The organism is Nostoc sp. (assembly GCF_036916735.1).
Classification (GTDB): Bacteria; Cyanobacteriota; Cyanobacteriia; order Cyanobacteriales; family Nostocaceae; genus Nostoc.
This window is the reverse complement of the sequence record NZ_JBALFV010000052.1, coordinates 57,672-110,412: the sequence shown is the minus strand read 5'-3', so window position 1 is coordinate 110,412 and position 52,741 is coordinate 57,672. Positions and strand designations below refer to the sequence as shown.

At 40.7% G+C, this 52,741-nt stretch carries 50 protein-coding genes, 1 tRNA gene and 2 pseudogenes (1 of these 53 running past the window's edge); 31 read left to right on the top strand and 22 right to left on the bottom strand.

From position 1 onward, the window contains the following. On the top strand, positions 1-234 hold a 234-nt coding region (locus tag V7L20_RS13085), incomplete at its 5' end, for a hypothetical protein (protein WP_334744491.1). A gap of 186 nt (positions 235-420) precedes the next feature. Continuing rightward, positions 421-1,959, top strand: coding sequence for an FAD-binding domain-containing protein (locus tag V7L20_RS13080; protein WP_334744490.1), 1,539 nt, complete (start codon positions 421-423; stop codon positions 1,957-1,959). A 109-nt stretch (positions 1,960-2,068) separates the two neighbouring features. Here the strand turns inward: V7L20_RS13080 and V7L20_RS13075 are convergent, their stop codons facing one another. Then, positions 2,069-4,057: a S8 family serine peptidase gene (locus V7L20_RS13075; protein ID WP_334744489.1), complete on the bottom strand. Its 1,989-nt coding sequence runs from the start codon at positions 4,055-4,057 to the stop codon at positions 2,069-2,071. A 43-nt stretch (positions 4,058-4,100) separates the two neighbouring features. Beyond that, positions 4,101-4,463 (bottom strand): hypothetical protein, encoded by a 363-nt coding sequence (locus V7L20_RS13070; RefSeq protein ID WP_334744488.1) that lies wholly within the window; start codon positions 4,461-4,463, stop codon positions 4,101-4,103. Positions 4,464-5,056: 593 nt separating this feature from the next. On the opposite strand from V7L20_RS13070, the gene V7L20_RS13065 reads away from it, so the two are divergent. The 3 genes from V7L20_RS13065 to V7L20_RS13055 all read left to right on the top strand — a co-directional run bounded on the left by V7L20_RS13065 (position 5,057) and on the right by V7L20_RS13055 (position 6,976). Further along, positions 5,057-5,641, top strand: coding sequence for a hypothetical protein (locus tag V7L20_RS13065; RefSeq protein WP_334744487.1), 585 nt, complete (start codon positions 5,057-5,059; stop codon positions 5,639-5,641). Positions 5,642-5,848: 207 nt separating this feature from the next. Then, positions 5,849-6,208: a Rieske (2Fe-2S) protein gene (locus V7L20_RS13060; protein ID WP_334744486.1), complete on the top strand. Its 360-nt coding sequence runs from the start codon at positions 5,849-5,851 to the stop codon at positions 6,206-6,208. A 543-nt stretch (positions 6,209-6,751) separates the two neighbouring features. After that, entirely contained in the window at positions 6,752-6,976 is a 225-nt protein-coding gene (locus tag V7L20_RS13055; protein ID WP_334744485.1) for a hypothetical protein, read from the top strand. A gap of 221 nt (positions 6,977-7,197) precedes the next feature. On the opposite strand, the gene V7L20_RS13050 is transcribed toward V7L20_RS13055, so the two are convergent. The 5 genes from V7L20_RS13050 to V7L20_RS13030 form a co-directional block, all read right to left on the bottom strand. After that, entirely contained in the window at positions 7,198-7,836 is a 639-nt protein-coding gene (locus V7L20_RS13050; protein WP_334744484.1) for a histidine phosphatase family protein, read from the bottom strand. A gap of 374 nt (positions 7,837-8,210) precedes the next feature. Continuing rightward, positions 8,211-8,732 (bottom strand): hypothetical protein, encoded by a 522-nt coding sequence (locus V7L20_RS13045; protein WP_334744495.1) that lies wholly within the window; start codon positions 8,730-8,732, stop codon positions 8,211-8,213. Positions 8,733-8,837: 105 nt separating this feature from the next. Further along, entirely contained in the window at positions 8,838-9,281 is a 444-nt protein-coding gene (locus V7L20_RS13040; RefSeq protein ID WP_334744483.1) for a hypothetical protein, read from the bottom strand. Between the two features lie 326 nt (positions 9,282-9,607). Beyond that, complete coding sequence (locus tag V7L20_RS13035) at positions 9,608-9,790, bottom strand: CsbD family protein (protein WP_334744482.1); 183 nt, start codon at positions 9,788-9,790, stop codon at positions 9,608-9,610. 351 nt (positions 9,791-10,141) lie between these two features. After that, positions 10,142-10,606 (bottom strand): hypothetical protein, encoded by a 465-nt coding sequence (locus V7L20_RS13030; protein WP_334744481.1) that lies wholly within the window; start codon positions 10,604-10,606, stop codon positions 10,142-10,144. A gap of 263 nt (positions 10,607-10,869) precedes the next feature. On the opposite strand from V7L20_RS13030, the gene uvrB reads away from it, so the two are divergent. Beyond that, positions 10,870-12,867, top strand: coding sequence for an excinuclease ABC subunit UvrB (gene uvrB / locus V7L20_RS13025; RefSeq protein WP_334744480.1), 1,998 nt, complete (start codon positions 10,870-10,872; stop codon positions 12,865-12,867). Between the two features lie 232 nt (positions 12,868-13,099). Further along, positions 13,100-13,684: an AAA family ATPase gene (locus V7L20_RS13020; protein ID WP_334744479.1), complete on the top strand. Its 585-nt coding sequence runs from the start codon at positions 13,100-13,102 to the stop codon at positions 13,682-13,684. A gap of 190 nt (positions 13,685-13,874) precedes the next feature. Here the strand turns inward: V7L20_RS13020 and V7L20_RS13015 are convergent, their stop codons facing one another. Beyond that, complete coding sequence (locus V7L20_RS13015) at positions 13,875-14,048, bottom strand: hypothetical protein (RefSeq protein WP_334744478.1); 174 nt, start codon at positions 14,046-14,048, stop codon at positions 13,875-13,877. 241 nt (positions 14,049-14,289) lie between these two features. Between V7L20_RS13015 and V7L20_RS32610 the strand changes: the two genes are divergently transcribed. Beyond that, positions 14,290-14,466, top strand: coding sequence for a ParE family toxin-like protein (locus V7L20_RS32610; protein ID WP_442943537.1), 177 nt, complete (start codon positions 14,290-14,292; stop codon positions 14,464-14,466). A 378-nt stretch (positions 14,467-14,844) separates the two neighbouring features. Here the strand turns inward: V7L20_RS32610 and V7L20_RS13010 are convergent, their stop codons facing one another. Both V7L20_RS13010 and V7L20_RS13005 read right to left on the bottom strand, forming a co-directional pair. Continuing rightward, entirely contained in the window at positions 14,845-14,997 is a 153-nt protein-coding gene (locus tag V7L20_RS13010) for a hypothetical protein (RefSeq protein ID WP_334744477.1), read from the bottom strand. A 427-nt stretch (positions 14,998-15,424) separates the two neighbouring features. Next, positions 15,425-15,625: a hypothetical protein gene (locus V7L20_RS13005; RefSeq protein ID WP_334744476.1), complete on the bottom strand. Its 201-nt coding sequence runs from the start codon at positions 15,623-15,625 to the stop codon at positions 15,425-15,427. Between the two features lie 313 nt (positions 15,626-15,938). Here V7L20_RS13005 and V7L20_RS13000 point away from each other — a divergent pair, with 313 nt between their 5' ends. Both V7L20_RS13000 and V7L20_RS12995 read left to right on the top strand, forming a co-directional pair. Continuing rightward, the gene (locus V7L20_RS13000; RefSeq protein WP_334744475.1) at positions 15,939-16,271 is read left to right on the top strand and encodes a DUF4258 domain-containing protein; all 333 of its coding nucleotides are present in this window, start codon (positions 15,939-15,941) and stop codon (positions 16,269-16,271) included. Beyond that, entirely contained in the window at positions 16,261-16,482 is a 222-nt protein-coding gene (locus V7L20_RS12995) for a YgiT-type zinc finger protein (RefSeq protein WP_334744474.1), read from the top strand. Before V7L20_RS13000 ends, V7L20_RS12995 begins: the two co-directional genes overlap by 11 nt. Before the next feature lie 644 nt (positions 16,483-17,126). Here V7L20_RS12995 and V7L20_RS12990 read toward each other — a convergent pair. Beyond that, positions 17,127-18,896, bottom strand: coding sequence for a pentapeptide repeat-containing protein (locus tag V7L20_RS12990; protein WP_334744473.1), 1,770 nt, complete (start codon positions 18,894-18,896; stop codon positions 17,127-17,129). 531 nt (positions 18,897-19,427) lie between these two features. Between V7L20_RS12990 and V7L20_RS12985 the strand changes: the two genes are divergently transcribed. The 5 genes and pseudogenes from V7L20_RS12985 to V7L20_RS12965 all read left to right on the top strand — a co-directional run bounded on the left by V7L20_RS12985 (position 19,428) and on the right by V7L20_RS12965 (position 23,914). Beyond that, on the top strand, positions 19,428-22,445 hold the full coding sequence (locus V7L20_RS12985) for a zinc-dependent metalloprotease (RefSeq protein WP_334744472.1): 3,018 nt from the start codon (positions 19,428-19,430) through the stop codon (positions 22,443-22,445). A 210-nt stretch (positions 22,446-22,655) separates the two neighbouring features. After that, positions 22,656-23,004 (top strand): annotated as a pseudogene (locus V7L20_RS12980) (element excision factor XisH family protein). A 44-nt stretch (positions 23,005-23,048) separates the two neighbouring features. Next, a pseudogene (locus V7L20_RS12975) lies at positions 23,049-23,333 on the top strand (XisI protein); the annotation flags it as partial. A gap of 129 nt (positions 23,334-23,462) precedes the next feature. Continuing rightward, a complete protein-coding gene (locus tag V7L20_RS12970) occupies positions 23,463-23,621 on the top strand; it encodes a hypothetical protein (RefSeq protein ID WP_334744471.1) in 159 nt (52 codons plus the stop codon). Continuing rightward, the gene (locus V7L20_RS12965; RefSeq protein ID WP_334744470.1) at positions 23,621-23,914 is read left to right on the top strand and encodes a type II toxin-antitoxin system VapC family toxin; all 294 of its coding nucleotides are present in this window, start codon (positions 23,621-23,623) and stop codon (positions 23,912-23,914) included. The genes V7L20_RS12970 and V7L20_RS12965 overlap by 1 nt, the downstream gene beginning before the upstream one ends. Before the next feature lie 280 nt (positions 23,915-24,194). Here V7L20_RS12965 and V7L20_RS12960 read toward each other — a convergent pair whose 3' ends face one another. Beyond that, positions 24,195-24,929 (bottom strand): DUF1995 family protein, encoded by a 735-nt coding sequence (locus V7L20_RS12960; protein ID WP_334744469.1) that lies wholly within the window; start codon positions 24,927-24,929, stop codon positions 24,195-24,197. Between the two features lie 214 nt (positions 24,930-25,143). Next, a complete protein-coding gene (locus V7L20_RS12955; RefSeq protein ID WP_334744468.1) occupies positions 25,144-25,320 on the bottom strand; it encodes a hypothetical protein in 177 nt (58 codons plus the stop codon). Between the two features lie 429 nt (positions 25,321-25,749). Here V7L20_RS12955 and V7L20_RS12950 point away from each other — a divergent pair, with 429 nt between their 5' ends. Then, the gene (locus tag V7L20_RS12950; RefSeq protein ID WP_334744467.1) at positions 25,750-26,502 is read left to right on the top strand and encodes a hypothetical protein; all 753 of its coding nucleotides are present in this window, start codon (positions 25,750-25,752) and stop codon (positions 26,500-26,502) included. 20 nt (positions 26,503-26,522) lie between these two features. On the opposite strand, the gene V7L20_RS12945 is transcribed toward V7L20_RS12950, so the two are convergent. Then, positions 26,523-27,686 (bottom strand): cysteine desulfurase family protein, encoded by a 1,164-nt coding sequence (locus V7L20_RS12945; protein ID WP_334744494.1) that lies wholly within the window; start codon positions 27,684-27,686, stop codon positions 26,523-26,525. A gap of 217 nt (positions 27,687-27,903) precedes the next feature. On the opposite strand from V7L20_RS12945, the gene V7L20_RS12940 reads away from it, so the two are divergent. Next, entirely contained in the window at positions 27,904-29,535 is a 1,632-nt protein-coding gene (locus tag V7L20_RS12940) for a DUF655 domain-containing protein (RefSeq protein WP_334744466.1), read from the top strand. 58 nt (positions 29,536-29,593) lie between these two features. Here V7L20_RS12940 and V7L20_RS12935 read toward each other — a convergent pair whose 3' ends face one another. Beyond that, complete coding sequence (locus tag V7L20_RS12935) at positions 29,594-30,679, bottom strand: glycosyltransferase family 4 protein (protein ID WP_334744465.1); 1,086 nt, start codon at positions 30,677-30,679, stop codon at positions 29,594-29,596. Between the two features lie 1,088 nt (positions 30,680-31,767). Here V7L20_RS12935 and V7L20_RS12930 point away from each other — a divergent pair. Together V7L20_RS12930 and V7L20_RS12925 are read left to right on the top strand one after the other, a co-directional pair. Beyond that, positions 31,768-32,571, top strand: coding sequence for an ABC transporter permease (locus V7L20_RS12930; protein WP_334744464.1), 804 nt, complete (start codon positions 31,768-31,770; stop codon positions 32,569-32,571). A 302-nt stretch (positions 32,572-32,873) separates the two neighbouring features. Further along, complete coding sequence (locus V7L20_RS12925) at positions 32,874-34,712, top strand: bifunctional serine/threonine-protein kinase/formylglycine-generating enzyme family protein (protein WP_334744463.1); 1,839 nt, start codon at positions 32,874-32,876, stop codon at positions 34,710-34,712. 110 nt (positions 34,713-34,822) lie between these two features. Here the strand turns inward: V7L20_RS12925 and dnaN are convergent, their stop codons facing one another. Next, the gene (dnaN, locus tag V7L20_RS12920; protein ID WP_334744462.1) at positions 34,823-35,986 is read right to left on the bottom strand and encodes a DNA polymerase III subunit beta; all 1,164 of its coding nucleotides are present in this window, start codon (positions 35,984-35,986) and stop codon (positions 34,823-34,825) included. A 226-nt stretch (positions 35,987-36,212) separates the two neighbouring features. Here dnaN and V7L20_RS12915 point away from each other — a divergent pair, with 226 nt between their 5' ends. The 3 genes from V7L20_RS12915 to V7L20_RS12905 all read left to right on the top strand — a co-directional run bounded on the left by V7L20_RS12915 (position 36,213) and on the right by V7L20_RS12905 (position 41,257). Then, positions 36,213-37,853 (top strand): metallophosphoesterase, encoded by a 1,641-nt coding sequence (locus tag V7L20_RS12915; RefSeq protein WP_334744461.1) that lies wholly within the window; start codon positions 36,213-36,215, stop codon positions 37,851-37,853. A gap of 970 nt (positions 37,854-38,823) precedes the next feature. Further along, positions 38,824-40,152: a calcium-binding protein gene (locus tag V7L20_RS12910; protein WP_334744460.1), complete on the top strand. Its 1,329-nt coding sequence runs from the start codon at positions 38,824-38,826 to the stop codon at positions 40,150-40,152. Positions 40,153-40,660: 508 nt separating this feature from the next. After that, complete coding sequence (locus tag V7L20_RS12905; RefSeq protein ID WP_334744459.1) at positions 40,661-41,257, top strand: hypothetical protein; 597 nt, start codon at positions 40,661-40,663, stop codon at positions 41,255-41,257. A 367-nt stretch (positions 41,258-41,624) separates the two neighbouring features. Here V7L20_RS12905 and V7L20_RS12900 read toward each other — a convergent pair whose 3' ends face one another. Then, positions 41,625-42,557, bottom strand: a complete 933-nt coding sequence (locus V7L20_RS12900) for a serine hydrolase (protein ID WP_334744458.1) — start codon at positions 42,555-42,557, stop codon at positions 41,625-41,627. 9 nt (positions 42,558-42,566) lie between these two features. Here V7L20_RS12900 and V7L20_RS12895 point away from each other — a divergent pair, with 9 nt between their 5' ends. The 3 genes from V7L20_RS12895 to V7L20_RS12885 all read left to right on the top strand — a co-directional run bounded on the left by V7L20_RS12895 (position 42,567) and on the right by V7L20_RS12885 (position 45,835). Next, positions 42,567-43,406: a C40 family peptidase gene (locus tag V7L20_RS12895; RefSeq protein WP_334744457.1), complete on the top strand. Its 840-nt coding sequence runs from the start codon at positions 42,567-42,569 to the stop codon at positions 43,404-43,406. Positions 43,407-43,420: 14 nt separating this feature from the next. Then, positions 43,421-44,434 (top strand): glycosyltransferase family 2 protein, encoded by a 1,014-nt coding sequence (locus tag V7L20_RS12890; protein ID WP_334744456.1) that lies wholly within the window; start codon positions 43,421-43,423, stop codon positions 44,432-44,434. A gap of 147 nt (positions 44,435-44,581) precedes the next feature. Further along, positions 44,582-45,835 carry an MFS transporter gene (locus V7L20_RS12885; protein ID WP_334744455.1) on the top strand — a complete coding sequence of 418 codons (1,254 nt, stop codon included), beginning with the start codon at positions 44,582-44,584 and terminating at the stop codon, positions 45,833-45,835. 37 nt (positions 45,836-45,872) lie between these two features. Here the strand turns inward: V7L20_RS12885 and V7L20_RS12880 are convergent. Beyond that, positions 45,873-45,946: transfer RNA gene (locus V7L20_RS12880), tRNA-Arg, on the bottom strand. A 34-nt stretch (positions 45,947-45,980) separates the two neighbouring features. On the opposite strand from V7L20_RS12880, the gene moaC reads away from it, so the two are divergent. From moaC to V7L20_RS12860, 4 genes are all read left to right on the top strand, one after another. Beyond that, positions 45,981-46,487, top strand: a complete 507-nt coding sequence (gene moaC, locus V7L20_RS12875) for a cyclic pyranopterin monophosphate synthase MoaC (protein WP_334744454.1) — start codon at positions 45,981-45,983, stop codon at positions 46,485-46,487. Between the two features lie 284 nt (positions 46,488-46,771). Next, entirely contained in the window at positions 46,772-47,029 is a 258-nt protein-coding gene (locus V7L20_RS12870) for a 2TM domain-containing protein (RefSeq protein WP_334744453.1), read from the top strand. Positions 47,030-47,148: 119 nt separating this feature from the next. Continuing rightward, complete coding sequence (locus V7L20_RS12865) at positions 47,149-47,457, top strand: DUF3181 family protein (RefSeq protein ID WP_334744452.1); 309 nt, start codon at positions 47,149-47,151, stop codon at positions 47,455-47,457. 279 nt (positions 47,458-47,736) lie between these two features. Next, positions 47,737-47,952 carry an acetyltransferase gene (locus V7L20_RS12860; protein ID WP_334744451.1) on the top strand — a complete coding sequence of 72 codons (216 nt, stop codon included), beginning with the start codon at positions 47,737-47,739 and terminating at the stop codon, positions 47,950-47,952. Between the two features lie 68 nt (positions 47,953-48,020). Here V7L20_RS12860 and V7L20_RS12855 read toward each other — a convergent pair whose 3' ends face one another. After that, complete coding sequence (locus V7L20_RS12855; RefSeq protein ID WP_334744450.1) at positions 48,021-48,491, bottom strand: ABA4-like family protein; 471 nt, start codon at positions 48,489-48,491, stop codon at positions 48,021-48,023. A gap of 239 nt (positions 48,492-48,730) precedes the next feature. Further along, positions 48,731-49,771, bottom strand: a complete 1,041-nt coding sequence (gene cobW / locus V7L20_RS12850; RefSeq protein WP_334744449.1) for a cobalamin biosynthesis protein CobW — start codon at positions 49,769-49,771, stop codon at positions 48,731-48,733. A 131-nt stretch (positions 49,772-49,902) separates the two neighbouring features. On the opposite strand from cobW, the gene V7L20_RS12845 reads away from it, so the two are divergent. Further along, entirely contained in the window at positions 49,903-50,052 is a 150-nt protein-coding gene (locus tag V7L20_RS12845) for a hypothetical protein (RefSeq protein WP_334744448.1), read from the top strand. Between the two features lie 222 nt (positions 50,053-50,274). Here the strand turns inward: V7L20_RS12845 and V7L20_RS12840 are convergent, their stop codons facing one another. Both V7L20_RS12840 and V7L20_RS12835 read right to left on the bottom strand, forming a co-directional pair. Continuing rightward, entirely contained in the window at positions 50,275-50,607 is a 333-nt protein-coding gene (locus tag V7L20_RS12840; protein ID WP_334744447.1) for a hypothetical protein, read from the bottom strand. Between the two features lie 236 nt (positions 50,608-50,843). After that, a complete protein-coding gene (locus V7L20_RS12835) occupies positions 50,844-51,560 on the bottom strand; it encodes a biliverdin-producing heme oxygenase (RefSeq protein ID WP_334744446.1) in 717 nt (238 codons plus the stop codon). A 702-nt stretch (positions 51,561-52,262) separates the two neighbouring features. Between V7L20_RS12835 and V7L20_RS12830 the strand changes: the two genes are divergently transcribed. Then, positions 52,263-52,741 carry the 5' portion of a PIG-L deacetylase family protein gene (locus V7L20_RS12830; RefSeq protein WP_334744445.1) on the top strand. 331 nt of this gene lie beyond the right edge of the window, so only the first 479 of its 810 coding nucleotides appear in the window; it begins with the start codon at positions 52,263-52,265; its stop codon lies beyond the right edge, outside the window.

Genomic DNA, 52,741 nt, shown 5'->3' with positions numbered 1-52,741 from the left:
AGCTGCTACAGACTGCGCGTAACACCGAAACGTCAAGACGAAAGTTCCTACAGACTGCGCGTAACACCGAAACGTCAAGGCGGAAGCTGCTACAGACTGCGCGTAACACCGAAACGTCAAGACGAAAGTTCCTACAGACTGCGCGTAACACCGAAACGTCAAGGCGGAAGCTGCTACAGGGAAGAATATTTTGATTTTTGCTCAGTAATATGTGGTTATTTAACAGAGCATTAAAAATACCCCATTCTAGCCTTCCCCTTGCTAAGGTTTCCTACTACCCCTATCCCCTCTGCTTTCAACCTGCCTACATGAGCCTGCAAGTTAATTTCGCTCTTTTTCACTTATAAGGTCATAGTTTTAGTTGTACCATTAAAATTATTTAGTACAATTGTATTATTAATTGATATAGAAAATTAATTTATGCACCTTCTGTGGTTTCGTCGAGATTTACGTTTGACTGACAATGAAATTGTTGCTTTAGCGTCTGCTAATAATGCCATAGTTTTAGCATTCTTTATCATCGACCCTTGGTTTTATCAATGGGTTGATGTAAGTAAAGCACGGGTGCAGTTTTTGTTTGAGTCTTTAGAGAATCTAGATAGCAATTTACAAAAATTAGGCAGCAAACTAATATTATTTGAAGGTAATGCTGTAGAGATTATACAAGAATTAACCAAACAATTAATACAGCAGGGACATAGACCAAAACTCTACTTTAATCGTGATGTCCAAGTTGAGTATGGTATCAGCCGAGATAAAAGTATAGTTAATTTATATCAAGCATTAAATCTCGAATATCATTTGGGACTGAATAACTTTTTACAATCACAAGATAAACGTGAGCAGTGGTTTAACGAGTATTACACATACCAAAGACAACCTATTTACCCAAAACCTACTAGTATTAATACTCCGTCACTTTCTCTAAATATTCCCCATCTGACATTTACAGAATTAAAACAAAAGTATTCAGCCTTTTGTCAAACAGAACAAGTATATTTTATTGGTGGAGAAACACAGGCACAAAGTACATTAAAGTCATTTCTTAAAAGTAGATTTAATGGCTATCATTGGAAACTTTCACGCCCAATGTTAGCACAGCAAGGAGCAACATCGCATTTATCACCACATCTGACTTTTGGTACAATTTCAACTCGCATTGTTTACCAAGAGACTAAGGTAAGGGCAGCAGAACTTACAAATCAGCCCAAGGCAGAATTTTCCTTAAAAGCATATTGTGACCGCTTACGCTGGCATGATAGTTTTACACAACGTCTTTATTTTTATCCAGAAATAGCTTATCAAAACCGCTACCCGGAATTTGATGAATGGTATACGCCCCTAGAGCTATCATCACAAAAGCAAGAACTGTTTCAGGCATGGCTTGAAGGGTTAACAGGCTTTCCTCTCGTAGATGCCAGTATGCGACAACTAAAAACTATGGGTTGGATGAACTTTCGCATGAGGGCAATGTGTGCCACATTTTTAACTATCAACTGTGGTATTTCCTGGCATCACGGGGCTAGACATTATATGAACTATTTAGTAGATGGAGATTTAGCAATTGATAATTGGCAGTGGCAGATGCAATCAGGTGTTACTAATCCCTTAAGTGATACTTTTCGCATATATAACCCAAATAAGAATATTCAAGAAAAAGACCCAGACCTCAAATTTATTTACTATTGGATAAGCGAACTAAAAGGGTACAGTCTACCAGAAATTATTCAAGGTAAATATGTTGGCACTAGTTCTTACCCACAAACTATTTTAGATTGGGCTAAAACCCGCAAAATTAACGGTAAAATCATCTCTGACCTTCGGAAAAAAGTAAGAGAAAGGTTAACTCTTCAGGGTGGAGATGAATATGAAAGTGCAGTTGCAGCTAAAGAAACAGTAAATAAATACTGGCAACATAAAGATAGAGAGTACAAAGAATTCAAAGAATTAGAGGCATAACTAGAGTAGTTAACGGGACTTAGACAAAAATTAAGCCCAAATAAAGTCTAAACTGGCGGTATAGAGAAATACTTGTGTTTAACTGATTCATCCCGCATTGATGCAACGCCTAAAATCCAATTTCAATGATTAAGCTGCGAATTTTTCCTGTATCTGCGTCAGCCTTATCTGCAACTTGAAGAGTCCAGGTTCCTTCGGGACTTTTACCTTTAAAGGCAGCAAGTTTAAGGGTATTTATCTCGTCATAAGTTGTTTTAATATTATTTGTAGCTCCACCCTGGCGATCATGCAGAATTACAGGAAATACACTTGTTTGCACGGGGGGAAAGAGAGTAACTACAAGGTCACCAATAAAAGTATGCTCAATGTCTACATTAACTTTAATGGATTTTATCAGGCTAGTACTAGCGATCGCCACTGACAATGTTGATGTTTGTAAATCGTTAATTGGGATATCTTGCACTGCTTGGAATTTGCTGATGGGTGATGTTTCAGGTGGCTTGGCTAGTTCCACAGCTTTGAGAGCATTCATTCGACCGTAACCGTAGAAAGGGCTACGACCGTTGGCATCATATTTACCTCCAGCTTGATCGATGCGATCGCAAGAGCGTTTAATAATATCTCGCACTTCGTCCCAACGCAGATTTGAGTTTCTAGCAATAATTAGAGCTGCTATACCAGCCGCACCCGGACAAGCACTAGAAGTTCCGCCGAATTGGTTGGTGTAATTGCCTGGGACATCACCCAGATTTCGATTACCCGAATTATAACCAAGTACACCAGAGCGATCGCTTGTCCAAATTCCAGGGGTTTGAGAACTATCGCCATTGTTGCTGGGGAAGGCACACCAGACCGCCTTACCAAAGTCACTGTAAGCGCTTCTCGTGCCGTAGTCGTTACAAGCTGCTACAGCAATCACCTTTTGGTAGCTGGCGTAGCCATCATTATCGACGCTTTCGTTACCATTGCCAGCCGCAAATAAAATTACACAGCCCTTGCCGTTGCGTCCCTGATTAATTGCAAACTCCATAGCAAGGCGGGTGGAATCAGGCAGAGGTACTTTCTGGTTGTGTGCAGGATCGTTTGGCTCATACCAAACTCCGTCTGCGGGCCCCCAGCTACAAGAAATTACATCAGCACCATTTTGAGCCGCCCAAACAAAAGCATCTGCTTCATCCTGCGATCCCAGCGCCGAAGCTAAACGAATCGGCATCAGCTTTGCACCTGGTGCTACACCAGATGCACCAAAGTTACCGTTTGCACAAGCTACTCCTGCACAGCTTGTCCCGTGGTTATTGTCGTTCCCCGGTCTGGGATTGTCAGTTTTACGTGTGACATCACGCGGGGCAACAATTTTTCCAGAGGAACGGAACTCTTCATGCTCAAGATCCACACCGTCGTCAATAATTGCAATAATCGCCCCAGTGCCATCGCTCAACTTCCAAGCTGCCTCAACGTTGACATGGGCGTTAATTACCTGACCATTAATTGTTGTTTGCTTTAAGTGCCACTGCTGCGGAAAAACCTGACGTTGGCGTAATTCACGCACTAGTTCAGGATGGCAGAGTTCAACTGATTCTTCATTCAAAAGTCTCTCGGCGATGTCAAAGATAGCTATACCAGTATTTGTAGGTGCATTGACAAAATAAGCATTTTGTGAGTATTCCAATTGGCGTTTAATTGTTAAGCCGTAACGTCTTAAGACTTCTTGGCAGACCGTTAATTGTTCTTCGCTATTGAATTTAACGAAGAGGTTTTCGGTGTAAATTATAGGTTGACTTGATGCTGGATCGATAAGAACACGTCCGGCAAATTGGACTTCAGACTCATTGTTGAGAATATCACGGGCGCGATCGCGTAAAGCGACACCTTCAGTAGGAACTTTCGCTCGCAAAATTTCTACACCCGCTTGCCGAAACCGTGTTGTTAACTCAAATTCATTAAGGATGCTGCGAGCTGTCGGTGATACTGGTGTAACTTCAAAGGGTCTTGCACCAACAAGACCACTGCGGCTTTCGGTACGCACTACAACGTGTTCGTCACTAATAGCAAGTTCATATTGTTGACCGTTCTGCCCACCATAGCGAACTTGAACCATAATTTTATCTCCTGAGATATTTGGGATATTACTATCTTAAAAATTAGACATCCCTTCGGCTTACTTCGACTACGGTTCCATCGAGCGACTTGTACTGAGCGTAGTCGAAGTAAGTCGAGATGCTCAGTACAAATCGCTCAAGGCAAGTGGGCATTGGGCAAAACAATTCTAAGTACAGCATTTCATTAATTCGTAGCGAATTAAATTTGGCAATACCCTGCAATGCCAATGCATCGACTGACAATACCAATGCATCAACTGACAATGCCAATGCATCGACTGACAATGCCAATGCATCGGCTGACAATGCCAATGCATCAACTGACAATGCCAATGCATCAACTGACAATGCCAATGCATCGGCTGACAATGCCAATGCGTCCCTTTGGATTAAAAACGCTACCATTTTACGCAAATTTGTATTAATTTATACTAATTCTGTATGAAGATGCGCTAAATCATATTTAAGTACAAGGAAGAAAAACGAACCGCAAAGGACGCAAAGGACACAGAGAAAGAGGAGAGAGAAACAAAGAAGTTAAAAGGGTTTGGCGCAGCCTCAGAAAGAAATGGTATTAGGAATTAGGAGTTAGGAGTTATTCTCCCCTCTGCCCCACTGTTCACTCAGCATTGGCTCAACCATAGCTATCTGCTAACAGAACTTGGAACTCAGAACTCTTGAGGGGCATTGGGATGGGAAAAACTGCATCATACATTGTGTTCTTGCAGCGTGCGCTTGGTATTTACGTTTAATTTATGGATGCTTCTGATTTCATGTGTTATATGTGTAATACGGTCTAAAAAGATACAAATTAAACAGAATTTAATCTATCTAAGTTCATACAAGCCTTCGATTCATCTTTCCAGAAAAGAGGGATTCAAGGTCAGGCTGTTTTACGAATCTTCAATATCAATCAAGGCGTATAGCTTGCATCCCGATGGAAGATTTGTATTCCATACGATTGAAAAACGTTATAACATCATTAGAACTTGAGAAAAATGTTTTATTTCCCGGCTGAGTATTTTCTACAGGTGTACTCTTTACCCCTGATTCCTGAAGTGAGATTTCAAAAAGATTACTTTTCTGAGTATCCTGAACAAATTCGCGTTAACAGCGATGCCTACGGTGGGTTACATTTACGCACTACTGTATCCTACACTCGGAAGCCTGGGTACTATGCAATACATTACAATCAACCCCAGATCGTGGCAACAGGAGCAATTTTACAACTTAACGATGGTGCGATCGCAGTTTTTCTAGGCGAACCCAATCAATCAGAACAGGGAATACTAACTCCAATTTACACATTACAACCCAATGGTTCCCTAGCAGTACCAACTGGACTGGTTTTCATCCGCTTTGCTGAAGGCGTTGATGTGAAGTCGCAGCGCGAGATAATTAATCGAGCCGGTTACGAAATAGTGCAAAGCCTTCCCTATGCACCTCACACCGCTTGGTTGCGTGCCCAATCAGGTAATATTGCTGATGCGATCGCCCGGATTTCTCAGTTAGAAGTGATACCTAAAGTTGAGAATATCGAACCTCAGATGCTTATGGAAAGAGATTTGAGACTAAGGCATTGATTTTCTTAGAAATGAGGCTAATATTTGCATCTATCAATCCTATGCTAAGAACAAGAGAGCTAAGAGCTGGGGGGATGAAAGCTATGTGTCTAATTTATTTTTGAATTTTGAATTGTTAACCTTTTCCACTCCCTAGTACTCAAAGGCGATCGCAGTGGTCATAATTGCGAGAAACTAAAAGCAGATTAATTAGGAGAGGAGAACCTAATGAGTTGGACTAAAGTTCTTGCAGTCGAAGCACTTTCCCCAGGTACACGACAAGTGGTAAAAGTTGGCAACCGGAAAATTCTGGTTTTGAACCACGAAAATCAGCTTTATGCTGTAGATAACAATTGTCCCCACTTAAAATTACCGTTGAAAAGTGGGAAAATCACTGAAGATGGGGCAATAGTTTGTAGCTTCCATCGCAGTGCTTTTGACCTGCGGACTGGTGAAGTACAAGGCTGGTGTTCCTGGCCACCTGGTGTAGGTAAGGTACTCTCGATGGTTTCGCCACAAAAAGCATTACCAGTATTTCCTATTCGTGTGGAAGAAGGCAGTATTTGGGTTGATATTCAAGAGGAATAGCGCCCTCTTTCTGAATTTCTTGCAATATACAGCAGATTTCAAGTTGGTGAGGTACACAACGATTCGTCTGTTACCCAGGTATAAAACGTGTTTTACTTCTGAATTCTGCTGTATTAGTACAGCGCGGCAAAAATCAAGCCACCATTTTAAATAGCAAAAGCCTTGATATACAAAACTTTTGATTTTTGACACTTCGACTCCTTTCAAATACGCCCTTCTCTTCTTAGGCTGCGCCCTAAGCGTAGCTATGCCGCAGGCTTTACGGCTACCAAGAGGACAAGCTCAGGACAGGCTCAAGGCAAGTCGCTCAGTGTTAACTTTTGCCTTTTGCCTTGCGGTACTAGCTTATCTATTTTTTAAAAGTTAAGCGACAAAACCCCAGCCGATAAGTCTAGCTGGGGTTTTTCTTAAAATGCAACTATTTCACAGATATAGGAACTATTGAATGAGAGAAAACATTTTCTCAAGTAGCTTAAACGCTTTGTTGTGATGTAATGTTGGGTTGTGTATTACTATTTCCAGCTTCTATAGAAGCTAGTTTTAATGCACTTTAGAAGGAGAATATTCAGCAGGACAGATTTTGGCAAAGGCAAGTCTATCTTACAGGTAACCCTCGACCAAATCCTTACTGAAATCTGTGGTGATGATTTACGGGGCAAAATCAAAGAATACACAAATAATTTTGGTAGTGCTTTTTTGTTCAACGGTATCATTAGCTTACTGGTTACCATTGCAGCATTATATGGAATATCTATTGATGGTGCGTAGGCGTAGCCTGCACTTCTCTACGAGACGCTGCGCGTAGCTTGCTTCTCCGTAGGAGTACGACAAGCTCAGTCACCATCGTAGACATCGCCACAATTGTCATATTATATATTTTAATAATTGGGATAAATGTTCTCAATAAATATACTGAGATAGGTCAAGGTAAAAATAATAACTATTAAATCCTGTACAGACGCAATTAATCGCGTCTCTCCTAACTCTCCTCACGTTCCTGGCAAATTTCGCAATTGCTCATCTAAATGACTACGGTCTGCCAAAACTTTTAACAGGGGTCCATGTGAGCTAAATTCTACAATACTCACCGAAGCCACAGGACATCCCAAACGAAAACGGAAGCGTCCCACATCAATCCCCAATAAACTACACAGCATAATTCTAATGGTTGCCTTATGTGAAACAACTAAAACATTGCCACTAGTATAATTTTGTTTAATTTCTTCAATCACCTGCAAGGCGCGAGAAGCAATTGTAACTGCCATTTCTCCACCATTTGGAGCATTCCAAGCCGGATCTGCTGACCAGCGAATATAATCATCGTGATATTCACGGCTAATTACTTCTGGCGTTCTTCCTTCCCACAAGCCATAGTTGATTTCCTTCAAACCATCTCTGAGTTGTGGTTCTATCTTTATTGCTTCACATAAAGGTTTTGCTGTCAATACAGTTCGCTGCATCGGACTACAAAATATTGCTGTCCAATCCATAGAACTATATGCTTCACCAAAAGCCTTTGCCATATCCAACCCTTCTGGGGTAAGTTCTGAGTCTATGGAACCGCAAAAGGAATTATTGCGGCTGCATTCAGTTTGTCCGTGACGGAGGAAATAAAGAGTTAGGCTCACGGTATATTCTCATTGATTGTAAATTTAAGAGCCTTAACAATCAGATGTAGCTGAAGATAGTTAATGCCTGTGGTATATTACTACAGTTTTTTGATATTTGGAATGATTTTGGGGGCAAACTTGCAGCAACTAGGCTGGTGATAGATATCGTCATTAAGCGATCGCTTATCTGGCCCATTTTAATAAGCAAAAAATGGCGTTGCTGAATTGAAGTATGAATCCGCATGTAGAGACGTAGCAGTGCTAGGTCTCTACAAGGATTTTGGTATTATGCAAAATCATTTTCATACGTGGAATGAGCAACGCCTAAAAAATAAAGGTGGGTAACAACCCACCTAATCTCTTACTCATCCTCTAAACTCAAAATTCAGAAGTTACTTGCGGCTACCCAACCACTTAGCCGCCGCAATTCCGAGAATCCCTGCTACTACGGGATTACTAAGAAACTTGATAATCCCTGGTTGCTCTGCTAGCACTTCCCGAAAAATGTCGGGGTGGTTATGATACACAAAGGACGCTAGTTTGCTAACATCATCAGCACTCATGCGGCTGGCGTGATGTGTAGAAAGTCCCAACTGTTGCTCTAGATGCTTCTCGTCTAGTTTTCTTTCCTTCAAGTGTTTGAAAAAGGCTCTGGCTACATCATCACGTTCATTGGGTTTAATTTGTGCGATCGCCTGTTGTAATTCTGGCTCCATTTGGCTGGTTGGAATGCGATCGGGATGTAAAGATTGACCAAATAAGTGCCGACGTTGATCAGGTGTTGTGCGTTGAGCGAAATCATCAAAGTTTTGATATTCCGTCGTTGATTCGGCTGTAGTCTCATCCAGAGATTCAACATCACCTTTAGCCAAATCTTTCATTATTTGACGCTTATAATCTTCGCTGGTTGCCACCGTATTTATCTCCTTTTTTATCAAATTATTTGGATAGCTAGTATTTGCCAGCCATAATTCCAAATTCATCAAGCTCTTTTCAAGTTTCTATTGCAAATACAGCAATTAGGTATATTTCACTTGATTAGTTTGAGTGTCATATTCAGTAGTCAAAATCAATTGCTTATCAGGTGCGTAAATTAAAACCTTTAAGTCTTGTTTTGGAAAGTTTTTATGAAAACCTTGAACTAAAGATTTTGCTAATGGTCGCACTTCGTTCGGACGAACTTTAGGAGAAATTACAACACCTAGTTTGTTGTTATCACGAACAAAAGCGTCTTGAACTAAACCTTGAGATGCTTGCACAACCCAGTTACCAAAAGTTTGTCCTCCTGGGGTATTGCCTCGCTCTAACTCTGCATAAGTTACATCTCGACCAATTGTTGAGGGAGTGGTTGAGCGGTTAACTTGTGACATTGTACTTGTACTACCACAGGCGGTAGTTATCATCAGTACTCCAATTAAAAGGAAAGTCGCTAATATTTTGCGACTTTGCTGAAGCAGAATCATTTTTTTACCTCCTAAAAAAATACTTTAAACAACAGATAGAATAGGTTATATATCTAAACTAATTGCTTGCATTTATAAACTTGAAATATATAGATATAGAGGTTATTTCTCTAATTCTTAATATATATATTCTTAAATGTAGAGACATAATAGATTACGTCTCTACATTCAATAGTTCTGCAATCAAGCTACTTGTTTAACTTTCCAAACTTGTTAAGAGGAGAAGAAACAGGTATAGCATTGATTCTTGAATTATTCATGCTTTTTTGCAAAAATGGAATCCACTTTTTTTATATCCCTATTTATGCAAAAAAAATGAATAATTATTAATCAATATTCTTTTTTACATTATCTTTCACGTCTTCGATACCGTGACGTACTTCGCTCTCAGCTTGTTTTGCTTTACCTTCGGCTTTATCTTCTGGATCTCCAGTAATATTTCCCAATGCTTCTTGGGCTTTACCTTCAACATTTTTAGCAGCTGCTTTTGCGCGATCTTCAATGCTCATTTTGTACTCCTGATTTAATCAAAAAATTATTTCAAAGTTTGTTTAGAGCTTTGAAATCTTTTGTTATTACTTTTACACACTAGCTTAAAGTTTTTGCTAAAGCCTTCCACCACAAGACAGATTCAATAATTCGTAATTCGTAATTCGTAATTCGTAATTAAGAAAGTTAGTTGTAGTAAGCGTTCTAGCTGTTGGTTGAATATAAAATAAAGTAATAACAGTTTAGTTACCTATGCTCAAAGACATAGAGCAAATGTAAATATGGTAATCTCTACTTTTGACTGTTTAGCTAAAAAAACCCAGCTTCGTGTAGAAACTGGGTTAATAAAGTTATGGGGATATTTTATTTGTTTAATCTAGAAAACCCATTAGATTTTCAGGGTTGTCAATCTCGTTTGATGCTATTGGACGATTACCGAATGTTGAATAGCTTTCAGAAACTACCAATGAACTTGAGCCAACTGGACGAATCCCAGAGAGATTAATATTTTCAACAATTTGGAATCTATTAGCGCCAATTGGACGAATACCCATTGAGTTATAGGTTTCCACTACTTCTAAGTTGCCGGTGCTAACAGGACGCACCCCAGCAATTGAAAGTTTTTCAGCAACTTCTAAGTCGCTAGCGCCTATAGGACGAATTCCAGAAATGGCGAGTGTTCCAGAAGTTCCCACTGGCAGTTCATTAACTTCCTCGATTTTATCAGCACTCAAGCTCTGGTCTTGTTGATTGTCAACTTCCTCTATAGCTTCCCCTGGAGACTTGGCAGACTTTTGCCGAGAACTGGTTGCTTTGCCAGTGTTGCTAATAGTCATAAACGAAAACCTCTGGTTTATTAATTGAATTTTACAATAATTAAGGAAAGATGAAATTTTTTCCGATATACACCCATATACATTAGAGTTTAACCTTAAAAAACCTCATATAGATATAAGAATCTTTAAAACTGATATCTAAGTAAATTTAAATTAATAATTTTTGTAAACAATTATTACTATTTATTTGCTCTAATAAGCCAGCTACAATGGATACAGGGCGGAATCGTCACCATGAGATAGGGTATTTTCAGCAAAACTGTATGACAGAATTTTGTCTTCAAGCTCCCTTTAGTCCCACAGGCGATCAACCACAAGCGATCGCACAACTGACTGCTAGTATCCAAGCTGGTAATCGTTACCAAACTTTACTCGGAGCCACTGGAACTGGTAAGACATTTTCGATAGCAGCAGTTATTGAGAAAATTGGCAAGCCTACTTTAGTTCTGGCGCATAACAAAACCCTCGCTGCCCAGCTTTGTAACGAGTTGCGAGATTTTTTTCCCAACAACGCAGTTGAGTATTTTGTCAGCTACTACGATTATTATCAGCCAGAAGCGTATATTCCCGTTACCGATACTTATATTGAAAAAACGGCAGCGATTAATGATGAAATAGATATGTTGCGGCATTCGGCAACGCGATCGCTTTTTGAACGCCGTGATGTCATTGTCGTTGCTTCCATCAGTTGCATTTACGGTTTGGGAATGCCAGCAGAATATCTGAAAGCTGCCATCCCCCTTCAGATAGGTATGGAAGTAAATCAGCGCCAAATTTTACGAGATTTGGCAAATGTTCAATATAGCCGCAACGACATCGAAATGGGTCGGGGAAAATTTCGCGTCCGTGGTGATGTCTTAGAAATTGGCCCAGCTTATGAAGACCGAATTATTCGTGTGGAATTTTTTGGTGATGAAATTGACGCGATTCGCTACATTGACCCGGTGACAGGTGAAATTCTCAAGAGTTTGGAAGCGGTGAATGTTTATCCCGCACGCCACTTCGTCACCCCAGAAGAACGATTAGAAGTAGCTTGTAATGACATCGCAGCTGAGTTAAAACAACAAAAACTAGACTTAGAACAAGCTGGGAAACTATTAGAAGCGCAACGCATAGATCAACGTACACGCTATGACCTAGAAATGCTGCGCGAAGTGGGTTACTGCAACGGCGTTGAGAATTATTCTCGTCACTTAGCAGGAAGACAAGCTGGAGAAGCGCCAGAATGTTTAATTGATTATTTTCCCAAAGATTGGCTACTAGTTATAGACGAATCTCACGTTACAGTGCCACAAATTCGCGGCATGTATAACGGCGACCAAGCTAGAAAAAAAGTTTTAATTGAACATGGATTTCGGCTTCCTAGTGCTGCTGATAACCGTCCTTTAAAAGCCGAGGAATTCTGGGAAAAGGTAAATCAGTGTATTTTTGTTTCAGCAACTCCCGGAAATTGGGAATTAGAAGTTTCTGAAGATCATGTAGTTGAGCAAGTAATTCGACCAACTGGGGTGGTTGATCCAGAAATCTCTGTGCGTCCCACCGAAGGACAAATTGATGATTTGTTGGGAGAAATTAAAGATAGAGCCGATCGCCATGAGCGAGTGTTAATTACCACATTAACTAAGCGGATGGCGGAAGATTTAACCGAATATTTGCAAGACCACAGTATCAGGGTAAGGTATTTACATTCTGAGATTACTTCTATTGAGCGCATTGAAATTTTGCAGAACTTGCGCGAGGGAAATTTTGATGTTTTGGTTGGTGTAAATTTGTTGCGGGAAGGTTTGGATTTACCCGAAGTTTCCTTAGTAGCAATTTTAGATGCAGATAAAGAAGGTTTTTTACGAACCGAGCGTTCCTTAATTCAAACTATTGGTAGAGCCGCGCGTCACATCCAAGGACAAGCAATTTTATATGCGGATAACCTGACAGATAGCATGATTAAAGCCATTGATGAAACAGACAGACGGCGTGGTATTCAAACAGCACATAATCAACTGCATGGGATTACACCACAACCAATTGTCAAAAAATCAAGTAATGCGATTTTGGCATTTTTAGATGTATCTCGGCGGTTAAATGCAACTGACTTAAAAGTTGTAGATGAACATATAGATGAATTGCCATTAGAACAGATTCCAGGGTTGATTACTCTGTTAGAAACACAGATGAAAGAGGCGGCAAAGAAACTAGAATTTGAAGAGGCGGCAAAATTGCGCGATCGCATTAAACATCTGCGGGATAAAATGCTAGGACGTTAACGTGAATCTTATGCTGACCAATATTCGCCTAATTAGTGTTCAAGAATATCACAAAATGGCGGAGACGGGAATTTTTCATCCTGAATGTGCGTAGGCGTAGCCCGCACTTCGACAAGCTCAGTGACCATCGTAGACATCGCTATTCGGGAATTATTGCGAAAAATCTAAGAGGCGATCGCCAATATCAAATCAATGCTAGGTTGTAGTCGATGTCAGAAAGTCACTGTCATGCATGATCATTTGGTTGAATGGAGCCTTTGGGGTTGGCAAAACCCAAACTGCTTTTGAGATACACAGTCGAGTCCCTAGTAGTTTTGTGTTCGATCCTGAACAAATTGGTTTTGCGCTTCGTAAAGTTGTACCGCCATCAATGCATAGAGACTTCCAGGATTATCCAATGTGGCGTGAGTTTACTTACCAAGGTTTACGGTATGTTGCAGAAAACTTTGCAGGAAAAATTATTGTTCCAATGACCGTAGTTAATCCGCTTTACTACGATCAAACCGTAGGAATATTGCGTAAAGAGGGATTTCAGGTGCATCATTTTACCCTACTTGCTTCTCGCAACACAATTTTGCGTCGTTTGCGTCGGCGTGGTGATGGAAGCAGTTCTTGGGGCGCGGCTCAACTTGATCGTTGCATAAAGTCCTTATCTGATCAGAGGTTTTCGGTTCATCTCAACACGGAGGGTAAAGCAATTGAGGCTGTTGCAGAGGAAATTGCTAATTATGTAGGTATTGATCTCAAACCTTCAATTTGGCATCCAATCTTACGTCCTCTGAAACGGATGATTGTACAGGTACGCCATATTCGCTAGTCAATCGATTGTGGCGATCGCAGTTGATACTACTTCTAATAAGCATAATCGTCTACAAAACCGATTTTTACACAGTGTGCGATCGCATTAAACATCTGCGGGATAAAATGCTAGGAAATTAACCTGAATCTTATACTCACGAAACAGTAGTTACCCGCACAGAAAGGTTATCGCTTGGGTGACAAAGTGTTCAACTTGCCGCCAAAAAGCGATAATGGATAAGATGCCATTTACGTTTTAAGAGTGTGGTAGCCATGACTGAGTTACTTGAGCGTGCGTAGGCGTAGCCCGTCGTAGACATCGCCCAACTGAAAACTCTACCTGTTGCCGAACAAGATGCGTAGGCGTAGCCCGCCGCAGGCATCGCTGCTCGTCTCCTTGCCAAGATAGAGGATGAGCAAAGATGGAAGGCTCAGTTTGAATCTACAACAGATGCTCAGTGGGATCGTCTAGCTGATATGGTACGGCAGGAAATTGCTGCTGGCGACATCACTCCTTTAGCTGACGTTTTTGCCTCTGAGCAATGAAGTCAAGTGTTACGAAGGTATTTCGCAAGAAACTTGATGAACTTCCTGCATCAGTTCAAGAACAAGCTGCCAAAGCCTATGCTCTTTGGCGTTCACAATAGTCTTCAGTTCAAACGAGTTAGCCAGCGCCAACCAATCTACTCGGCTCGTGTTAGTTTAGATTACCGCCTTCTTGGTTTGTTGCAGGATGATCACATTTACTGGTTCTGGATTGGCGCACATGCAGAGTATGACGAGTTGCTTCAGAGGTTGTAGCGCCAGCAGCCAACCGTTAGCTTGATCACATTAAACATCTACGGGATAAAATGTTGGGACGCTAGCGTAAATATATCTCTTACTGTTTTACCGTGCTATTGTGGCATATTGCGGCGATCGCGGCGGCATAACAAACCGCTTGTGCGATCGCTAGAAAGCATTTGCCAGATAAACTATTGGGACGTTAGAGGTCTAATATATTTTAACTTCATGAAAGCTTCAGTTCCTTCATGATAGCTTTGATGTTAAGCCTTAATGTCGTAACCTTAAGCCTTGATGTTGTAACCTTAAGCCTTGATGTTGTAACCTTAAGCCTTGATGTTGTAACCTTAAGCCTTGATGTTGTAACCTTAAGCCTTAATGTTGTAACCTTAAGCCTTAATGCTTGATGGGTAGTGCGGTGGCATCCAACGATCGCCGTTGTTCAAGCAAAGCTTTCACTAAGATACAAAGGGCTAGACTTGAGGGCGCGATCGCATTAAACATCTGCGGGATAAAATGCTGGGAGGTTAACGTAAATCTTATGCTCATAGAAGGCGTACATCACAGTATGTTGGGGCAATCCGACGAAGTTTGCCTCAACATGTTCAATCTCTCGGTTGTGGTTGACTTAACACACGGTTTCTAGAAAATGTTGATGGTACCACTCAAAATATAGAATGTGCCTGTGCCGAGAGTAGTGAAAACTGTTGCAATCTGAGTGTCTTCAACGAACAGTGCGCCTGTACTTGAGTTGCTCGTAACCGCATCAAGAGAGTCTATATCTATTCCGAAACCTTCGGCGGAAATCCAAATCTCATCATTGAACAAATCGAAGTCGGTGATGGTATCAATTCCTTCATCTGGGGAATTAAAGTAAAATCTATCGGCACCGTCTCCGCCTGTAAGTTTCCCCCATGAGCGACTGCCGTCACAAAGGAAGAAAGAAAATTTGGCGCAGCCTCACAAAGAAATGGTATTAGTACAGCATTTCATTAATTCGTAGCAAATTAAATTTGGCAATACCCTGCAATGTTAATGCATCGGTTGACAATGCCAATGCATCGGCTAACAATGCTAATGCATCGGCTGACAATGCCAATGCATCAGTTGACAATGCCAATGCATCGGTTGACAATGCTAATGCATCGGCTGACAATGCTAATGCGTCTCCTTGCATTAAAAACGCTACAATTTTACGCAAAGCTGTACTTAGCATCGTTACCCGTAATTACGATTGGCAATGCCGATCGACTGCTAAACGACTCTGAATATCGAGGTCAGTGTGTTGAAAGTCTGATTGAAATTGTGCTTGATATTGATAGTTATCGAGGTGCAAGGCGAATCTTCATCCCGTAATGTGGTTAACTATTCGTTCATTGCGAAGACAAGTGCAGTTTGAAACCGAAGTAACAGATGCGTAACAGATAAGAGTCTACATGGAGGATAAATAACATATATCCTGAGCCAGACGGATGTGAAAAAATAGTTATATGACCTCACTTATTGAAGAAATCCGTCAGAAAGTTGCTGATGAACAATTTGAGTTTTCCAAGCACGCCGTTGATCAATCCATTTTGCGGCAAGTTCAGGTTCAAGAAATCAGAGAGGTAATTGCCAATGGACAGGTTATTGAAGACTATCCAAATGATAAGTACGGCCCAAGCTGTCTCATTAGTGGTTTGACCCAAGCTCGAAGACCTATTCACGTTCAATGTAGCTATCCCTCTGGTGTATTAGTCAGAATTATTACTCTGTATCAACCTGACCCACAGAAATGGGATAAAGACTTTACACAAAGGAGAAACTGTGGCGATGACTCATGAGCAAGAAACGCTAGTTGAAAAAAAGGTAACTTACACGTTAGAGATGAATGGACAGGTCTTGATGATTGAGAACGTACCTGCTCGCGTGAATGAAGAAACAGGAGAACAATTTTTTTCTGCATCAACTGTAGAGCATTTACAGCAAATTATCCTCAGTGGGCAACAGCCGGATCGCTTCACAGAAGTTCCTGTATACAACTATCCAGCATAATTATTGAAGACGCCCATTTGTACCGTCAACCGCAGTTTGAAACTGAAGCCACCGACAAATGTCTACTGAGCTATCTTTCAGCAAACAAAATATATATGTCTAATACTGAATATTTTATTTTTGTTAATTTAAGCAATCCAATTACAAGGCATAATCTTTAATTTACAGGTCAAATTTTATCAGCAGGCTATACATCTGTTTTACAAGACTCTAATTTAGTAGAGCAGTATTTGACAGGTAAAATCAACTATTTACCATTCGTTATCAACGAGCAAAGAGCTACTAATTTCTTGTCTGCCAATTCAGTTCTAAGCGATCACCGCATAAGGTCACTTGCATTTACACGCTTGACCGTCGAGATTTTTCTATTATTCGTCCAAGCCACTGTGATTATTTTGAGCTACTGCCTTGAGCCACCAACTAATAATGCCCATGCACCAGACTGTATCAAGGTTGTTGGTTAGCGGGACTTAGGTTATCTGTTGAGGCACGACCGGAAAGTTTTCTGTGAGAAGCGATCGCATTCAACATTTGCGAGATAAAATCCTAGCACGCTAAACCTAATTAGCGCACCACTAACTTATTCTGTGAAGCAGCTTCCTGAAACTCCAGCCTGCAAGTGGCGTGGAGTTTTTCATATTACCTCAATTTAATCCCAGTTCTTCCTTCAACGCTTCCGGCACATTAACTGCTGTCTCTAATCCCCGCACACCTTCCCACTGCTGCTTTTTACCCCAGGTCATTTTTTCCATATTGGCATCACTAAGGTCAGCACCACCGAGAATGGCGTAACTTAGGTTACTGTGGCTAAGATCCGCACCATTGAGGATAGCACCACTGAGGTTACTGCCACTGAGGTTAGCACTATTAAGGTTGGCATAGCTGAAGTCTGTACCGAAAAGGATAGCGTCGGTGAGGTCGGCACCACTAAGGTCGGCTTCGCTAAGAATTACCCCACTAAGGTCAGCTTCGTTGAGAATCACTCGACTCAGGTCTACACCACTGAGGTCTGCGCCTAAGAACATTGCACCGTTTAATCTGGAGTCGTTAAGCTTGGCACCGTTAAGTTTGGCATAGCTGAGGTCAGCAGCGATGAGGATGGCATCACTAAGGTTGGTACTGAAAAGAATTGTGTCACTAAGGTTAGTACCGTTGAGGATGGCGTGGCTCAAATCAGCACCACTGAGGTCAGCACGACAAAGGTCGGCATGGTTAAGGTTGGCGCTGCAAAGGTTGGCTTCACTCAAATTCGCACCGAAAAGGATGGCGTTACTGAGGTCGGCATGGTTAAGGTTAGTGCTGCTGAGGTCGGCGCGGTTGAGGTCGGCGCGGTTGAGGTCGGCGCGGTTAAGATTGGTGCTAGTGAGGTCGGCACGGTTGAGGTCGGCGTGGCTAAGGTTGGCACAGCTAAGGTTTGCACCACTGAGGTTGGTGCTGCTGAGGTCAGCACCAGTGAGGTTTGCGCCGCTTAGGTTTGCACCACTGAGGTTAGCATCGCCGAGGTTTGCACCGCTTAAGTTTGCACCACTAAAGTTTACGCCAGTTAAGTTGGCATCGCCAAGATAAGCTTGGCTTAGGTCAGCACCCCTAAAGTCTGCCCCAGTGAGGTTGGCATCGCCCAGGTAAGCACCCTTAAAGTTGCCGCCTCTAAGAAATTGCCCAACTATACTGCTAAAATTGCCAATTTCCAGGGCATCGCTATAGTTAATCATCCGCAGCAGTTGGGATGTGAAAAAACTGTCTGTGTTTGGTTGAGCAGATGCATAGAAGGTGATTTTGTGTTTGAGTTCATCTCGGTCTTGGGCGTAGCGGTGTAACTCTAACAGCAAAATTAGTACGTTTAGCCCTGTATATATATCAACCTGTCTCAGCCCGATCGCAATATTTTGCGCCGCTAGCCTTAACATTGTTTTCTGAGGTAGGTTATCATTTGGTGTCCCATCGATAAATTCTCCCTGACACCAGCGATGATAAAAATCTTCTAGCCGCCAAAAAAGGAGTTGTGGGCAAATTTTTTGATCACTCACAACCAATGCCATTACTCGGTTGACTATTTCTGGTTTGAGCGGCCCATTGCCTAGTAAATCATAAATCTCTTCATGCATCTGGCGATCGCACACTCTAAAGCATAATCCAGAAGGTAGTGTGCCTGATGTGGTATCGCCAATCTTATAAGTCAAACTGCTTTTTGGTATTGCCCATTTTTCTAAGCTTTCTTGCAGTCTTTGAGACCATAAATCTTCCTGTAAATTATCTTGAGCAAATTTAACAATTTTATAAGGTTCTTTAATACTTTTTCCTAGAGGTAAAACTGCTTCGGTTTTAACAGATGTGGTCTTTGGCATCTCTTCTAACCTTATATCCCTCACATAATTTCTCAGCAGTTGCCAAACTTGAGACAAATATGTTGACATTTCTGTGTCCGTTGTTACATTTAAATTACTGTTTTGATAATCTGGAATTAAAAATTTTTCTATGGTAGTTTGCTTGTCATTGCCAAAAATTAATAGTATCAATAAATACTACACGAAAAATATCATGCGTTGGCCATATCTCCGATGGGTTACACCAACGGTGTTCCTAGAGGGTGGCTTTTCGCTAACCCGTAGTAACCTCAAGCTTCTTCTTTTGATGCAAATAAAGTTTCATCGGAAAAATTCTTTCAAAAATTAAATAATTTTTCACCTTTGGCTAATTTGTTATACTTTTTTCCTAACATATTTACTAGTCTGATGTAAAAATAATACTTACTGTTTGTGAGAGTTGCAATTGTTAGGAAACATCCTACTGTATAACAGCGTGAACATTGCGAAAAAATGGCAACTTAAATTGAAGTCTAAGTTTGTTGCTTGATCTAAAGCATCTGAGAGAATCGACAAAAAGCAGGCTACATAGCTTTGCAAAAGTTAAAAATTAACTACGGTATAACTATCGGGGATAAGGGGATGAAGAATAGATTAACTTTTTATATGATTTTGTTACATAGTTTGTTTTTAGGAATAGGAACGGCTAGTGCTAAGTCACCATCTGTTAACATTGATAGATTGTTAGGCAACCAGAAAGCTGGTCGGGTTGTAGAAGCCGTAGTTACAGCCAAAAGTAGAGAGAAATTTAATAGTCAGTTAACAACAGAAACTTCTTTAACTAAAACTTCAACATTATCGCTAAATAATCTCAATATTACTCAGGAAAATAGGCTAGCGTCAGGGCAAGTTTGGGTGGTTAATCAAAATAAACATGTACAGCCTCAACCGTTTATTTGGGTAGTAAAAGACTTGAAAAAAGCAGGGCAACAACCATTTTTGCAAGTAGCAAAACCAGCAGAAAAGCCTAAACCTAGTAAAACACCAACAACAAAGGATGATTTAGAGCCATTTGATGAAGTCATCAAAGATACTCAAAAGTCAGGGGGATTGTTTACCTTATATCGTAATAAAGAAAAGAATAAAATTTATTTAGAAATTAAGCCAGAGCAACTCAATAAGAATTACCTAGCTACGGCAACCCTGGAATCAGGTATTGGTGAACGGGGTATTTATAGTGGTATGCCTTTGCAAGATTTTTTGTTTTATTTTCAACGGGTGGATGATAAATTAAACTTTGTTATCCGCAATGTTAATTTTCGCACTCGTGAGGGAGATCCTCAGATGCGATCGCTAACTCGGTCTTTTAGTGATTCGGTTCTCTACAGCATTCCCCTTAAAAGTATTCATCCACAACGCAAAACTCTTCTTATCGACTTAGAAGATTTACTACTGACAGATTTAGGTGGATTATCTGCAAGTTTAGGAGTCCCAGCAACTACAGACCAATCTTATTTTGGTACTGCTAAAGCTTTTCCACAAAACTTAGAAATTGAGTCAGTTTTAAATTTCTCCGCTAGCGGTGACCATAACAGTGAAGTGGCAAGCTTTGCGTCGCTAGCTGATAACCGTGGTTATACCTTGCGCGTCCACTACAGTCTCTCTCAACTACCTGATAAAGATTATCGCCCGCGTATTGCTGATGATCGCATCGGCTATTTCATCACCGCCTACCAAGATTTATCCAAAGACGATCGCGGCGATTCTTTTGTCCGTTACATTAATCGCTGGGATTTGGAAAAACAAGACCCGAAAGCAGCAATTTCTCCACCTAAAAAACCGATTGTCTTTTGGATTGATAACGCTGTGCCCTTAGAGTACCGTGATCCTATCAAAGAAGGCATTTTAATGTGGAACAAAGCCTTTCTCAAAGCTGGATTCAAGGATGCAATTGAAGTCCGCCAAATGCCGGATGATGCTAAATGGGATCCAGCAGATATTCGTTACAACACGATTCGCTGGATCAATACAGTCGATGGTTATTTTGCAATGGGTCCATCTCGTGTTAACCCATTGACTGGGGAAATTTTGGATGCAGATATTCTTGTCGATGCTAGCTTTGTGCGGGCACTTAAGAGTGAGTATCGCAAAATCGTCCAACCTAGCCAAACTGAAAATCGCACTACTCTATCAGCTTTGATGCAAAATCGTCTACTTTGCGCTAATGGTGCTAATGGTTTAGATGCAAAAAACAATGATAAACCCCAGCAGACGCAAACACAACAAGGATTGTTAAATCGTTTATCGAAAATGGCAGGCGAGTACGATTTATGCTATGGGATGGAAGCTGCTAACCAGTTTGCCTTTGGTTCACTGGCAATGTCACTGCTGCCAGATACCATGGCCACTCCAGACCAGGTGAAAGAATATATCAATCAATATTTACGTTTAATCATCGCTCACGAAGTTGGACATACTCTTGGTTTACGCCATAACTTCCGTGGTAGTACACTGCTACCACCAGATGAGATGAATAATACGGAAATTACCAAAACTAAAGGTTTGACTAGTTCAGTGATGGATTATATTCCGCCAAATATTGCCCCTCAAGGGACAAAACAGGGAGATTATTTTCCCAGTATGGTGGGGCCTTATGATGAATGGGCGATTAAGTATGGCTACATGCCAATTCAAACATCAACTCCTATAGCAGAAAAGCCAATTTTGTCAGAAATTGCTGCACAATCCTATAAGCCAGAGTTGAGTTATTCCACAGATGAAGATATGTATGACCTTGACCCAACTTCTGATGCTTGGGATAACAGTAGCAATGTCCTGCTTTATTCTCAGTGGCAATTAAATAATTCGCGGGTGATGTGGGAACGTCTCGATAAGCGTTACCCAATAGCTGGTGATAGTTACAGCGATGTGAGCGAACGTTTTAGTACAGTATTGGGTAACTATTTTCAGCAAATATATTACACCACAAAATACATTGGGGGACAGTCTTTCTATCGCATCCACCCCAGTGAAATACCCTCTGGAGTAAGCCAACACCGATTACCATTTGAACCAGTACCAGTTGAAGAACAACGACAAGCTTTAGAAACACTGCAAAAGTATGTATTTGCAGAAGATGCCCTCAGCTTCTCACCAGAACTACTGAATAAATTAGCACCTTCCCGTTGGCGACATTGGGGTAGTTCTCCCCAAGTTGGTCGTTTGGATTTTCCAATTCATGACTTGGTGCTATTCATGCAAGGTTCTGTGTTGCGGGATTTACTCTCAGGCGATCGCCTCTCTCGGCTCAAGGATATTGAACTGAAAACGCAGTCAGGAAATGCACTGAGTCTTCCTGAACTATTTGACACTTTGCAATCAGATATCTGGACAGAAGTAATCAAACCAAAAGGTAAATCAATGAAGATTGCCAGTTTACGGCGAGGCTTGCAACGGCAATATCTGGATATTTTAACTGGTATGGTGTTGCGAAAAGAATATGTCCCAGAAGATGCTCGTACTTTGGCGTGGTATAAACTCAAGCAATTAGATGAGAAACTCAAGGGGGTTAATTCCGAGGATGAATATACCAAAGCGCACTTATTAGAAACGCGCGATCGCATTGAGAAAGTGTTGAATGCGCCGTTGCAAGCGAATTAAAAAGGAAGTGGAAAAAGACGCGATTAATCACGTCTGTACTATGGAGGGGAGAATAATTTTTAATTGTTTCTCCTTTCCTTTCTCTTGTTTCATCATCACTTTGGCAAAATATATTTAGAATCCCCATACAGGCTGAGAAAACAGTTTATGTCAGCTAGAGATAAATTTCACAATGTTGTGAAATCGGCATTACAAAAGGACGGGTAGCGAATTACTCATGACCCTTTGCTAATTCGCATAGAAAATATTACCGATATGTACATTGATTTGGGAGCAGAAAGAATTATTGCCGCAGAAAGAGAGGGACAAATAATCGCCGTTGAAGTTAAAAGTTTCATCGGCACTTCAACTATTTCTGAGTTTCATATTGTGGTGGGACAGTTTATTAATTATCGATATGCTTTCTTAAGAAATAAGTTCTGAGAGAGTTTTGTATGCAGTGCCTTTAAACACTTATAACGATTTTTTAAATAAACCATTTATTAAAACTATTATCCAACGGAGTCAAATCAATCTGATAGTTTATGATGTGGAAACGGAGGAAATTATCCGATGGTAGATTTAAATAAATATCGAGAGTGTATTCGTTAATTACTTACAGAATATGCTCAACGTGCCTCCTCTAATAATGAAATTGAAGCTCAAACAATTTTTGATGGAGAACAAGACCATTATCAACTGATATATATTGGTTGGCAAAATAGACGTAGGGTTTTTGGTCCTGTGATGCATTTTGATATCAAAAATGGTAAAATTTGGATTCAGTGGAATAGTACAGAAGAGGATGTAGGTGAGCAACTGGCGGCGATGGGAGTACCAAAACAAGATATTGTAGTTGGATTTCACCCACCTTACATCCGGCAGTATACAGATTATGCCGTGGGATAAAGGCTTGTTGCCTAAGTGCTATTAAATTTACAATTGAGGTGGCATAGATAAAGGCAGTAAAAAGCTAATGACATTGCAAAACTTGCAAAAACAGGTGCTACAGTTATCGACTAGCGACGTTGGCAATTAGTGCAAACCTTGCTGGAATCTTTACAGCAGGAAACCCGCCCATTACAAAATAAAAGAAATTTGTCCCGATTGCGAGGAATTGCAAAAGCTTCAGATGTATCAGGTAATGAAGATATTGAAGCAGAATATATTACCTATCTGGCTGAGAAGTACCAGTAATGCGAGTTTTAATAGATACTAATGTCGTTCTTGATTTTTTGCAAGAGCGGGAGCCTTTTGTGGAGGATGCAGCAAGACAGTTTCAGAAGATTGATGCTGGTGAGGTTCAAGGATTTATTGCAGCAACAACAATCACCAATATATATTATATTGTTCGCAGAACCGCAGGCGTGAAGGTGGCTCAAGACGCAATCATTCAAGTTTTAACAGACTTACACATTTGTCCCGTTGAGCGCACTATCTTAGAACAGGCGATCACATTAAATTTCCGAGATTTTGAGGATGCGGTGTAGTATGCCTGTGGAATAGCGCATGGAGTAGATGCAGTTATAACTCGTGATGTGTCTGGTTTTGTAGATGCTTTGATTCCAGTGATGTCACCTAAAGAATTAGATAAGATATTAGCTAGTGAATAAATCCCCAGAAATACCGCTCAAGTTACCGCTATCCGTTTATAACTTTAGAATTAAGAACAGTTAGTACTTGCTTCGATTTACAAAGTCTTTGTCTATCTGATGTAGAGCAAAGGAGGCAGCAGATAATAAAACCTACCTCTGCTACCCCTGTTTTCTTCTAACTACTCAACGCCTTTAAAAACCGTTGCAAACTCTTAAACACACTCGGCTTTCTTGCAGGTGTCGTATCTGTTGTTGTTTGCGGTTGTCCTTTTAAAAGGATGAGATCCAACTCATCACCCGATGGTTTTGTGGGTAATTCGGCAATTCTTTGATATTCACCGCCGATTTCCAGCCAAACTTCCCACTGTCCTGGGTAGCAGCGACATAGGGCACTTTCATTGTCTACAGGGCGGAGGTAATAGGCAGATTCAATGGTACTGAGAAAGCGATCGCGGATTTTTCTAGCTGTGTAACCAATACCCACAGTTCCAGAATCTTCAAGACGGGGATTTAACAAGACTAAAGGGCGATCGCCTATTACTTCACATAACTTTTCCAACTGTGGTACTTCTACAGAAGTGGGGGCGATGAATAAGAAAATTTCATCCTCTGGCTGAATTTTTGTTTGCAAAGAAGCAGCCCTTCCCGTACCAATATCCAAAATTTGAAATGGTGCATCAGCCCAGTCGCGTCGGGCTAAAGCCGCAGCCCCAGCGTCAGCAAAGAAAATCTTCAAACGAGAATCATATTCTGTAAACAGTGGCAGAAATTGTTCCGCCACCGGCATAAACTTGAGTTCTGGGAACAGGAACTCAACTTGTATGCGAGTACAGCCATCTGCAAGGGCAGCTTGGACGGCTACACGAGATTGAGCGATCGCATCTTCAAGAGTATTGGGAAGTTCACTCATAGTTTGTTATGTGGGTTTAGCATTACTCCCATTGTTCCAGTATTAGCTCTTATTGAGTAGGCAGACGATGACAATCAACTTCAGAATATAAAGGCTCAGTTAAGATTCCCAGACTGGTTGCCCATTTATTGAAGAAGTGCGATCGCATAAAAGACACACTTAAAATATTGCCTGTTGATAAAAGACTCCTTTAAGGCTTTTAGCGACGCGCCAATCAAATAAAACCTAGATATTTTGATACGCGATATCCAAGCCAAATCCCTACAAGACCACCAATGACGCTGAAGACAATCGAGGTGAATGATAGCACACTTCCACCCCACAATGCAGGGATGTAACTACCAATCGTAGAGCCAATAAACATCCCAATTCCAATGATGAATTTATTCATTCAAAAAAACCCTCAAAAGTAATCAAAATAAGTCATGCTTGAACTCCTTTATGACTCAAAATATTACTTTTTGGGAAAAGATTTATTTAACCCTTTCAACAGTAGTGACAGCAACTTAAGCAATCAGAGCATCTAAAATACCGCTATCAGGAAAGTTTAAGGTTGCCATTTGCGCGAGCGCATCGCAGACACGCTCAAAATTTGGGATGATGCTTTGCGGCAGCAGTGACATAGAGTGCTGCGATCGCCTGGTTCTGCTAAGGAATGTAACGTTTACGAAAGTGTAAAGATGGTCATTGTCAATAGTACGGTAGTGCAATTAGAGTGATTCAAAATGGGAATAAATATTTGCTTGATTTATTTATGAGTATTAAGTTAAAATACTTTGGATTATTTTTTTAATTTCACTTCACAACGATAAGATTGAACATGAATTTAATAAGTAAAAATTTGACTATTACTGATATCTATCCAAGATGCATAGCATTTGTAGGAGCGCTCTTATCAGTGTGTGGTTCAGCATCGATAGCTGAATCTGCCTCAATTACGCCATTTACTAATCGAAATGATTTTAACACTAGTATTGGTGCTACACCTCTGATTATAGAAGATTTTACTAATTACATTCACTATCCAATAATCACTGGAATCCTCAATTCACAAACCAATCTTGTCGTCAAGAATGGCTCTCCTATCCACCCTGGAGATATTAAGCCTGGGGCTACATATTCAACACCACAAGGAACTGGTTTATTCTTTAATATAGATGCTGGTGGTGGGTATACTGGCGGATTTCTTGATGGCTTTACCAGTAGCAATTTCAACAGAACACTAACCGTTAATTTTGATAAGAATGTTTCAGCATTTGGATTTGATACAAACAACTTTATGGGAAATGATTTTAACTTAACAATTAAATTTTCATCTGGAGAAAATTTTGTCCAGAATTTTTTAGTTAGTAACTCTGAAAGGTTACAATTTTTCGGTTTTCAAAGTGACGCTTTTGATATCCAATCTATAATTATTGACGGGAATAGAGACAGAAGCAATGATGAGTTCGCTCTTGACAACTTCACTTTTACCACTGTTCCCGAACCTTTCAACCTGGGAGGAATACTAATTGCTGGTTTTATGGGATTGTGGCTCAAGCTTAAAAAGCAAAAAGGCTCCCAATCAGTATAGAAAGCACATAAAAACTGTATCTAAACTAAAGATAAATCCGGTGTCAGCCTTTGCAAAACTTGTTTCAATGCCATTACCGTCCAATCTATATCAGCTTCAGTAGTATCACGCCCCAATGTGATGCGAATTCCGCCCAAAGCAGCTTTTTCGGAATAACCCATCGCTAACAATATCGGACTAGGGCTAAGTTTACCACTATGACAGGCAGCACCAGCACTGATGCCGATGCCAGCAAGGTTTAGCTGTCGTACCAAGGTTTTACCGCTAAGTTTTTCCCCGTCGGCGTATTCTAAGCACATACTGATATGGTGAGGTAAACGATCGCAGCCATCCCCTGTAGCAATTAAACCAGGAATCTCAATTAATTGGGCAAAGGCGCGATCGCGTAACTCAATTAACCGTGGTGTTTCTGTAGCTAATTCTTCGGCTGCTAATTCTGCTGCTACACCAAATCCCGCTATTATCGGTACTGCTTGCGTACCAGAACGCAGTCCCATTTCTTGTCCACCACCACCCAGTAAGGGTATCAATTCTACACCAGGACGCAGATATAGCGCCCCTACACCTTGCGGCCCATATATTTTATGACTCGAAAGGCTAAGTAAGTCTACGGAAAGTTGTTGCACATCTATAGGTAAGCGTCCCGCAGCTTGCACCGCATCTGTATGGAACAAAGCACCATGCGAGCGGACAATTTTACCCAGTTCCTCAATTGGTTGCACAGTCCCAACTTCACTTTGACCGAAAATTATAGAAACCAAAACTGTATTATGTCGCAACGCCGCCTTTAAATCCAAGGGGTTGACTCTGCCTTTAACATCTACAGATAGGCGCGTAACTTCCCAACCCCAGATTTCTAGCAATCTTACTGTTTCAGAAATTGCTGAATGCTCCACGCTAGAGATAATTATATGTTGAGGAACAGCATACAACCGAGCCACACCCATAATCGCCAGATTATTTGCTTCGGTACCACCAGATGTAAAGATGATTGATGCTGGATCGACAGCGTTGATTAATCCAGCAACTTGGACTCTGGCTTGTTCCACAACCGTTGCTGCCCTTTGCCCCCACTCATGTAAGCTGGAAGGATTGCCCCACTCTTGGGTGAGGACTGTTTGCATAACTGCGATCGCTTCTTTTCGAGTGGGAGTAGTGGCGCTGTAATCTAGATAAATTTGCATATAACCGATAATGGTGAGAACACACGTTAGTAGTAAGACTGCTGATCTTGTCAGCATATACAGTTTTAGTGGACAAATTCTGAAAAATCTCTGTAATGCTACTTCTAGCAGTGGATTTTTCCCTTTACTTGGAAAGTTATTTTTCTACCTAATTCAGAAGACAAAATTTTGGGAATGATAAATATGTCCATTTCCAATTCACTTTTAACAGATTACAGTGCAACTTATCTCTAGACGAAGATATTTTTTATATATCTTTTTACTGATATTTACCCTTGCGGCTTGTCAACGAGTCCAGTCTTTCAATCAGCGTCTACAACCTTTACCACAAGATCCGTTAGTTAAAGTTTACTTTAACCATTCTGAGTCTTCAGAATACAAAGAACCTTACCGTCAGCAAACTCGCCTTGGGGATGATTTAGAAAAACAGATTGTCAATGCCATTACCCAAGCTAAATCTACAGTAGATGTGGCGGTGCAAGAATTACGTTTACCCAAAGTTGCCCAAGCATTGGTTGATAGACAAAAAGCTGGGGTAAGAGTCAGGATAATTTTAGAAAATATTTATAGCCGACCTTGGAGTAGCTTAACATCTGCTGAAGTAGGTAAGTTAGATAAAAGGGAGCAGGAACGTTACAACGAATTTCGCAAATTTATCGATATTAACCAAGATAATCAACTTAGTCCAGCAGAAATCAATCAAAGAGATGCCTTAATAATTTTGCAAAATGCCAAAATTCCCTGGATAGACGATCGAGCAGATGGTTCAGCAGGTAGCAGCTTGATGCATCATAAATTTGTGATTGTGGATAATCGCATTGTAATTATAACTTCAGCCAATTTTACTTTAAGTGATACTTATGGTGATTTTACAAATTCTAGCAGTTTAGGCAATGCCAATAACTTATTGCAAATTGACAGCCCAGAATTAGCATCTTTATTTACAGAAGAGTTTAACATTATGTGGGGAGATGGCCCAGGAGGTAAACCAGATAGTAAATTTGGTTTGCAAAAACCGATGCGTTTACCTCAACAAATAACTTTAGGTAACACCCAAATTACTGTGCAATTTTCGCCTACTTCCCCAACTCAATCCTGGAGTAACAGTAGTAATGGTTTAATTGGCAAAACTTTAGATTCCGCAACCAAATCTGTTGATATGGCATTATTTGTCTTTTCCGATCAGCGTCTTGCTAATATTTTAGAAAAACGCCATCAACAAAGTGTGCAAATTCGCGCTTTAATTGAACCACAATTTGCCTATCGTCCCTATAGCGAAGCATTGGATATGATGGGGGTTGCTCTTAGTAACAAATGTAAATATGAACTTGATAACCATCCTTGGCAATATCCAATTACAACCGTAGGCGTACCTGTATTACCCAAAGGCGATTTATTACATCACAAATTTGGTGTTATTGATAATCAAACAGTAATTACAGGTTCTCATAATTGGTCAGATGCTGCCAATAATGGTAACGATGAGACGCTTGTAGTGATTCAAAGTCCTATAGTTGCTGCCCATTACGTGCGAGAATTTGCTCGTCTTTATGCCAAACTTAAACCCGGCTTACCACCAGGAATTCAAGAAAAGATTAAAGTAGAACAAACACGGTGTCCACAGATAAAAAGTTTTTCATCAAGTGAACTACAAGCAGTTAAACAAATAAATATTAACACTGCAAGTATAGAAGAATTAACAACTCTCCCTGGTGTGGGTAAGAAGTTAGCACAACGAATAATTATTAGCCGTCACCAGCAAAAATTTACATCTTTACAAGACTTAGAAAGAGTTCCAGGATTGAGTGCTAGAACTGTAGAAAAATGGAGCGGTCGCGTAATTTGGTAGGGTCGCACACCTGCGCCTCCCTACTTAGTTAAAAACATTAGTTAAAAATATGCGATATTTAAGTACGATCGCTAGCTAAACTAATTAAACTGCGCGATCGCCCATTCTGAGAAAATCGTTTTGCTATTATTTGTTGATAAACCGCCTCATAGCCATCAGTCATCTGCTTCATGCTGAAACGATCTTCGACATACTGGCGACAGGCATAGCGGTCTAATTCTATTACCCGATTAATGGCACTGATGCATTCTTGAATATCATTGCAGAGGAAACCCGTCTTGCCGTGGGAAATTACCTCCTCAGTAGAACCCAATTTCATCGCAATCACTGGTGTACCTGAAGCCATTGACTCCACCATCACCAATCCAAAGGGTTCTCGCCAAGTGATGGGGAATAGAGTTGCGACTGCACCTCCCATAAGGGCATTTTTTTGAGTATGGTTAGCTTCACCTAAATACTCAATTTGCTTCCCGTCAATGTGTGGTTTAATTTCCTTCTCAAAGTATTCCACATCAACGACATCTACCTTACCCGCCATTTTCAAGTGCCAACCAGCAAGTTTTGCAATTTCTATTGCTAAGTGCGCTCCCTTCTCAGGAGACATGCGACCCAAAAACGCTAAGTAGGGCGGATCTTCTGGTTGGGCGTGAAAATTATAACTGCTGACATCAATTCCGTTGTAAACCGTTGCTATACAGTTCAACCCTAACCTTGGTTCTCGTTGTGAATCGGAAATACTAACATAGGGTTGTTTTTTACCAAAACTAAATATCTTTTCGTTATCAGGGGAAAAAGTACCGTGCAACGTATGAACCGTAGGGGTTGTGACAAGATTCGCAAAGGACAGCGCCCCATACCCGATATGGGAGTGAATAATATCAAACTCTTCTGCTTGTTCATACACTGAAGCTAGATTCAGCATTTCGTAAACGCTGTAATCTTTAATTGTGTGATCAAGTCTAAGGGCACGGGGATGAACTGACACTAGTTTTGCCAGACTGATAGAATCTCCTGATGCAAATAAAGTTACTTCGTGTCCGCGTCGAACTAATTCATCGGTCAGTAACCCGACTACTAACTCTATACCACCATAAGCTGGAGGTGGAACCCTCTCCCACAGTGGGGCTACTTGAGCTATTCGCATAATAAACCTCCTAAAAAATTAAACTTAAATTAAAAGTTTTCTTTCTTTTCTGTTGTTGTAATGCTTGTAATTGATTGGATTTGCATCAGATAACAAGCTTCTTAAGACTTATTTCAAAATCTTCTGCTATCGCATCTTATGCTCTTGCTTCTATATTTTTTGTCTATCTTTGTATATAAATTTACCTCTACTAAAGAGGTAAACATATTTAATATCATTCATTGTTAGTGATTTGGCGCAATTTTAAATATAGGTTTTCTATAATCGTCAAAATTTAAGTTAAATAGTGATAATAAGCGGAAATACTCTGCTATTGCCTCTCAAGTACTTGATTTTAAAATGTTATTTAAAGAATCAACTGCATAATCAATTTTTGAGCAACTTTCCTTACTTTAAAGGATAAGCTGTAGCCACCAAAGGATACATTCGCTTAGGGCATTGGGCACTTGTACTGCCCTTCTCTACGAGAGGCTGCGCCAACGACTACGCTCAGGAACCGCGACTTGTGCCGAGCATCTCGACTTCGCTCGATGGAACCGGAGCCTAGGTAAACCGAAGTATTGGAAATTGGGCATCAGGCATTGGTAACTTCTTCCTCATGCCCCATTGCCCATTTCCAAAAACTCAATTCCATTGAATGGGTGGAGTTTTCTATGATTAATTCTATCTAAGCTTTAAACAGAGGCAGAAGGAAGACAAGAAGGGATTGGGTATCAAGTCGAAAATTATGGTGGTTGCTCATTACCCACCAGCAAATTTTCAAAAACTTTTTCCCAGTACCAAGTACCCAGCGATGCACTGAGTTTCGACTGCGCTCAACTACCGCTTGTCGTACCCCTTTGAGGAAGCAAGCTACGCAAAGCGTCTCGTTGGCGCAGCCTCTCGTAGAGAAGAGAAGTGTCCCCAGTCCTAGAGCAGTCTCAGTGTAGCAGTTGCTCAGAGGGGTTCACCTGCATAAAGCAACTCCTGTCCCCCACCAACTTTTTATGTATGGTGGGGGACAGCAGTTACCGTGACGTATTAAAGTATTGACTTATTACATTAAGTATGATAATTTGTATTGCTATCTAAAAAAATCAAATATAAACGTGAATATCTCTCCATCCTTCAAAAAACCGCGTGTCTCATGGCAGGCGGTTTTCTCACTGCTGATGTTTGTGTTCATGTACCTGCCCATACTGGTACTTAGCTTTTATAGTTTCAATCAGTCACCTTACAGTGCAGGTTGGCAAGGATTCACTCTCGATTGGTATAGCAAGTTGTTCGGTGACGATCGCATCTTATCAGCTTTGCAAAATAGTTTAATAGTTGGTGGTTGTGCAGTGGGAATTTCAGCAGTACTGGGAACCTTGATGGCGGTTGGGTTGGCGCGTTACGAATTTCCTGGTAAAAAATTATATCAAGGTGTTGCTTACCTACCGTTAATTATTCCCGATATTGCGATCGCAGTGGCAACCCTAGTATGTCTAGCAGCCTTTGCAATCCCTTTGAGTTTGTGGACGATAGTTGCAGCCCATATCGTATTTTGTCTCGCCTACGTCGGGCTTGTGGTTGCTTCACGACTTACCAATTTAGATCCTCACTTAGAAGAAGCAGCATTAGATTTAGGCGCTACACCAACGCAAGCTTTTATCAAAGTATTATTACCTCAATTAATGCCTGGTATTATAGCTGGTTGTCTTCTGGCTTTTGTTCTCAGCTTAGATGACTTTCTTATTGCCAGTTTTACTGCTGGTAGCGGTTATAACACCCTACCAATGGAAATTTTTAGCCGAATTAGAACCGGAGTCAAGCCTGATATTAACGCATTAAGTGTAATGTTAATTACAGTATCTGCGATCGCTGCTCTTGTAGCTGAATTAATTCGCATTTCTGGAGAGAATAAAAGCTAAAAACTAGACTGGCAATTGACAATAAAAATTATGGATGAGTTGGTTCTCCATGAACTTTTTTGAATGGTGAATAAAAGCTATATTAAAAGAGACGTTGCAATTTAACATCTCTACAATCGTTATATTTATGTATTCATATTTACTAACATTTATAAATATCTCAATATTAACAAATATATAATATTCATTCGTAAGGAAGTTTAAACACATAAATAAACTTCCGTGTTCGCTTCTCTACATAACTGTTTTCAATTAGATAACATTGGGGCTAACTTTGGAGAAGATGCTATTTCCCCCTCATTATGCAAATCTGCCAAAATCCCAATTGCTCAAATCCATTCAACTCTGATAGCAATAGATTTTGCGTGAGTTGCGGACAAAGCAACTTTGGCAAACTTCTAAGAAACCGTTACCGTGTCTTGAGACTTTTAGGTGAAGGTGGATTTAGCAGAACCTATGCTACAGAAGATGTAGACAGATTAAACGCGCCTTGCGTCATCAAGCAATTTTTCCCACAATTTCAGGGAACAGGACAACGCACCAAAGCAGCAGAATTTTTTAAAGAAGAGGCTTTTCGGTTGTATGAACTGGGAGAAAATCATACCCAAATTCCCAGATTACTAGCTTACTTTGAACAAGGTGCTAGCTTGTATCTCGTACAAGAATTTATTCAAGGAAAGACTCTCTTACAAGAAGTTCAGCAACAAATCTATGGTGAAGCACAAATTTGGAAACTTTTAGCTGATTTATTGCCAGTACTAGAATTCATTCATAGTCATAATGTCATTCATCGGGATATCAAACCAGACAATATTATCCGCCGTGCCAGTGATGAAAAACCTGTATTAATTGACTTTGGCGGTGCTAAACAAGTAACACAAACCAGTTTAGGAAGACAAGCAACAGTAATTTATACCCTTGGTTATGCCCCAACCGAACAAATGGCTGGATTTGCTTGTCACGGCAGTGATTTGTATGCTTTGGGTGTAACTTGCGTGCGTCTTTTAACTAGATGTTTGCCTTTGCAAGATGCTTCTGGACAGATTAATGATCCTATTTATGATGCCATGAACGCTAAGTGGTTGTGGTGCGAACGGTTACAAGAAAAAGGTATTATAATCAGCGACGACTTAGGAAAAATTTTAGATAATTTACTAAAACATTTACCAAGTGAAAGGTATCAAACAGCAGCAGAAGTTCTTAACGATTTGAAATTTGCAACATTGAACATTGAACCTGTTGCCCTCAAAATTGTTTCGATGCCTCAACCCATATTACCGCCGCCACCACAAAAAGTAATAGTACCATTACCCCCCTTAGAAACTTTTGAATTTGATGTAGTGACAGTAGACACAGGTGGTAGAGAAGTAAACCGCATGAGTTGTAATGCAAACTTCTTTGCTGAAGAATTGGGTAAATCTGTCACATTAGAAATGGTATCGATTCCTGGCGGTACTTACATGATGGGTTCACCGGAGTGTGAAGGAGATGCTGACGAACGTCCTCGACATAAAGTTACCGTTGAACCATTTTTTATGGGAAAATTTCCCATAACTCAAGCACAGTGGAGAGTAGTAGCAGCTTTACCCAAAGTCAAACAAGCTTTAAATCCCAATCCGTCGAAATTCAAAGGTTTAGATAGACCAGTGGAAAATGTATCTTGGTATGAGGCTGTAGAATTCTGTCTCAGACTATCAGAAAAAACTGGACGCGACTATCGTTTACCAAGTGAAGCTGAATGGGAATATGCTTGTCGGGCTAAAACTACAACATCCTTCCACTTTGGCGAAACTATTACCTCTGAGTTAGTCAGTTGCACTATCGAACCAAAAAGCAAATTTCGTAAAGAAACAACAAACGTCGGTAGTTTTGAAGTCGCCAACGCCTTTGGATTGTACGATATGCACGGGCTAGTTTGGGAATGGTGCGCTGATTCGTGGCACAACAATTACAGCGACGCACCTTCAGATGGAACATCTTGGGAAGTTGGTGGTGATATTAATCGCCGAGTGCTACGCGGTGGTTCTTGGAGTTTCAACGCAGAACTGTGTCGCAGCGCTAGTCGTAGCTGGAATGAGTCAGACGGTGGACTAAGGGTTTGTGGCTTTAGAGTAGTATTTTCCGTAGAGGAGATAATTTAGCAATTTAATTTAAAGGGTGTAGAAATTATAAAAGACAGAATTGAGAAAGGTGACAGGGAAGGCGAGACAAAGGGCTTTTTGTACCTCATTCAACCGAAAAGCCCTATAACTTAACTTCTAAGTTGCACTGGCATAGCTAAATAGGTCATTTTCAAACTACCTAATGGGGTAAAAATCACTGGAGTTAAGCTTTGATTTAAATGCATTTGAATTTCCGAAGATGGTAACTCTTTCAAACCTTCCATTAAATATTTAATGTTAAAAGCAATCTCAATATTTTCTCCAGAAATTTGTGCTGGCATTGACTCTCTACCACTGCCCACATCTTGAGCTTCACAAGATAAAGTAATTTCTTGGGCTTCGCTGTCAATACTGAGCTTGACAATATTATTTTTTTGATCGGCTAGTACAGCAATTCGTTCCAAAGTGCTGACGAATTGTCGCCGTTCAATTGTTGCTTGTCGCTCAAATTGGCGCGGAATTAGTTGTCGATAAGCAGGATATTGCCCTTCTAATGTGCGACTAGTCAAGCGTTGATTTTGCCATGCAAACACTACTTGACCTTGATCAAAATATAAAGCTACAGGTTCATCTGATGAGGCGCTATGAGCTAGCATTCGTTGTAGTTCACGTAATGCTCTAGCTGGTACTGTCACTTCTAATTGACTGGTTCCACCTAAAGGACGCTCGTTGCTAGTTTCTACCACTGCTAGGCGATGTCCGTCGGTAGCTGCAAATTCTAGAGTATCTTGTTTAACTGTTAAATGCACTCCCGTGAGTACTTGCTTGGTTTCATCACCACTGGTAGCAAATAATGAGCCACGTAATCCCTCAATTAATGCGGTGGTAGTGAGATGGATTACTTCTGTATTTTCAATTACAGGTAGTTCAGGAAATTCTTTAGGCCCCATTGCTCGGACTTGATAATGTCCACTCTTAGGTGTGAGTGTGACAATTAACCCTTCTCCACCGGATGTAGCACCTGTGAGGGCTGATTCATCGTCTAGAGTGATTTCGCCTTCTGGAAGACGAGAGGTGATGTCTACAAGTAACTTAGCAGGAAGTGCGATCGCACCACTTTGCCATACCTCTGCGTTAAAGCTGGTGCGGATTCCCAAGCTAAGATCAAATGCTGTTAAGCTTACCTGGTTAGTTTGGGCATCCGCTTGTAACAGCACATTGGCAAGTACTGGATGAGTTGGTCGTGAAGGTACTGCACGACTGACGAGTGAGAGATTTGTACTGAGATCGCTTTGGGAGCAAACTAATTTCATAAGTCAGATTCAGCTGGTGAAAGATATCCTAACACCCTTATTGTTCATGGGCGAGTAGCGGAAAGGAAGTAATAATAAAATTGCTTCAGTCGGTGAATTCGCTAAAAAATTTAGTATGTTACTCATGCTCAGATGCTTACGCAGCCGTAAAATTTTCTCGGTGGCTATGCTTGTACTTGTTGTATGCTTTACTCTGTTAAGTGTGCGTTCATTTGGGCAAAGAATTATGACATCAGCACCCCAATTGCTCACCGATCCATTTTTGCAACTGCCAACTCAAACCTCAGTGCAAGTAGTTTGGTTTACTGAGTTTGCTGGTGTTAATCATACAGTAGCCTATGGGGAAAATCTTAAACAAACTGCTAAGGCAAATACTACCAAACTCACTCGCACTCGTGAAGACCAGCAATCAAGAGTTGCAAACCAAACCCAAGATGGTCAAGTTTATCAAAAACCCGTCTGGCGTGATATTTGGCGACATGAGGCTGAGGTGATTGGGTTAACTCCTGGGTTGCGGGTAAACTATCGCATTACGAGTGTGCGAGAAGATGGCGAAACTGTTAGCAGTGATGTTTTTAGCCTCGCAGCTACTCCAAAACTGGATACACCACTAAAAATTTTACTCACATCAGATCATCAATTAAAGCCGATGACGGCGGCAAATCTGCAAAAGGTGGTAGAAACGGTTGGAAGGGTTGATGGAGTGTGGTTTGCGGGTGATTTGGTGAATGTTAGCGATCGCGCCTCAGAATGGTTTGATGATAACGGTGGTGGTGCGTTATTTCCCGGTTTACAAGGTCGTGCTAAATATGACATGACGCACGACGATGTTAAAACAACTTACACTGGTGGGCAAATAATTCAACATGCACCCATGTTTACTTGCATTGGTAATCATGAGGTAATGGGACGCTTTGCCAGAACTGGAAGTTTAAATGATGAATTTGATGATACAATTCCCCGTGCGATTGCTCAAAAAATCTATCGGGACAAATTTTTAATAGATAATTCTTTTAATACTAATACTTACGAAGAGATTTTCTCTTTACCAAAAAGTAAAGACGGTGGAAAAAGATATTATGCAGTTAGTTTTGGTGATGTGCGTTTGGTAGCACTGTACATTACGAATATGTGGCGGACTCCCAGTTTAAATGGAAAGTATAAGGGTAGATATCGAGAAGCAGAAAAGGATTTAAATAATCCTGAAGATTGGGGTTATGGACAGGTGATTTATGAGCCAATTGCTAAAGGCAGCAAGCAATATAATTGGCTAGAGGCAGAACTCAGCAGCCCTGAGTTTCAACAAGCAAAATACAAAGTTGTGATGTTCCATCATCCGCCCCATACTCTTGGTGATAATATAGTTCCTGCTTATACAGAACCAGTTCAAATAATTGAACGGGATGATAATAATATCAAAGCAGTGCGTTATGAGTACCCAAAAGACGCAGATTACATTATCCGCTATGTTATCCCAATACTTGAAGCAGCTAATGTGCAATTGGTATTCTATGGGCATTCCCATTTGTGGAACCGCTTTGTTAGTCAGAGTGGAATGCACTTTTTAGAAACATCTAATGTGGGCAATACTTACGGCGCTGCTTGGGGTGATAGAAAGCGAGAAGTGCCAATTGGATATCAAGAGGATTATGTTAAGCTTGGTGATCCTAATGGGTTAGAACCGATAGTACCAACAATTGCCCCCTTGCTGGGTGAAAATGGAAAGCTGATGCCTTATATTGCAAGTAATGATATTACGGTTTTTAGTATCTTTGATACGGGGACAGGTACGATAAGTAGTTATCGTTTTGATACTCGCAAGCCTGATTCGGAAGTATTGAAGTTTGATGAATTTAAGTTGAAATAGTAGGAATGCACAGATGTTATAGGTGTCAACTTAAGATAGAAGTTATTGCCCTCATCCCCTAACCCCTTCTCCCATGTTGGGAGAAAGGGAACTAGAGAATTTACTCCCCTTTCCCAATTATGTGAGAGCAGGGTGGTTTCATACAAATAGGACTTACGCAAAAATCGCTAGCCAAAAAGCTTAATTTTTCAAACCGCCAAGACGCCAAGAACGCCAAGAATTGTAGAGTGTGCGTAAGTCCAAATAAAGAAAAAACTTTGTGCAGTTGGTTAGAGAGGGCGCGTTGTGCTTGAGGAAAAGTTTGGAAACTGAGTTTTGGATTATCGTAAGTAGGTTCAATTAAACTGAACTATATAAACTCATGTAAAGCACTATAAAGGCTTTGAATATAAGCTTTTAAGCAATTTACATTTATTAATCTAGTTGTATTTTTTAGCGTCCACCTACTTAATGAAAAAGTTGTGTAATAGTGCCCAATTCACAGGGGCATTGCCATTACAGTGTGGTGGAAAGTTTTCTTTGAATGTCACATCTGTTACCCAATGCAATCGATTTTTGATGCCGCAATGCCCTTGAATATCGGCAAGTGACTGTTGAGCTTCGAGATATTGGCTACAGATATAGAATTGACGCTAGTAGAATTGCTGACCATTACGTTCAGTAGAAATTATGAGTATTAGCCAAAATCCAGTGCTTCTTAAATTTTCTCAAATTTTTAGAGTTAATAGCAAATATCTGTTTTAATTAGGTGTGCTTCAGTTAGAAGATTTCCACTCGTTATTTCTCTACTTTGTTTTTTCAGTGCTGCTGAATAAAACTGTGAAATTCTAAAATTTAATGTTTGAAACTGTTTCCTTTGCTCCTTTAAAGGAAACTAAATTCATCCTCTTAATCAGCAATGCCATTTTCTGATGGAGAAGTCACGAGGTAATTTTTTTACTCTGTAATATAAATTCAGGAGAAACTCACTATGCCAACGATTAACGGTACTAATTTTTCTGACAATCTTAGTGTTCCTTTTTTTTCTAATCTCCCTTATATCATCAACGGATTCGACAGTAACGATACGATTACTGGCGGTAGTGGTGACAGTACGATTAACGGTGGATTGGGCAATGATAGCCTTCTTGGCGGATTTGGATTAGGCAACCAGAATAGTAGTATTGACGGTGGAGCAGGCAACGATACGATTACGGGCGGTAGTGGCAACAATAGCCTTCTTGGCGGAGAGGGTGACGATAGCCTTCTTGGCGGATTTGGATTAGACAACCAGAATAGTATTGACGGTGGAGCAGGCAACGATACGATTACGGGCGGTAGTGGCAACAATAGCCTTCTTGGCGGAGAGGGTGACGATAGCCTTCTTGGAGGATTTGGCAACGATACACTTATAGGCGGTGCTGGGACTGATACTCTGACTGGAGGATTCGGTAACGATGTTTTCAAGTTCAACTCAGTTTCTGAGAGCAAACCTGGTGTTTTACGGGATGTTATCACTGACTTCGAGGGTGGCTTAAGTGACTTCGACCCTGACCAAATTGATCTATCTACTATCGACGGCAACTCTACTATAGCGGGCAAGCAAGCCTTCACTTTCATTGGGGCTAGCGCATTCTCCGCACCAGGACAGGTTCGTTATTCAGGAGATATTCTGCAAGCTAACACTGATCAGAATCTGTCGGCTGACTTTGAGATTCAGCTTATAGGAACACCACCACTCATAGCAAGCGACATTATCTTTAACGATAGCGGCGATTTCAGTTTCAGTTCTACTGATAGCAGTAGCAGTAGTGACAACAGTAGCAGTAGCAGTGGTGACAACAGTAGCAGTAGCAGTAGCAGTAGCAGTAGTGGCAACAGTACCTTTAACGTTAGTGGCGGCAACAGTACCCTTATCGGTGGTAATGGCAACGATACTTTTAACATTGGTAGTGACAAGGATAGCCTTATTGGCAGTGCTGGGAATGATGTTCTCACTGGAGGACTAGGTAATGATATTTTCAAGTTCAACTCAGTTTCAGATAGTCCTCCTGGTCTTTCACGGGATGTGATCACTGACTTTGTTGGAAACGGTAACTTGCCAGGCGATCAAATCGATCTATCTTCCATTGACGCTAACTCCACTATAGCGGGTAAGCAAGCCTTCACTTTCATTGGGACTCGCCCATTCTCTGCAGTCGGTCAAATTCGTTATGCAGCAGGTATTCTTCAAGGCAACACTGCTGGGAATCTATCGGCTAACTTTGAGATTCAGCTTACAGGAGCACCACCACTAGTGGCAAGCGACATTATCCTTTAATTTACCCCCAATTTCCCTATTCACTCAACCTAACGCTCTATACTGCCTCTAGTAGCTAAGGTTTTTGCTTTGTAAAGAGGTGCGATCACATCATAATCTAATACCCAATACCCAAGTAGTAAGTGCGATCGCGTTGTTGAGATGGAGAAAAGAAGCTTGGGAGTGCAATTGCTGATTGGATTTTCTTAACCCACATTCCGCACTTCGCTTTGTATACGCAAATATTACAATTTGTCGTCTAATGGTAGTTGATAGCGATCGCTAAATGCCTAGTAAGTAACAGTGTTAGTACTTAATCAAATCAGTTATTTTTTGTATGATTTATTGAAGTATTAAAATATGACATTTTGAAGTACGGAATGTAGGTTCTTAAGAATTGCGGCGGTTAATGGCGGCGATCATGCCATCGGAAAAAATGAGGAGCGATCAGGTAATGTAAGAATAGCTAGTTTTACCAACTTTAATTTCAATAACTTTCCAAGCGGTGTCCCAACTAAGGAAAAAGACTATGAAGGGATTAGCAACTTTTGTGATAACTGCGGCAACTTGGGCAGCGACAACGGTTGCAGCAATAGCATTAGATTATACAGGAATTGCGACAACTCAAGTGCAAGTACTAAATGTCTACGGACAAATAGTAGGACAGCCTGTATTCCAAACTGAAGTATCAGTCCGCATAGGACCAGGACAAGAAGGAGGGGGGCAGGTAAAGTATAATCCATTTAATTTAACTATTAACTCATCGCTAGCGTATTCTAATGCTTATGGTGCAATATCAATAGCTTCTGCCTTGATTAATGCAGATCCTACTGCTGGACCCTTACTAGTGCAGTACTGGACAATAGCTTACAACCCAGCAACAGGAGCTACTAATGCCACTCTGACAAACCCTGCTAATGAATTAGCGTTTGCTTCTAACTTAATCAACGTACCGAGGGAGATTGCACCTAACTTTGTCTCGACTTTTCCTTTGGGTATGGCTCAAGGAACAGTACTGTCTGGAGTAATCAACACTAATACAGTTGATGTTACAATTACTGGCAACACCCTTGATGCAGCACATCCCTTTATCACACGTATTCAAGCAAACGTAACCACTCAATAAATCGGAACGGACTACCAGAACAGGAACGATTTTGTGCCATTTGAGGCTTGTCGATGAGCGGTGATAATTATTCTCATAATGAGAATTGGTGCCGTAAAACAAAAGTTAACTATTTAACGAACCCCCTTTCGTTCTCTTCTCTACGAGAGGCTGCGCCTACGAGACGCTACGCATTGTTATAGTGTCTGATAGAGAAGGAAAAAATACTTAACTGAACTTTTATTGAATCTATAGACCTGACTTTTCCCGTTATCTCCTTAATTCAGCGATCGCTTACTCTACTCTTAATATTAATTTATTCTCAAGAGGATCTGGTCTGAAACCCTTGCTATTTGCTTGTTTCACGATTTAACAGGAAAAGTCAGATCTATAGACTAGCGATCGCATCGGTAACTAGTTTAGAAACAAAGGGCAAAATTGCCTGACTCTTAGCCTGCGCTTTACCTTCAGTAAATACTACTAAGAGGTAAGGGCGCTGTTCTGGTAACTCAATATACGCAGCATCATGGCGAACTTGACTTGTCCAACCTGCTTTTGACCAAATTTGAGCATTTTCAGGCAGTCCACCACCTAAGAAACCTGTTACCTGATTTTCCTCGGTGTCAGTAGGTAAATTATTGAGAGGACGTTTGAGTAAAGCCATCATTGCTTGCGATCGCCCACTTGAAACCGCCACCCCACCTACAATACTATGCAGTAAACGAGCGATCGCATTTGTTGTCAACATATTACGATTTTCCAATAACTCTCCGACAAACGCCCGTTCCCGTCCATAAGGGCCATCACCCCAAGTTTTTTGACAGACGTTAATTGTCTCCATTTCTTGCCAATCCAATGATTGGTAATAACGGTTAATAATATTACGCTGATATTTCCAGGTTTCAAAGGGCCCGATTGGCAATTCTGGCCCTGATGTGGTACCACTCAGAATATCAACAACCAAACTGGTAGCATCATTACTAGAATCTACAATCATATCGCGCAAAGCTCTTTCCAACTCCTTGGAAGTATGAGTCATCCCTTTTTCTAGCCATTCGTTTACCGCTACCAGGTAAAATAGCTTGACTACACTGGCGGCATAAATCCGTTCAACACCACGATAAGTAAAACCACGGACTGGATGATCCCAAAAAGCATTGGGAGTCAGCGCCCCACCAGTATTTACTAGCACTGGTGGATCGTAAACAATCCAAGTCAGGGCAATTTGATTTTGCGCTAAGGTTGAAAATTCTGCCCAAGTTGCATTTAAAATGCCTAACCCAAGATTTTCCAGTTGTTCGTCTTTATTAAAAAAAACCATTCTCTAGTAATGTCCTTTAATCTAAAATCCAAAATCGTTCGATGGTTCCTGAGCGAAGTCGTTGGCGCAGCCTCTCGTAGAGAAGGACTGAGCGTTCGCGTAGCGTCTCGGAGAGAAGCCGAAGTCCAAAATCGTTCGACTGAGCGTTCGCGTAGCGTCTTGGAGAGAAGCCGAAGTCCAAAATCAGGGGAGTATCAGTGTTTAACTGACCTGAATTTATATGATTCTCCTGAATGTACGCGTTTAGCAACTCAAGCTGCATCTGGGAGACATTTGTCGATAACATCAAATCATCAAAATTTAGGGGTTGAGGTGTATTTATGTGAAGATGACTATCCAGGATGGGTATCCCTTTCAGATTTTGATTCATTACAATCTGCTACTGTACATTATCAGGCTGCAACATTTTCTGAATCTGAAATTAAAAAACTGCTAGCAGAGGTCATCGCCTTTACTCAAAAAGCGATGCAGCAATCCAATTATTACCTTTGGGGTGGTACGGTTGGGCCAAATTATGACTGTTCTGGGTTGATGCAGGCGGCGTTTGCTTCGGTGGGTATTTGGCTACCTAGAGATGCCTATCAACAGGAAGGATTCACTCGACCGATTACTATTGCAGAATTAACCGCCGGGGATCTGGTATTTTTTGGAACTAGTCAAAAAGCAACCCATGTCGGGCTTTATTTGGCAGATGGTTATTACATTCATAGTTCTGGGAAAGAGCAGGGACGGGATGGAATTGGAATTGATCTTCTTTCGGAACAGGGAGATGCTGTTAGTCAGTCGTACTATCAACAGCTGCGAGGTGCTGGTAGAGTTATCAAGAGTTACGAACCACAGAGACGCTGAGGGCGCTGAGGCTTATGAGGAGTGTGTTAGTTGATCAAGGGTTGAGTCAGGAAAATGGGGCGATTTCAGCTATTGTCCCAGATGTTTCGGTGGTGCTACCGATCCATGACGAGGTGGAAAGTTTGCCGCTTTTACTAGAAGCGATCGCATCTACTTTATCTTCTAGTCAGATAATTTATGAAATCATTTGTGTGGATGATGGTTCCACAGATGGTTCTGGGGATTTTCTCAAGAAAGAAGCGCAAATCCGCACAGATTTAAAGGCGGTGATTTTGCGTCGCAACTACGGACAAACTGCGGCGATGGCTGCTGGATTTCACTATGCAGTCGGTAAAGCGATCGTCACTTTAGATGCCGATCTCCAAAATGATCCGGCTGATATCCCCATGTTATTAGCAAAGCTGGATCAGGGTTACGATTTGGTAAGTGGTTGGCGGCAAAAACGCCAAGATGGTGCTGTAAATCGGTTACTTCCTTCCAAAATTGCCAATTGGCTAATTCGCCATACCACTAGCGTGAATATTCATGATTATGGCTGTTCACTGAAAGCATATCGTGCAGAACTGTTAGCAGATATGAACCTCTACGGAGAATTACACCGATTCTTACCCGCTTTAGCGTACATCGAAGGAGCTAGAATTACTGAAGTACCAGTGCGCCATCACGCCCGTCGCTTTGGTCGTAGTAAATATGGGATTTGGCGGACATTCCGGGTGTTGATGGATTTGTTAACTATCCTGTTTATGAAAAAATTCCTCACCCGCCCAATGCACGTTTTTGGGCTGTTGGGGTTGATTTCAATGGTTTCAGGAACTGCGATCGGAATTTACTTGACTTTCGTCAAATTAGCTTTAGGTGAGATGATTGGCAATCGCCCTTTGTTGATTTTAGGAGTTCTCCTTCTAGTAACTGGAGTGCAGTTATTTTGCTTCGGTCTTTTAGCAGAATTACTCATGCGTACCTACCATGAATCCCAAGGACGGCCTATCTATCGCGTGCGAGAAGTAGTAGCAAAAAATGTTAAGTAAGGTAACAATAGTTGTTGAGCATTGGGCATTGGGCATTAGCAAACAGTCAAGAGTAAATATTGTTTTATTCCTAACTCCTAACTCTTGTACAGACGCGATTAATCGCGTCTCTACTTTTGATAAAAACCTCATTAAATTGCATCTACTTTGAAAGCATTTGATACCTTTGACACCGAACTACGGCGTAACCTGCTGATTTTATTTACGGCAAGTTTATTATTCTGGTCGAGTCTGTCTTTGCTCTTACCAACCCTACCGCTTTACATCGATAATGTGGGCGCAAGCAAGCAAGAAATTGGGATTGTGATGGGTAGTTTCGCCATTGGCTTATTACTATCTCGCCCGATGCTGGGACGGTTAGCCGATGAACGCGGTCGAAAAATTGTCTTGTTGATTGGTACGATAGTAGCTGCGATCGCACCCTTCGGTTACTTGGCAACCAAATCAATTGAGCTATTAATCCTGGTGCGAATTTTTCACGGCATTAGTATTGCCGCTTTTACCACTGGTTATAGTGCCTTAGTAGCAGATTTAGCTCCAACTGAAACTCGTGGCGAAATCATTGGTTACATGACTTTAGCAACACCCCTTGGTTTAGCAATTGGCCCTGCCTTGGGTGGATATTTGCAAGCTACAAGTAGTTACGGGATATTATTTCTCTTCTGTGCCGAATTGGGTTTTGTCGCTCTGTTGGAGATTGTACAAGTTATAAATCCACCAGTGCAGACACAACAGCAAACAGAAGAAAACAATCGCAACTTTTGGCAAATTTTGGACAGTCCTCAGGTAAAAGTTCCAACAATAGTTATGTTGTTGGTTGGTTTATCTATCGGTGCTGTACATACTTTCGTATCATTATACCTCAAATCCACTGATGTGGACTTCAATGGCGGACTGTTTTTTACAGCTTCGGCAATTTCTAGTTTTAGTATCAGAGTGTTTGCTGGTAAGGCAAGTGATCGCTTTGGTCGTGGTTTGTTTATTACATTTGGTATTTTTTGCTACAGTTTAGCATTAGTACTGCTGTGGCAGGCTCACAGCGTGATGTTTTTCTTACTGGCTGCGATCGCTGAAGGTGCCGGTGGTGGTACACTCATCTCCATGATGATCACAATGATGGCAGACCGCTCACAGCCGCAAGAACGGGGGCAAATTTTTGCTATATGCGTAGCTGGACTTGATATGGGCATTGCGATCGCGGCTCCTCTTCTGGGTATCATCGCCGAACTTGTAGGCTACCGCGATATGTTTGGCTACGGTGCTGCAATCACTTCTATTGCACTTGTCCTTTTCCTGACCCAGTCGAGCAAAAACCTATCTAACTCCCTGCGTTTTGCACTAGGTCTAACTCCAGATGCCTACGCCTTGAAAAACTTAAAAGTTAGCAGTGATGAAATGTAACTCCTCACTCCTAACTATTAATTCTTAACTTTTAAAACGGGCGAGGAGGGATTCGAACCCCCGACACCGTGGTCCGTAGCCACGTGCTCTAGTCCACTGAGCTACACGCCCTCACCGACAATCTATATTAACACCTTATAACTAAATGGCGCAAGATATTCCATCTAATTTTGCCAACTTAACCCATCTGGATCGCCAAGGACAGGCGCAGATGGTAGATGTATCTGATAAAGCACCCACTATCCGCCAAGCAGTAGCCGCAGCCGATGTGCGGATGCTGCCAGCCACCTTCGCTGCCATTCAAGCCGGAAATGTCCCAAAAGGGGATGTATTAGCAACTGCAAGATTGGCTGGGATTATGGCAGCCAAGCAAACAGCCAATTTAATTCCTCTGTGTCATCCCTTGCCTTTGCAAAAAATCGCAGTGGAAATTATACCTGATCCGCAACTACCTGGTTATCAAATTCAAGCCACAGTCAAAACCAAAGCTGAAACTGGTGTCGAGATGGAAGCCTTAACTGCCGTTTCTGTGGCTGCCCTGACTTTATACGATATGGCAAAAGCCTTAGAAAAGTCGATTCGAATTGAATCAATTCGTTTAATTAGTAAGAGTGGCGGGAAATCAGAAGATTATTCTTCATTAGAGCAATAAGCTATTCTATTTTAGGGCAATGATCATTATTGGCAAACAGAATCTCTAAATTCTCCTTAATCAGGACAATTCAACGATATTGCTCTGTATTATCTGCCATTGATTTGCCGTCGCTATCTGGATAGAGGATATCCGGGTCTATTTGCTCAAAGATAGTCATTTGATTTAACCTATCGGCTCTTGACTTCCAATTCAATTATGACTGGTTGTAAGAGTCTAATAGCAACCACTGCCACAAAAACCTTAGAATGAATAAGGTATATTCAAATTTGTAACAAATATTTATGCCTCCTCGTTGGCCTCGCAAACCTGATCGCAAAGACCCTGATTACCGCAAGATCGATGACAGAATGAATTTTGCCGTGCATGTAGCGATCGCTGCTACTATCAATTCTGGCTTGTGGTTTTTTCACATCTTGAAAGGCACTACTTGGGAGTGGCTGCCTTGGGTGACTTTAAGTTGGACAGGAATATTGTTGGTGCATCTGATTTATATTAGTGCGATCGCTAACTACACCGAAACTCCACCAGAATCCACCTGAAGATGGATTACTCATGCTGGGGCGATTGTAACCTCTGGTAGTAGGATTAGGCTGTTAATTGAGCAATAATTTAAGAAAGCCTGAGATTTCGCACTTTTTCTTAATGTAGGGTTATTTTTATGGCTAAAACAAACACCACAGAACTACTAGAAGCCCTAGCAGCTGAAATTGGCGAAAATGTCTATATAGACGTTGCCAAATGGCATCTTTATTTATCCAATGCCAAACTGCATACAGTTGTTGCCGAGCAACTGTATCCTTTAATTACTTCCAAAGCTGTTAACGAAGACCGAGTTTTACAAGTCTTAGGATCGATTCCAATAAAAATTGGCGGTGGGAAACGTGAAGTTCCTTTAATCGATTTACTACCTCTGCAATGCCAAGTAACTTTAGTAGATATTTTGGAAAAATATCAACGTGATTTTTAATCGCTAAAACTAAAATTATCTTAGTTGGACAATTTTATTAATCACCATTTCCTGATTCGATTTTAGCTCTGGACTAGGTATCTACCGCAGCTATTTTCTAAAAATGAACTCCACAGATATACATAAATTAATTTAGTGTAATTTATATGTGGATATATGATAAGAATTTCCTTTAATAATTAAGGAATCTCCGCGTTCAAAATCGGTTGAGACTTGAGCGAGTTGATCTTCAGACTCGCTTTTAACTTCCATGCAAACAAACTCATTGAGGCAATTTCTATGCTTTTACAAGTCAAAGATAGTGGCGAATTGGTAAAGATTGTTGAAATTCAGGAATTACTTGATCCGAATAGTGATGTTGTTCATGCAAAAGACCAAGAAGGTCAAGAAGAACAGCAATCTAATAGTTTTAAAAAGGAAAATCTTGTTTTTCCTTCAGGTGAAGTTCTACCACGCTGTTGGTTAGATGCTGACTATAGACACAACAACGCTTAATTGATTTTAAAATCAGATAATTTGTAATAGTAGGGTAGCACAGATGTGCTACCCTACTATTTATCAGATTATGACGCAGCTTTTTCTTCTACCGTCACCGTTTCATTCTGCTGAGATTGAGGGAAAAATGTCTTAACAATCCAGTCAGTCAAAATGTGAGACAGTAACCCCATAGGCCCAGCAAACAAACACAGTGCAAGGGAGTGAATTGTCCAAATACCAGTTTTTTGCCCTTCCCAATAAATCCAGCAGCCGACAAATAAATCCATCACTAAAAGGTGAATCCAACCCGTTGCAGCGGCCATTTCATCTGCAAAAAATCGTGCAATATCGGCTAATTGAGGATTCGATAAAGCCTGGGCACTTTCTGGAGTAATGCTGTTGATAAACAAATACAAATACGCTCCAGCTAAAATCACAAATGGCAAATATGATGACATAATCTGCCGTGTAACTTTCCAATTTGGCAATAGAATCATCAACGCCCAAAAAGGCAATACAAAAAGATTAGCAACGTTAAATAATTGAGAGATAGTCATAGTATTATCAAATGAAGATTGAGGGTTTAAGCTAGGAGTGAAAAGTGAAAAATTAGGAGCTTTTAGTTATTAGTATTATTTAATTTTAATTAACTAATATACAATAGCAGAATAAATTTACCATTCTAAGTTGCTCCAAGCCGCGTAATAATCGATAAACAAGGGGTAAAATTCCCTTGTTAAAGGTAGGCAAACTTTCTCCACTGTGTAATAGTTATTCCTAACTCCTAACTCTTAACTCATAAAGCTACAAGTTGTGATTCGATTTCTGAAGACTTCAAATCACGTCCGATGAAAACTAAGCGGGTTTGCCGTGCCTCTTCGGGTTTCCAGGGACGATCATAAAATTTATCAAATCGGGTTCCCACGCCTTGCATCACTAGGCGCATAGATTTATTTGGTACTGCCACAAAGCCTTTAATCCGGTAAATTTCTTGTTGTTGTGCTAATTTCTCTAACTGCTGTTGCAGCTTTTCTGGGTCAAAGGTACGATCCAAAATTAAATTAGTTGAGGTAATTTCTTCGTCGTGATTGTGGTCTTCTTCGCTATCGTGATGACTAGGACGAGTATCTAAATTGTCTTCCACTGCGGCTTGGAATCCTAATAATATAGATGCGTCTAGTTGAGAACCATTGCTCTCGACAATCTTCACCACTCTGGGCAATTCTTGCTTAATTAATTCCTCAACTCTCGCTTTTGTCTGGGCATCCACCAAGTCAATTTTATTTAACACCACTAAGTCTGCACAAGCAAGTTGGTCTTCAAACAATTCTTGCAAGGGTGTTTCGTGTTTTAGACTATCATCTGCTTGGCGCTGGGCTGCGATCGCCTCTAGATCGCTAGCAAATGTCCCTGCTGCTACCGCCGCACAATCTACTACAGTAATCACCGCATCCACAGTGGCGGCGTTGCGAATTTCTTGCCAGCGAAAAGCCTTCACTAGTGGTTTTGGCAAGGCTAAACCAGAGGTTTCAATCAAAATACAGTCGATGCTATCCCGCCGCTTGATTAACTCTTGCATCGTCGGGTAAAACTCTTCCTGCACGGTGCAGCATAAGCAGCCGTTAGTTAATTCAAAGATATTAGTGTCGCCCTTACCATCTTCTGGGCAAACTTGACAGGATTTTAACAATTCGCCATCAATACCGAGTTCGCCAAATTCATTAACTAAAACGGCAATGCGGCATCCTTGATTGTTTTGTAGCAGGTGGCGAATTAGGCTGGTTTTACCACTACCTAAGAAGCCTGTAATTACTGTGACAGGAATTTTCGTAGCCATATTTTTGCCTGATGTCCTCAGTATGGTAAGTTTTAAGCATTACAAACTTAAATACTGAGATGAAGCTTGGTGTGAAGATTGACTTAGTTATTTTAAGCTGAAAATCTATTGTAAGCTTGAAAATACTCCTGTTGTTGTTGAGTTTAGGTTTGGTTTTAATTCCTCAAATCATTGTGGCACAAACGTTAGAGGAGTTGGAGCAAAAACCAACATCTGCCAAAGAAGTGAAAAATTATGAAGAAACTGCTAATATTTGGCGGAGTCTACCGGAATCTGTATAGGAATTAAGAAGGCGATCTAATGGTAATCAATTAAGTTCTAGATCACTTCTTATAAACGATTGCCCCTCTCTCATCTTGGAATTGTATAGAAGCGATCGCGCTTTTGTTTTCTAAGAAATTTCCTGTTCTACAACATCAAGCAACTTCTTACCAATTCTCATCAGCTACAAGTTTAGCAACAAATTCCTTCTCTAACTGGTGGCGTTGTTTCGGATGTACATTTTAGTTAAGAGCAGATGCGATCGCATCTCCCAACTCTTTCAATGTTCTTTCTTTATCAAATTCAGCAGCTGCCCTTGCTGACTCTGCCAAAATTGTGTCAGTGTTAGGGGTCAACTTCAACGCCCCACCCAGATATCCAAGCGACTTACAGAAATTATCAGATAAATTAGTTGCTGCCAATCGCTTCACAGTTTGGTAATCGCCCTCTATAAATGCGTTCAATGCTTTACAATGCAAGTTGCTTTGAGGGTCTTCTTTAACCAAAACCTTAAGAATTGCATTAACCGCTTGTTGAACTTTTTCTTGTGTGAGTTCTTGTTGTATAGCTTGCATTATTGTTATTTATCTCCTTTTAACCAATTATTAGATGTTTCAGTAACGACTTAAGCGGCAATAATTGAGGGGCAATTTCCCCATGCTTGCTTTCACTAATCAAAAGCAGTCATAGGGCTATTGCCCCTAAATATTTTGAGCATCAATCGCTCTTTTCCAGAATACCTATGAATTATCCTTAATCAAGCTATCTGAATTAATCACTCCACACACCATACTCCGCAATCTCAGCACATTTACTCAGCTGTGACGAGTTCAGTACTGCCGCGTGTACGACGCCGTGTGAGGCTATTGTAAAGCATTACACCAATCGCCTTGATCAAATTGCCTTCCAATTCTTGGAACATCGTCATGTTCATGCCAAAGGCGGCGTTAGCTTCATCAACGATGCGATCAGTTGTAGCATTGTCGAGGGGTAATTCATCCAAAGTTTGACGATATTTGGCTTTGAATGCCTTCTCGTCAGGAATCTCTGGGAACTCATAAAAGGCTATTCCTTGTCCATCAGACAAATTCATTGCCGTTACAGCAATATTTTTAAGAATTTGTCCCCCGGATAAGTCACCCAAATAACGAGTATATGAATGAGCGATTAACAGTTCCGGTTCTGTGGCAGATATTTCTCGGATGCGCTGTACATAAGCTTTACCTGCCGGAGATAGCTTGATTTGCTCTCTCCAGTTAGCACCAAAGTAATAACTCAGGTCTTGCTCTAGGGTATACTTGCGGTTTAGCTGGGGAAAGTTAATTTTGGAAAGAATTGGGTGCTGGCGATGCTTTTCCATTTCCTCTTCCATCGCTGAGTAAACGAAGTAGAAATTAGCAACAAGTTTCCGGTAAGAGTTTTTCTCGACTACTCCTCTTAAAAAGCACTTGACAAAACCTACGTTTTCTGCCATTGTGTGGGCTTTTTTAGTGCCTACACGTAATTTGGTTGCTAAATTGCTGCTCATGCTAAAGTTCTCAACTTTTAAAAAGTTAACTGCCGAAGTTTTAATTCACTAACGGCTAAAAAAGCCATTAAAAGGTTACCTTAAAACTATTTGATGAGAATTTATATTAAAATTTTTTAAGTCAAGACAAATTGTGTTTTTTTATACATCATTTTCTAAGTAAATAATTGCCCTGTACGCATAAAAATTACTTCTTCAACATTCCCCATTGCCAATTTTCTATTTTCCAATCAGAAAATCAGCTTTTGTGTTTCCAAAATTACGACAGCAATAACACGCAACAGTAATATGGATTTTTAAATTAAGTTAACTTCATGCTCAAATTAAGCATCTCTTAATCCTCGTATTAATTCTATCCAGATGAATGCCTAGATAATCAGCTAACAAGTTTTTATTATCTCAGTAGTTATTTCAAAGAATTCAAAAATTAATACTAATTTAAGTACAGATACTGAGGAGCATACAATATGCGAGTGATATATTACAAATAGATTAAATAAGGAAAAAACCTATATTTTCATTATTAATCAATCTATTCTCCAGCAGTTTGTAACTCAGTGATTTACTAAATTTAAGTCTCAATGCCATAAATAGAAAGTATTTTAGTGGTAACTTCTGGTAAATTATTTATGCTGTAACTACACAATCAATTAAATTCCAACCTTTGAGCTAATTAATTCTAATAAATATTACATAAACAATATGATAAATATTTTAAATCGTTTAAAGGTTAGTTTGCACAACAAGCTATGGCTGTTTAACTACCGATTGCGAGAACTTCAGATCCGGCTACAGTTCTACTGGCTTTTGTATCGAGGTAGTCAACCGCTAAATGTTAACGATAAATCGCTGATTGTGTTTGCTCCTCACCAAGACGATGAAGCACTAGGCTGTGGTGGAATTATTGCACTCAAGCGAGAACAAGGTGTACCGATTAAGGTTGTTTTTGTCACGGATGGAGGGGGTTCTCATCAAGGTAATCTTAAGATTACCCGCTCCGAAATTATTCAAATTCGCAGACAAGAAGCACTGACAGCTTTAAATATTCTGGGTGTTGATTCAAAAGATGTTCACTTTCTTAATAAATCTGATGGCTCACTACACAAGATGACAGAAGCCGAACAGCAGCAAACCATTGAAGAAATGGCGCAATTGTTGCATACCTTTCAGCCTCAAGAAGT

Bases quoted from the DNA above. Each gene is read 5' to 3' on its own strand.
- V7L20_RS13080 (WP_334744490.1), top strand. From the start codon at position 421: ATGCACCTTCTGTGGTTTCGTCGAGATTTACGTTTGACTGACAATGAA.
- V7L20_RS13075 (WP_334744489.1), bottom strand. From the start codon at position 4,057: ATGGTTCAAGTTCGCTATGGTGGGCAGAACGGTCAACAATATGAACTT.
- V7L20_RS13070 (WP_334744488.1), bottom strand. From the start codon at position 4,463: ATGGTAGCGTTTTTAATCCAAAGGGACGCATTGGCATTGTCAGCCGAT.
- V7L20_RS13065 (WP_334744487.1), top strand. From the start codon at position 5,057: ATGTTTTATTTCCCGGCTGAGTATTTTCTACAGGTGTACTCTTTACCC.
- V7L20_RS13060 (WP_334744486.1), top strand. From the start codon at position 5,849: ATGAGTTGGACTAAAGTTCTTGCAGTCGAAGCACTTTCCCCAGGTACA.
- V7L20_RS13055 (WP_334744485.1), top strand. From the start codon at position 6,752: ATGCACTTTAGAAGGAGAATATTCAGCAGGACAGATTTTGGCAAAGGC.
- V7L20_RS13040 (WP_334744483.1), bottom strand. From the start codon at position 9,281: ATGATTCTGCTTCAGCAAAGTCGCAAAATATTAGCGACTTTCCTTTTA.
- V7L20_RS13035 (WP_334744482.1), bottom strand. From the start codon at position 9,790: ATGAGCATTGAAGATCGCGCAAAAGCAGCTGCTAAAAATGTTGAAGGT.
- V7L20_RS13030 (WP_334744481.1), bottom strand. From the start codon at position 10,606: ATGACTATTAGCAACACTGGCAAAGCAACCAGTTCTCGGCAAAAGTCT.
- uvrB (WP_334744480.1), top strand. From the start codon at position 10,870: ATGACAGAATTTTGTCTTCAAGCTCCCTTTAGTCCCACAGGCGATCAA.
- V7L20_RS13020 (WP_334744479.1), top strand. From the start codon at position 13,100: ATGATCATTTGGTTGAATGGAGCCTTTGGGGTTGGCAAAACCCAAACT.
- V7L20_RS13015 (WP_334744478.1), bottom strand. From the start codon at position 14,048: ATGCCTGCGGCGGGCTACGCCTACGCATCTTGTTCGGCAACAGGTAGA.
- V7L20_RS32610 (WP_442943537.1), top strand. From the start codon at position 14,290: ATGCTCTTTGGCGTTCACAATAGTCTTCAGTTCAAACGAGTTAGCCAG.
- V7L20_RS13010 (WP_334744477.1), bottom strand. From the start codon at position 14,997: ATGAGCATAAGATTTACGTTAACCTCCCAGCATTTTATCCCGCAGATG.
- V7L20_RS13005 (WP_334744476.1), bottom strand. From the start codon at position 15,625: ATGCAAGGAGACGCATTAGCATTGTCAGCCGATGCATTAGCATTGTCA.
- V7L20_RS13000 (WP_334744475.1), top strand. From the start codon at position 15,939: ATGACCTCACTTATTGAAGAAATCCGTCAGAAAGTTGCTGATGAACAA.
- V7L20_RS12995 (WP_334744474.1), top strand. From the start codon at position 16,261: ATGACTCATGAGCAAGAAACGCTAGTTGAAAAAAAGGTAACTTACACG.
- V7L20_RS12990 (WP_334744473.1), bottom strand. From the start codon at position 18,896: ATGTCAACATATTTGTCTCAAGTTTGGCAACTGCTGAGAAATTATGTG.
- V7L20_RS12985 (WP_334744472.1), top strand. From the start codon at position 19,428: ATGAAGAATAGATTAACTTTTTATATGATTTTGTTACATAGTTTGTTT.
- V7L20_RS12965 (WP_334744470.1), top strand. From the start codon at position 23,621: ATGCGAGTTTTAATAGATACTAATGTCGTTCTTGATTTTTTGCAAGAG.
- V7L20_RS12960 (WP_334744469.1), bottom strand. From the start codon at position 24,929: ATGAGTGAACTTCCCAATACTCTTGAAGATGCGATCGCTCAATCTCGT.
- V7L20_RS12955 (WP_334744468.1), bottom strand. From the start codon at position 25,320: ATGAATAAATTCATCATTGGAATTGGGATGTTTATTGGCTCTACGATT.
- V7L20_RS12950 (WP_334744467.1), top strand. From the start codon at position 25,750: ATGAATTTAATAAGTAAAAATTTGACTATTACTGATATCTATCCAAGA.
- V7L20_RS12945 (WP_334744494.1), bottom strand. From the start codon at position 27,686: ATGCAAATTTATCTAGATTACAGCGCCACTACTCCCACTCGAAAAGAA.
- V7L20_RS12935 (WP_334744465.1), bottom strand. From the start codon at position 30,679: ATGCGAATAGCTCAAGTAGCCCCACTGTGGGAGAGGGTTCCACCTCCA.
- V7L20_RS12925 (WP_334744463.1), top strand. From the start codon at position 32,874: ATGCAAATCTGCCAAAATCCCAATTGCTCAAATCCATTCAACTCTGAT.
- dnaN (WP_334744462.1), bottom strand. From the start codon at position 35,986: ATGAAATTAGTTTGCTCCCAAAGCGATCTCAGTACAAATCTCTCACTC.
- V7L20_RS12915 (WP_334744461.1), top strand. From the start codon at position 36,213: ATGACATCAGCACCCCAATTGCTCACCGATCCATTTTTGCAACTGCCA.
- V7L20_RS12910 (WP_334744460.1), top strand. From the start codon at position 38,824: ATGCCAACGATTAACGGTACTAATTTTTCTGACAATCTTAGTGTTCCT.
- V7L20_RS12905 (WP_334744459.1), top strand. From the start codon at position 40,661: ATGAAGGGATTAGCAACTTTTGTGATAACTGCGGCAACTTGGGCAGCG.
- V7L20_RS12900 (WP_334744458.1), bottom strand. From the start codon at position 42,557: ATGGTTTTTTTTAATAAAGACGAACAACTGGAAAATCTTGGGTTAGGC.
- V7L20_RS12895 (WP_334744457.1), top strand. From the start codon at position 42,567: ATGTCCTTTAATCTAAAATCCAAAATCGTTCGATGGTTCCTGAGCGAA.
- V7L20_RS12890 (WP_334744456.1), top strand. From the start codon at position 43,421: ATGAGGAGTGTGTTAGTTGATCAAGGGTTGAGTCAGGAAAATGGGGCG.
- moaC (WP_334744454.1), top strand. From the start codon at position 45,981: ATGGCGCAAGATATTCCATCTAATTTTGCCAACTTAACCCATCTGGAT.
- V7L20_RS12870 (WP_334744453.1), top strand. From the start codon at position 46,772: ATGCCTCCTCGTTGGCCTCGCAAACCTGATCGCAAAGACCCTGATTAC.
- V7L20_RS12865 (WP_334744452.1), top strand. From the start codon at position 47,149: ATGGCTAAAACAAACACCACAGAACTACTAGAAGCCCTAGCAGCTGAA.
- V7L20_RS12860 (WP_334744451.1), top strand. From the start codon at position 47,737: ATGCTTTTACAAGTCAAAGATAGTGGCGAATTGGTAAAGATTGTTGAA.
- V7L20_RS12855 (WP_334744450.1), bottom strand. From the start codon at position 48,491: ATGACTATCTCTCAATTATTTAACGTTGCTAATCTTTTTGTATTGCCT.
- cobW (WP_334744449.1), bottom strand. From the start codon at position 49,771: ATGGCTACGAAAATTCCTGTCACAGTAATTACAGGCTTCTTAGGTAGT.
- V7L20_RS12840 (WP_334744447.1), bottom strand. From the start codon at position 50,607: ATGCAAGCTATACAACAAGAACTCACACAAGAAAAAGTTCAACAAGCG.
- V7L20_RS12835 (WP_334744446.1), bottom strand. From the start codon at position 51,560: ATGAGCAGCAATTTAGCAACCAAATTACGTGTAGGCACTAAAAAAGCC.